Annotated in this window: 43 protein-coding genes, 1 tRNA gene, 2 rRNA genes and 1 pseudogene (1 of these 47 only partly in view); 13 read left to right on the forward strand and 34 right to left on the reverse strand. The window is 67.9% G+C overall.

Going from position 1 to position 44,297, the window contains the following annotated elements; genetic code table 11:
- Positions 1-223, forward strand: the 3' portion of a protein-coding gene (locus ACJH71_RS06630; protein WP_406757277.1) for a DUF6319 family protein. Its footprint begins 173 nt before the window's first position; only the last 223 of its 396 coding nucleotides appear in the window; its start codon lies off the left edge, out of view; it ends in the stop codon at positions 221-223.
- 8 nt (positions 224-231) lie between these two features.
- On the opposite strand, the gene ACJH71_RS06635 is transcribed toward ACJH71_RS06630, so the two are convergent.
- The gene (locus ACJH71_RS06635) at positions 232-2,598 is read right to left on the reverse strand and encodes an AAA family ATPase (protein ID WP_406757206.1); all 2,367 of its coding nucleotides are present in this window, start codon (positions 2,596-2,598) and stop codon (positions 232-234) included.
- Between the two features lie 47 nt (positions 2,599-2,645).
- Entirely contained in the window at positions 2,646-3,335 is a 690-nt protein-coding gene (locus ACJH71_RS06640; protein WP_406757207.1) for a type 1 glutamine amidotransferase domain-containing protein, read from the reverse strand.
- 77 nt (positions 3,336-3,412) lie between these two features.
- Between ACJH71_RS06640 and ACJH71_RS06645 the strand changes: the two genes are divergently transcribed.
- Positions 3,413-3,913 (forward strand): TspO/MBR family protein, encoded by a 501-nt coding sequence (locus ACJH71_RS06645; RefSeq protein ID WP_406757208.1) that lies wholly within the window; start codon positions 3,413-3,415, stop codon positions 3,911-3,913.
- 61 nt (positions 3,914-3,974) lie between these two features.
- Complete coding sequence (locus tag ACJH71_RS06650) at positions 3,975-5,108, forward strand: TIGR03857 family LLM class F420-dependent oxidoreductase (RefSeq protein ID WP_406757209.1); 1,134 nt, start codon at positions 3,975-3,977, stop codon at positions 5,106-5,108.
- Positions 5,109-5,130: 22 nt separating this feature from the next.
- Here ACJH71_RS06650 and ACJH71_RS06655 read toward each other — a convergent pair whose 3' ends face one another.
- Complete coding sequence (locus ACJH71_RS06655) at positions 5,131-6,126, reverse strand: oxygenase MpaB family protein (protein WP_406757278.1); 996 nt, start codon at positions 6,124-6,126, stop codon at positions 5,131-5,133.
- Positions 6,127-6,373: 247 nt separating this feature from the next.
- On the opposite strand from ACJH71_RS06655, the gene ACJH71_RS06660 reads away from it, so the two are divergent.
- Positions 6,374-8,575: a molybdopterin-dependent oxidoreductase gene (locus tag ACJH71_RS06660; RefSeq protein WP_406757210.1), complete on the forward strand. Its 2,202-nt coding sequence runs from the start codon at positions 6,374-6,376 to the stop codon at positions 8,573-8,575.
- A gap of 29 nt (positions 8,576-8,604) precedes the next feature.
- Here the strand turns inward: ACJH71_RS06660 and ACJH71_RS06665 are convergent, their stop codons facing one another.
- Entirely contained in the window at positions 8,605-8,769 is a 165-nt protein-coding gene (locus tag ACJH71_RS06665) for a hypothetical protein (RefSeq protein WP_406757211.1), read from the reverse strand.
- A 592-nt stretch (positions 8,770-9,361) separates the two neighbouring features.
- Between ACJH71_RS06665 and ACJH71_RS06670 the strand changes: the two genes are divergently transcribed.
- The gene (locus ACJH71_RS06670) at positions 9,362-9,691 is read left to right on the forward strand and encodes a hypothetical protein (RefSeq protein ID WP_406757212.1); all 330 of its coding nucleotides are present in this window, start codon (positions 9,362-9,364) and stop codon (positions 9,689-9,691) included.
- Between the two features lie 707 nt (positions 9,692-10,398).
- Here ACJH71_RS06670 and ACJH71_RS06675 read toward each other — a convergent pair.
- The 4 genes from ACJH71_RS06675 to ACJH71_RS06690 all read right to left on the reverse strand — a co-directional run bounded on the left by ACJH71_RS06675 (position 10,399) and on the right by ACJH71_RS06690 (position 14,643).
- Positions 10,399-11,064, reverse strand: coding sequence for a serine protease (locus ACJH71_RS06675; protein WP_406757213.1), 666 nt, complete (start codon positions 11,062-11,064; stop codon positions 10,399-10,401).
- Between the two features lie 109 nt (positions 11,065-11,173).
- Positions 11,174-13,294 (reverse strand): PGRS repeat-containing protein, encoded by a 2,121-nt coding sequence (locus ACJH71_RS06680; protein ID WP_406757214.1) that lies wholly within the window; start codon positions 13,292-13,294, stop codon positions 11,174-11,176.
- Positions 13,295-13,552: 258 nt separating this feature from the next.
- On the reverse strand, positions 13,553-14,095 hold the full coding sequence (locus tag ACJH71_RS06685; RefSeq protein ID WP_406757215.1) for a GIY-YIG nuclease family protein: 543 nt from the start codon (positions 14,093-14,095) through the stop codon (positions 13,553-13,555).
- Between the two features lie 71 nt (positions 14,096-14,166).
- The gene (locus ACJH71_RS06690) at positions 14,167-14,643 is read right to left on the reverse strand and encodes a hypothetical protein (RefSeq protein ID WP_406757216.1); all 477 of its coding nucleotides are present in this window, start codon (positions 14,641-14,643) and stop codon (positions 14,167-14,169) included.
- A gap of 195 nt (positions 14,644-14,838) precedes the next feature.
- On the opposite strand from ACJH71_RS06690, the gene ACJH71_RS06695 reads away from it, so the two are divergent.
- The 4 genes from ACJH71_RS06695 (at position 14,839) to ACJH71_RS06710 (ending at position 17,555) form a co-directional block, all read left to right on the forward strand.
- Positions 14,839-15,195, forward strand: a complete 357-nt coding sequence (locus ACJH71_RS06695; protein WP_406757217.1) for a type VII secretion target — start codon at positions 14,839-14,841, stop codon at positions 15,193-15,195.
- A 14-nt stretch (positions 15,196-15,209) separates the two neighbouring features.
- Entirely contained in the window at positions 15,210-16,679 is a 1,470-nt protein-coding gene (locus ACJH71_RS06700; protein WP_406757218.1) for a hypothetical protein, read from the forward strand.
- Positions 16,680-16,761: 82 nt separating this feature from the next.
- Positions 16,762-17,232, forward strand: coding sequence for a hypothetical protein (locus tag ACJH71_RS06705; RefSeq protein WP_406757219.1), 471 nt, complete (start codon positions 16,762-16,764; stop codon positions 17,230-17,232).
- Between the two features lie 11 nt (positions 17,233-17,243).
- Positions 17,244-17,555 carry a DUF732 domain-containing protein gene (locus ACJH71_RS06710; RefSeq protein ID WP_406757220.1) on the forward strand — a complete coding sequence of 104 codons (312 nt, stop codon included), beginning with the start codon at positions 17,244-17,246 and terminating at the stop codon, positions 17,553-17,555.
- Positions 17,556-17,696: 141 nt separating this feature from the next.
- On the opposite strand, the gene ACJH71_RS06715 is transcribed toward ACJH71_RS06710, so the two are convergent.
- The 6 genes from ACJH71_RS06715 to ACJH71_RS06740 form a co-directional block, all read right to left on the reverse strand.
- A complete protein-coding gene (locus ACJH71_RS06715; RefSeq protein ID WP_406757221.1) occupies positions 17,697-18,077 on the reverse strand; it encodes a DUF2511 domain-containing protein in 381 nt (126 codons plus the stop codon).
- A 124-nt stretch (positions 18,078-18,201) separates the two neighbouring features.
- Positions 18,202-18,369, reverse strand: a complete 168-nt coding sequence (locus tag ACJH71_RS06720; protein WP_406757222.1) for a hypothetical protein — start codon at positions 18,367-18,369, stop codon at positions 18,202-18,204.
- 290 nt (positions 18,370-18,659) lie between these two features.
- Positions 18,660-20,102: a hypothetical protein gene (locus ACJH71_RS06725; RefSeq protein WP_406757223.1), complete on the reverse strand. Its 1,443-nt coding sequence runs from the start codon at positions 20,100-20,102 to the stop codon at positions 18,660-18,662.
- A gap of 408 nt (positions 20,103-20,510) precedes the next feature.
- On the reverse strand, positions 20,511-20,945 hold the full coding sequence (locus tag ACJH71_RS06730) for a hypothetical protein (protein WP_406757224.1): 435 nt from the start codon (positions 20,943-20,945) through the stop codon (positions 20,511-20,513).
- A complete protein-coding gene (locus tag ACJH71_RS06735; protein WP_406757225.1) occupies positions 20,942-21,502 on the reverse strand; it encodes a recombinase family protein in 561 nt (186 codons plus the stop codon). Before ACJH71_RS06735 ends, ACJH71_RS06730 begins: the two co-directional genes overlap by 4 nt.
- 142 nt (positions 21,503-21,644) lie before the next feature.
- Positions 21,645-21,718 (reverse strand) — tRNA-Pro (locus tag ACJH71_RS06740).
- 183 nt (positions 21,719-21,901) lie between these two features.
- Here ACJH71_RS06740 and ACJH71_RS06745 point away from each other — a divergent pair.
- Positions 21,902-23,566: a patatin-like phospholipase family protein gene (locus tag ACJH71_RS06745; protein WP_406757279.1), complete on the forward strand. Its 1,665-nt coding sequence runs from the start codon at positions 21,902-21,904 to the stop codon at positions 23,564-23,566.
- A 5-nt stretch (positions 23,567-23,571) separates the two neighbouring features.
- Here ACJH71_RS06745 and ACJH71_RS06750 read toward each other — a convergent pair whose 3' ends face one another.
- Positions 23,572-24,354 (reverse strand): sulfite exporter TauE/SafE family protein, encoded by a 783-nt coding sequence (locus ACJH71_RS06750; RefSeq protein ID WP_406757226.1) that lies wholly within the window; start codon positions 24,352-24,354, stop codon positions 23,572-23,574.
- A gap of 60 nt (positions 24,355-24,414) precedes the next feature.
- Between ACJH71_RS06750 and ACJH71_RS06755 the strand changes: the two genes are divergently transcribed.
- Positions 24,415-24,849 (forward strand): hypothetical protein, encoded by a 435-nt coding sequence (locus tag ACJH71_RS06755; RefSeq protein ID WP_406757227.1) that lies wholly within the window; start codon positions 24,415-24,417, stop codon positions 24,847-24,849.
- Between the two features lie 9 nt (positions 24,850-24,858).
- Here ACJH71_RS06755 and der read toward each other — a convergent pair whose 3' ends face one another.
- The 6 genes from der to ACJH71_RS06785 are packed head-to-tail and all read right to left on the reverse strand — an operon-like array spanning position 24,859 to position 30,178.
- Positions 24,859-26,265 (reverse strand): ribosome biogenesis GTPase Der, encoded by a 1,407-nt coding sequence (der, locus tag ACJH71_RS06760; RefSeq protein WP_406757228.1) that lies wholly within the window; start codon positions 26,263-26,265, stop codon positions 24,859-24,861.
- Positions 26,262-26,954 carry a (d)CMP kinase gene (gene cmk / locus ACJH71_RS06765; RefSeq protein WP_406757229.1) on the reverse strand — a complete coding sequence of 231 codons (693 nt, stop codon included), beginning with the start codon at positions 26,952-26,954 and terminating at the stop codon, positions 26,262-26,264. Before cmk ends, der begins: the two co-directional genes overlap by 4 nt.
- Positions 26,951-27,709, reverse strand: a complete 759-nt coding sequence (locus ACJH71_RS06770) for a pseudouridine synthase (RefSeq protein ID WP_406757280.1) — start codon at positions 27,707-27,709, stop codon at positions 26,951-26,953. Before ACJH71_RS06770 ends, cmk begins: the two co-directional genes overlap by 4 nt.
- The gene (scpB, locus tag ACJH71_RS06775; protein WP_406757230.1) at positions 27,706-28,485 is read right to left on the reverse strand and encodes an SMC-Scp complex subunit ScpB; all 780 of its coding nucleotides are present in this window, start codon (positions 28,483-28,485) and stop codon (positions 27,706-27,708) included. Before scpB ends, ACJH71_RS06770 begins: the two co-directional genes overlap by 4 nt.
- Positions 28,486-28,499: 14 nt before the next feature.
- A complete protein-coding gene (locus ACJH71_RS06780; RefSeq protein ID WP_406757281.1) occupies positions 28,500-29,333 on the reverse strand; it encodes a segregation/condensation protein A in 834 nt (277 codons plus the stop codon).
- Entirely contained in the window at positions 29,321-30,178 is an 858-nt protein-coding gene (locus tag ACJH71_RS06785) for a ParA family protein (RefSeq protein WP_406757231.1), read from the reverse strand. Before ACJH71_RS06785 ends, ACJH71_RS06780 begins: the two co-directional genes overlap by 13 nt.
- A 113-nt stretch (positions 30,179-30,291) precedes the next feature.
- Here ACJH71_RS06785 and ACJH71_RS06790 point away from each other — a divergent pair, with 113 nt between their 5' ends.
- Positions 30,292-31,047: an O-methyltransferase gene (locus ACJH71_RS06790; RefSeq protein ID WP_406757232.1), complete on the forward strand. Its 756-nt coding sequence runs from the start codon at positions 30,292-30,294 to the stop codon at positions 31,045-31,047.
- Positions 31,048-31,133: 86 nt separating this feature from the next.
- Here ACJH71_RS06790 and xerD read toward each other — a convergent pair whose 3' ends face one another.
- From xerD to steA, 5 genes are all read right to left on the reverse strand, one after another.
- Complete coding sequence (gene xerD, locus ACJH71_RS06795; protein WP_406757233.1) at positions 31,134-32,090, reverse strand: site-specific tyrosine recombinase XerD; 957 nt, start codon at positions 32,088-32,090, stop codon at positions 31,134-31,136.
- Positions 32,087-32,710 carry an NUDIX domain-containing protein gene (locus ACJH71_RS06800; RefSeq protein WP_406757234.1) on the reverse strand — a complete coding sequence of 208 codons (624 nt, stop codon included), beginning with the start codon at positions 32,708-32,710 and terminating at the stop codon, positions 32,087-32,089. The genes xerD and ACJH71_RS06800 overlap by 4 nt, the downstream gene beginning before the upstream one ends.
- Positions 32,703-34,511 (reverse strand): CTP synthase, encoded by a 1,809-nt coding sequence (locus ACJH71_RS06805; RefSeq protein ID WP_406757282.1) that lies wholly within the window; start codon positions 34,509-34,511, stop codon positions 32,703-32,705. Before ACJH71_RS06805 ends, ACJH71_RS06800 begins: the two co-directional genes overlap by 8 nt.
- Positions 34,512-34,651: 140 nt before the next feature.
- Positions 34,652-35,593: a copper transporter gene (locus ACJH71_RS06810; RefSeq protein ID WP_406757235.1), complete on the reverse strand. Its 942-nt coding sequence runs from the start codon at positions 35,591-35,593 to the stop codon at positions 34,652-34,654.
- A 37-nt stretch (positions 35,594-35,630) separates the two neighbouring features.
- A complete protein-coding gene (gene steA, locus ACJH71_RS06815) occupies positions 35,631-36,812 on the reverse strand; it encodes a putative cytokinetic ring protein SteA (RefSeq protein ID WP_406757236.1) in 1,182 nt (393 codons plus the stop codon).
- Positions 36,813-37,026: 214 nt separating this feature from the next.
- Between steA and ACJH71_RS06820 the strand changes: the two genes are divergently transcribed.
- Positions 37,027-37,392, forward strand: coding sequence for a hypothetical protein (locus ACJH71_RS06820; RefSeq protein ID WP_406757237.1), 366 nt, complete (start codon positions 37,027-37,029; stop codon positions 37,390-37,392).
- A gap of 6 nt (positions 37,393-37,398) precedes the next feature.
- Here ACJH71_RS06820 and recN read toward each other — a convergent pair whose 3' ends face one another.
- From recN to ACJH71_RS06860, 8 genes and pseudogenes are all read right to left on the reverse strand, one after another.
- Positions 37,399-39,198, reverse strand: a complete 1,800-nt coding sequence (gene recN / locus ACJH71_RS06825; RefSeq protein ID WP_406757238.1) for a DNA repair protein RecN — start codon at positions 39,196-39,198, stop codon at positions 37,399-37,401.
- Positions 39,199-39,211: 13 nt separating this feature from the next.
- The gene (locus ACJH71_RS06830; RefSeq protein ID WP_406757239.1) at positions 39,212-40,144 is read right to left on the reverse strand and encodes an NAD kinase; all 933 of its coding nucleotides are present in this window, start codon (positions 40,142-40,144) and stop codon (positions 39,212-39,214) included.
- Positions 40,141-40,947: a TlyA family RNA methyltransferase gene (locus tag ACJH71_RS06835; protein WP_406757240.1), complete on the reverse strand. Its 807-nt coding sequence runs from the start codon at positions 40,945-40,947 to the stop codon at positions 40,141-40,143. The genes ACJH71_RS06830 and ACJH71_RS06835 overlap by 4 nt, the downstream gene beginning before the upstream one ends.
- Before the next feature lie 7 nt (positions 40,948-40,954).
- Positions 40,955-41,131 carry a hypothetical protein gene (locus tag ACJH71_RS06840; RefSeq protein ID WP_406757241.1) on the reverse strand — a complete coding sequence of 59 codons (177 nt, stop codon included), beginning with the start codon at positions 41,129-41,131 and terminating at the stop codon, positions 40,955-40,957.
- A gap of 47 nt (positions 41,132-41,178) precedes the next feature.
- Positions 41,179-42,213 carry an HAD-IIA family hydrolase gene (locus tag ACJH71_RS06845; RefSeq protein WP_406757283.1) on the reverse strand — a complete coding sequence of 345 codons (1,035 nt, stop codon included), beginning with the start codon at positions 42,211-42,213 and terminating at the stop codon, positions 41,179-41,181.
- Positions 42,199-42,906 (reverse strand): annotated as a pseudogene (locus ACJH71_RS06850) (tetratricopeptide repeat protein); the annotation flags it as partial. The pseudogene ACJH71_RS06850 and the gene ACJH71_RS06845, both read right to left, overlap by 15 nt.
- A gap of 561 nt (positions 42,907-43,467) precedes the next feature.
- Positions 43,468-43,580: ribosomal RNA gene (gene rrf / locus ACJH71_RS06855) — 5S ribosomal RNA — on the reverse strand.
- Positions 43,581-43,720: 140 nt separating this feature from the next.
- Positions 43,721-44,297 (reverse strand): 23S ribosomal RNA (locus ACJH71_RS06860); the annotation flags it as partial.

The following is a 44,297-nucleotide window of genomic DNA, read 5'->3' on the forward strand; positions in this document are numbered from 1 at the left end:
CGGTGAGTGGCGCGCCGAGATCAAGCAGGGCAGTAGCTATCTGGTGCGCAACCTCGCCGTCGCGGCCGCCGCGGTGTCACGCGCCGCCAAGGAACTCCACGAGGACCTGTTCGCGCCGATCGAGGCGCTGATGGATGAGGCGCGTTCCCAGCATGCCGCGCGGGTGGCCGCACTCGAAGCCGAGCTCGAAGCCGCGCGGAAAGCCTTGGCAGACTTGGACTGATGTCGGGGTCACCGACGCGCGAGCCAACCCAAGAACTCCGCCACGGTGAACACCGGTTTGCCGTAGTCCTGAGCCTTGCGGGCCTTTCCGGACTGCGTGCCCGCTTCGGCGATCACCAGCACCTCACATCGCGTCTTGGTCACCGAACGCACCGGCGCCAGTCCGGCCGAGGCAGCCAACCGCTCCACCTCGTCGCGATAGAGCACGCGGCCTTGGCCATCGACCGCGGTTCCGGTGAAGCAGATGCGGGCGCCGGGAACCAGCACCGCGTCGATGTTGTCGGCCATCGACTGCGTCTGAGCCAGCCCGGCTGCCAGGTCGCCGGCGCCCAGCGCATTCAGTGCGTCGTGCAGGCGCGCCGACACCTCATCCGGTAGCCGGGTGCGGGTGGCGGCGAGCAGCAGTTGGTCGGCGGCGGCCTGGCACGCCGCCTGCTCCCAATTGTTCTGCCCCGCCAGCGATGCCGGGCCGACGGGTGTGGCGCCCAGCAGGACCGCTCCGAGGCTTCGGCTGATCCGCAACAGCGCGGACAGCGCCGGAAGGTGTTCTGCCGTCGGGGTTGCGGCGTCGGGATCGCGGCTGATCAAAAGTCCCGAGAGCGCGACGGTGTCGTCGGGGTCTTCGAACGGCGACGAGCCGGACTCCAGGTCGACGGTATCGAGGCGCTCAAGCGCCGACCGGGCCCGCCGCAGCGCCGTGTCGCCGGCGATACTTGGGCCCCGCAGTTCGATGCCGAGCGGCATCGGAACCACCTGTCCCAGTCGCTTGAGTTCGAAGTCGATCAGCCCCAGCGTCTCGTCGACCTTTACGCCCACCGGCGTGCACCCGGCCAGCATCGGCGCGATCACCGCCCAGGCCTCCCGCAGCGTCGGCGCCAGCAGCACGTCGGCCACCCCGATCCGATACGCCTGGCGGGCGTCGGCCAGATCCCGCTGCGGGTTGATCAGCGTCGACACAGCGGTGCCGTCGTCGAACGCGACCGCCAGTTCCACCGGGCGCGGCCGCGACATCCGCCCCTCATCCCCCACCGTGAGCAGACCGATCGCGCAGTAACGGCGCGCCCGGTCACCGTCGACCGAGGTGCGCAGGAACCGGGCAATCCGGCGATCCACCTTCAGGTCTTTCGGCAGCACAGGGCGTTTCAGCACGAGCCCGGCCAACGAGGTGCAACGGCTCAACGCCACATACAGCTGGCCGGTGGAGAACATGCCGCCGGACAGATCCACCACCAGCCGCTCGAGGGTCTGGCCTTGGCTCTTGTGGATGGTGATCGCCCAGGCCAGTTTGAACGGCAGCTGGGTGAAGGTGCCGACAACGTCGCGGCGCAAGGATCCGCCCTCGACCACGGGACGAGTGGCCTCCCAGGTGAAGGGGGCGACTTCGGCGATGCCACCGTCGGGAAACTCGATTTCGACCACCGCGCCGTGGCGGTCATAGCCCACACCCACCACGCGGCCGATCGAACCGTTCACCCAGCGCTCGGCCTGATCGTTGTTGAGCATCATCACCTGGGCGCCGACCTTGAAGCGCAACTCGTCGTCCAGCGGCTTGTCGAACAGGGACAGGTCGCCGGATTCGGTGGCGCGGTGCACCATCTCCTCGCCCGGCAACCGATCCAGCTGTTGGCGGTTGCGGGCGGTGACCAGCCTGTTGGTCGGCGCCAACGTCAACCAGAGTTCGCCGTCCGGCGGCACGAAGTCGGCGTCCACCCGGGCGTCCAGGTGCGCCCTCGCATGACCGAGCAGCACGCCTTCACGAATCTCGTTGAGAATCGCGGTCATCCGGTCATCGCCGAGCTGGCGGAATACCGTTGTCAACGAGACGCTGGGGAAATCCGCCCGTTGGAAGGTGTGCGCCGAGAAGAAGTACGGGGTGTCATAGGTCGTCGAGAAATAGTGTTGCTCGCCTTCGGTGACCACGGGCGGCAGCTGGTAGAGGTCACCGACCAGCACCACCTGGACGCCGCCGAACGCGGTTCCAGGCTCCGGGCCGAACCGCTGCAGCGCTCCCGCGATCATGTCGAACACGTCGGCGCGCACCATCGACGCCTCGTCGATGATCAGCGTCTGCAGCTTGGCCAGTGTCTTGGTGAAGCGCCCGGGCCGGTAGTCGCCGCCGGTGACATCGGACAGCGTTGTGGTGGGCCGGAATCCGAACAGGCGGTGGATGGTGTGGCCGTCGACGTTGAGTGCGGCGATCCCGGTCGGCGCGACCACCACGACGTTGCGATCGGTATTAGCCATGAAGTGACGGATGAGCGTCGACTTGCCCGTACCGGCCTTACCGGTCAGGAAGAGGTTTCGCCCTGCCGCCAGTAGCCCCAACGCGGCACGGAACTCCTCGGTCAGCACGACGGTATCGCTGGCTGCCACCACTGATGGCACCCTACTGGTGAGCGGGGTGCCGCGAACCGGCGAGGGCGTCACCTGCCCAGCACGGAGACGATCTTCTTGGCGGTCGACTTGGCCGATCCCGGATTCTGACCGGTGACCAGTCGTCCGTCGACGACGACGTGCGAGGCGAACGGAATCAGGCCCTTGCCGTAGTGGGCGCCACGCTTCTTCATCTCCGCTTCGGCGTTGTAGGGCACCAGCTTGTTGACGCGGGCCAGCACCTCCTCCGACCAGGCGAATCCGGTGAGCTTGCGTCCGGCGACCAACAGCGATCCATCGGAGAGCGTGGTGTTGAGCAGGCCGCAGTAGCCGTGGCAGACCGAGGACACCACTCCCCCGTTTTCGAAGATCTCGCGTGTGATGCGTTGTAGTCCTTCGCTGTTCGGGAAGTCGTACATGACGGCATGCCCGCCGGTGAAGTAGATGGCGTCATAGTCCGCCGAATTGATCTCGTCCGGTGCGGCGGTTCCGGCCAGCAGCGCCATCTTCGTATTGTCGGCCTTCCACGCCTTGGCGCTCTTGTCGAAGTTGGGGAACTTCAGCGAACGCGGTTCCAGCGGCGATTGCCCGCCTTTCGGGCTGACGATCGTCTGTCGATAGCCCGCATCGGCGAAGACCTGATAGGCGTGGGTCAGCTCGGAGAGCCACAATCCGGTCGGCTCGGCCGGGTCGTCGTACTGGGCGACGTTGGAGACGACGTTGAGGATGCGCTTGGTCATCTCCCCAGGATTCTCCTGGCACTCCGGCAGCGCCAGCGAACTGGCCAGATCCTGCGATTGGGTTCTACTGTGACCAGATGGGAGCGATCTCGTCGAAAACCCAGCAACCGAATTCCCAACACCTCGCCGCGTTCCTGATCTCGCTGGTGCTCGTCATCATCGTTGCGGCCCTCGGGGGGCTCGCCTCGGCAGACGCTGCCGCCGACTACGGACGGCTCGCCCAACCGAGTTGGGCGCCACCGAGCTACCTGTTCGGTCCGGTGTGGAGTGCTCTTTATCTGTTGATGGCGGTCGCGGCCTGGCTCGTCTGGCGCGCGGATCCTCGCTGGACAAATCCCGCGATCATCGCCTACGGCGTACAGCTGCTGCTGAATCTGCTGTGGTCGCCACTGTTTTTCGGGCTGGGCTGGCGCGGTCTGGCCCTGGTCGACATCCTGCTTCTGGACGTCGCCGCGGCGGTCACCATCGCGGCCTTCTGGAAGGTCCAGCGCGGGGCGGCGTGGATGATGCTGCCGTATTTCGGATGGATCCTGTTCGCGACCGCGCTGAACTTCTCGGTGTGGTCGCTGAACAGCTAAAACGTGCGGAACCTTGGCCGGACCGCTTGTATAACGCTACTCGCCGTAGTGTAATTGCGGGATGAATCGCACCGCACCGCTGGTCACCGACCCGTCGAGCGCAGCTGACACCGACATCCAACTGAACGAACTCGGCTATTACGCCGTCACCCGACACCCTGCGGATGCTCGCGTGGTGCTGCCCGAAGCCCGGGAGGCCGACGCGCTCGGTCTGGGTTCGTGCCACATCGGAGAACGCTTCACCGTCAAAGACCCGGCGGTGCTCAGCGGCGCCGTTGCGGGCTGCAGCTCCAGTCTGGGGATCGCCCCGTCGACCAACCACCACACCCGCCACCCCACGGTGACGGCGACCGTGGGATCGACCATGCACGCCCTGACCGAGGGACGCTTCGCCATGGCATTCGGCCGCGGCATGGGCGGGTACTGGCCGGCCATCGGCCTGCCGACGGTGACCGCGGCTCGGCTGCGTGACTTCTTTTCCATCCTGCGCCGGCTCTGGGCCGGCGAGACGATCTTCAATCACGACGGGCCGGCGGGAAAGTGGCCGATGCTGCGCCACGCCAATGGCTTGGGCGAGGGGCCACCGATCGGCTTGGTCGCCGTCGGCCCCAAGACGATGGAACTGGCCGGTGAGATCGCCGATTTCGTTGTGCTACACACCTTCTTCTCCGACCAGGCGACCGCGGCATCGGTCGCGGCGGTGCGGCGCGGCGCCGAACGCGCGGGCCGTGATCCCGACAGCATCCGTATCTGGGCGTGCCTGGCGACGGTGTGCGACTCGCTGTCACAGGACGATCAACTGCGCCGCGGGGTCGGCCGGCTAGCGACCTACTTGCAGGCCTATCCCGATGTGCTGGTCTCCGCCAATGGCTGGGACCTGCAGGTGTGGGAGCGAATCCGGCAGTCCGAGCTGTTCACCGATGCCGCGACCGCCGGGCCCATCGACGCCAGCGCCTCGTACGAGACGCTGCAGCGCATCGCCGAGCTGATTCCCGCCGAATGGTTGGCGGCAGCGGCAGCCGGATCGGCCCGCGACTGCGCGAGCACCATCGCCCGGCAGTTCGATCTGGGCGTGCACTCGGTGATCATGCACGGGGCCAGCCCCCACGAGCTCGCGCCGGTCGTGCAGGCCTACCGGGCCAACCGGCCGACACTGCACCGGGCCGTCACGGCGAACCCGGGCAGATTCGCCTGAGCCCGAGGCACTTCAGCCCGGGTCAGTCGACTTTCGGGCAGTAGAAGTGCGGGTCGTTGCGGTAGTCCACCGGCGGGAGGTTACGCGCCGGGGTCTGCACCAGGGGCGCGTCCACCGGAAGGCGGCCCGAGGCGCGATCCAACGCCGAACGCTTGCGCGGATGCATCAACGCGCGCTTGGGGCCGTACTTGGAGACGAAGGTGATGGCCTTGCAGACATACCCGTGCACCCGCTCCTGGCGCGCAGACCAGGTGTAGCCCATGAGTTCACGCACCGGCGGGTCATAGAGGGCCACGGTCATGAACGTCAGGAAGCGCTGGCCGACCTTGAGGTTTAGCGCCCACAGCCAGTCCGGAATCCACTCCAGTGACGGGTGTTTGGGCATGGTCGACAGGTCCATGACCTCACGGGCCGCCCAGTTGTTCTCCAGGACGTTGTTGCACATGTGATCCCAGTACTCTTGGAACTCTTCCCAGGACTTGGGCACCGGGCGCATGCTCATGCCGTACATCCGGTACCACTGCACGTGCTCGTCGAAGAGTTGCCGCTTGTCGGCCTCGGTCAGCCCGCCGGCGAACTTCTCGGCGGCCAGCAGGGTCGACTTGAAGAAGGTCGCGTGCGCCCAGTAGAAGACGTCAGGGTTCAGCGCGCTGTAGCGGCGCCCCTGCTCATCGACGCCCTTGATGCCGATGTGGTAGTCGCGCACCTCGGCGCCGGTCTGCGGTGCGCGATAGCCGTCGAACACCACGCCGCCGATCGGGTAGATCGACCGCATCAGGCGCGGGATGCGCTCGATGAAGAAGATCGAGTGGTCTTTGACTGCCGCACCGAGTTGCGGGTGCATGTTCTGCATGGAGCCGGCCCAGGTCCCCTGGAACAGACCGGTCCATTGGCCGAAGTACTTCCAGGTCAGCGAGTCGGGACCCAGCGGAATCGGGGGTGCGTCGTAGCCGCCGTTGCTCACGGGACATCCGGCAGCTATCGGCGTCTCGTCGGCCGCGGGGCAGGTTTCCGACATGTCTTGAGTCACGAGTGCGCACTCCCAGTCATCGTTGACCACTTCTGACAACATGCGTTATCAGTATTGAAGTCTAAGGGGACACCGGGCTCGGGTCAATGAGGGGGCCGCTCGGGTCGGCCTGAATCCGTGGCGGTGGGGGCGACCGGGATGCCAGAATTCTCATCGGTGCGCACACGGCAGCAGCGCGAGTCGGGGGATCGTGATTCACGCCAAGGCGCGATGACTGCCGCGGATGGAGACACCAATGACGACTGTCGACCTGCCCCTGTCGGTTTCCCGGGGAGCGAGCACCACGCATAACAGTCAGTGCACGCTGTGTGAGGCACACTGCGGCATTCAGATCACGGTGACCGACGGCAAAGTCAGTCGCATCCAGGGCAACTCCGAGGACGTGTTCTCGCACGGCTACATCTGCCCCAAGTCGACCGCGATGGGCGGGCTGCATGACGACCCGGACCGGCTGCGTACGCCGATGCGGCGGGTCGGCAAAGCCTTTGAACCCGTGAGCTGGGAACAAGCCCTTTCCGACATCGGGACGCGATTGCGCCGGGTCCGCAAAGAGCACGGCAAAGAGGCTGTCGGGATGTACCTGGGCAACCCTGCTGCGCACAGTTCCGCGGCGATCTACGGCCTGCTGCTTCGCGCGGCCCTGATGACTCCCAATTTCTTCTCCGCGTCGAGCATCGATCAGATGCCGCACGAGTTCGCGGCCTGGAAGGTGTTCGGCTCCAACGTGCTGATCCCGATCACCGACATCGACCGGACCCAGCGCCTGGTGATCCTCGGCGCCAATCCCGCAGTGTCCAACGGGTCACTATCGGTCATGCCCGGGGCCAAACGACGGATCAAAGCCGTGCGTGACCGCGGCGGGACCGTCGTCGTGATCGACCCGCGCCGTACCGAGACGGCAAAGCTGGCGGACGCCCATGTCGCGGTGCGCCCCGGTGGCGACCTCTATCTCCTGCTGGGCATGCTGCATGTCCTGATCAACGAAAACCTCTGCGACACAGCGGCGATTGCCCGCCAGTCGGTGGGTCTTCCGGAGCTGCGCCACCTGGTCGCTAACGCCAGCCCCGAGGCCGTCGCCGCACGCGCCGGTGTCGATGCCGAGACCATCTACACCCTGGCGCGTGACCATGCCGCGGCGGAGTCGGCAGCCATCTACTGCCGGATCGGCATCTGCCACCAGGAGACCGGGACGCTGGTGAGTTGGCTGGTCATGGTCATCAACGCCGTCACCGGCAACCTGGACCGAGCCGGCGGCACCATGTTCTCCACGCCGGCGGCCGACGTGCCACGTGTGGCGAAGTACATCCCGGCCGGCTACGGAGCGTGGACCGACCGCTCTGGGCATTACAAGTCCTTCCGCGGTGAGCTTCCCGCGGTCGTCATGGCCGACGAAATTCTCACCGCCGGCGAGGGCCAGATCAAGGCGATGATCACCTGCGCCGGCAACCCGGTGTCCTCGATCCCGCAGAAGGGCCGCCTGGACCAGGCCATGGCTTCGCTGGATCTGTATGTGGCCATAGACATGTACGTCACCGAAACCAGCCGGCATGCCGATTACGTCTTGCCGCCGGCCTCACCGCTGGAGCGTGAGGATGTCGGGCTGCTGCTTCCGGTCTTCAGTGTGCGCAACAACATTCGCTACCAACATCGAACCTTCGAACCACCGGCGGGCACCAAAGACGACTGGGAGATCCTCAGCCTGCTGATGCTGGAGCTGCTGCCGGCCCCGCTGCGCAAGGTGATCGCACCGGTGCGCGAACGACTGGTCTCCGCGATCAATCCGCTGCGCATGGCCGCCATCTCCCTGGCGACTGGACCCTATGGCTGGATCCGTAAAGGCCGCAAGGGCATCACCATGCGACAACTACGAGACAGCGCCGGAGGACTGGACCTCGGGCCACTGCGCCCCCGGCTGCGGGAGGTCATCGGCACCCGTGACCGCAAGGTGCAGCTCGCGCCGGAGGAGTTCATCGCCGCCACAGCCACGTTGCTCGACGGCCCCGCCGGCCCGGCAAGCGCCTACGACCTGCAGCTCATCGGCCGACGCCAGCTACGCAGCAACAACTCCTGGCTGCACAACGTGCCGTCGATGACCAGTGGTTCCAACCAATGCACCGTGCACATGCACCCCGACGACGCCAAGGATCGCGGCCTTGCCGAGGGCGACACGGTTCAGGTCACTTCCGACATCGGAAAGATCGAAGTTCCGCTGCACATCAGCGACGACATGCGGCCCGGCACCGTCTCGGTCCCCCACGGCTGGGGACACCGCAACACCGGCTGGCGCCACGCGGACTCCCTGCCCGGGGCCAACGTGAATGACCTACACGATCCGCAGCGGGTGGACACCTTCACCGGCACCGCTGCCCTCAACAACACCTGGGTTTCCGTTACTGCCACCGCAATTGCGGTCGAGGACGATGCGCTTGGGCGGTAAGGGTTCTCGGGAAGTCAGGCGGACGGCTGTCAGCTGCCGATCGGGACGAAGCCACTGCCGGGCCCGTCACCGGCGTTGACGTCGGCGAGGATCGCGCTGAATTTCGTTAAGTTCGTAAGCGCCGTCGGGGGCCGATACCGGGAGCCAATGATCCAGCCGCCATCGTAGGCCAGGCCCACCAGCCGACCGTCCATGATTACCGGCGCTCCCACATCACCGGTCTCAAATAGCCCAGCCATCGTCGGGCGCGGCCAGTCGGTGAATCTAATATGCCCACAGAGGCCGGGAGTGGCAGGCCCCGACTTGCACACGACCGCATCGAATTCCGGGTCTGGACCTATGCCGTTGATCGCAATGCCGGGCAGAGCGAATGTACGAGAGCGAGACATTCGCGAAGAGACCTTTCGCGGACGAAGAACTGAGAGGGACACTACGCGGCGCCGCGCACTGTCGCCCGTGTCCGAACTGCGAATTCTTCCGAACGATGCGCACCAAGTCGATAGGCTCAATGTCATCGAGCCCATGAAAGTGCCATACGAGCGTGTGCATTCAGGAGACCCGGCTATTGGCATCTGTCGCCATGCCCAAAGCTACGCTGCTGAGGTGTCGATGAGCTACCTCATTAGTACCTAATTGCGGTTTGTCACAGCCGCATGGCATCGTCACTACCCGGCGGTGTCACTGTCGATCTATTCGCAGGCCCACGACGACGATCTACGCACCTGCCGGAGCGTCGTTGTTCGGCTAGCCGAGCGCACACAAAAAAGGATCAACGGAAGCGAACCGATGAACATGAGAACAGCAGTGCTGACCACGCTCACGACCGCGGTCGCCCTGGCCGCGCTGACGCTGCCCACCGCACCCGATGCGACGGCAGTACCCGGCGACCCATCGCCGGGTTGCGTCAACTTCGGGATGTTCAACTCAGCCCTGCTGTGCGACGGGCCGATCCGTGAGGATGGCTCATGGCAGCGGTGCTCGACGTGGGAACAGTCCTACGTCCCCGGCAGCCCCGGCGGCTACGCGCCCGGTGGCCGCAAGTGCGAAGTCGTCACGCCGGAGACATCGACTAACGGCTTCTGGGGTGCACCGCCCGAGAACGTGCATGACCAGTGACACCGAACCGGCCAGGCATGTAGCGACCGATTCCGATATCGCCGCCCCGGACAGCCGGACCGATAGTTCCCGCCCGAGCGCTGGTTCGGGGCACCATTGCGCCGACCCGCCCGGTGTGCGTAGGCGTTAGGCATCTCCGCTTGCTCCGCTGGTGCCGGAGACCCGGAGAAGCAGCGCGGCGTGACCGTCAAACCGGCACTAGCACCCGCCGCTGTCCTCCAACACTTGTCGCCCCAGCCAAGTCCCCTCCTCAGCATGGCATTTTCGGCTTCAGCCGGCGGTCTTCGGAACCCGCTATAGCCCCCATCCGCGCGGCGAATCGCGGACTCGGTGGGGCTACCCCGTTCCGAGGAATCCGCATGTCCCGCGCCGATTCTCATGCTCCGTTTCACGTCTGCGTCGCACGCCGTGAGATCACCGTCGTCGCTGTCCACCGCTGCGCTAGCCGCGATTGCGATCTGCCCGACCGCGGCGCCAGCACTCGCAGCCACTGCCGCTGGCAGGTCGTCTACACCGGGATGACCACCTGTTCCGCGTATGAATCGGTCCGTCGCCCAATTCGAACCTCTCACCCGCACCCCGCCGACACGCGCTGGCGCGCAGCGGTGCAGCGTCCGTCGACGTGATCCGCGCGTGGAATGGCAGGGGCCGGGGCACCAGTCGGGGGCCACGTGCAGCTGCCCTCTTCCCCCCGCAGCAGTGCCCCGTCAACTTCCGATCGGCACGAATCCGCTGCCCGGTCCGTCACCGGCGTTGACGTCCTCCAGGATCGCGTTGAATTTCGTCAAGTACGTAACGTCCAGTGGCGGGTTGTATCTGCCCCGATAGATGAGGTTGCCGCCGTAGACCAGGCCGACCAGACGACCGTCCATCGTTACCGGGGCACCCACATCGCCCACCTCAAATCGGCCAACCATCGGCACGTCCGGCCATCCGTCGCGCCAAACGGAATTGCAGATACCGGGGGTTGCAGGTCCCCACTTGCACACCAGCGAAGCGGCCACCGGGTCTGCACCGATGCCGTTGATCACAGTGCCGGCGTAGTCAGACACCGGGATCAGGTCGGGCACATCGAACTTGATCACCGCGTACCGAAGGTTGTTGTTGACGGCCACCACGGTGCCCACGGTCGTGTCTGTTCCCGCGATCGCCACCACCGCCCCTGGCCCACCGCACTGCGATCCCGTGAAACCCACCACGTCACCGGCCCGGTCACGTCCGATTGTGGTCAGCGTGCAGTAGCTGTTTCCGTCAACGACGATGACGGCCCCACCGCCCAAGATCACCATCGCAGCCGCGGGTGGAGCGGCCGGTAGGCCCGCACCGAAAAGCAGTGCAAGGGCAAGGGTTACCCGCCAACGCGCGAACTGCATTACGCCTCTTCCGTTCGATTCAGCCAGCGTTGCCACGCCCCGGTCTGCCGTCGACCACCGTCGACGGCTAGTCGGGCAGGAGGACTGATTTAGTCAGCTCGACCTTCGGTCAGCCGTTTGGGTTCGGGCCGGATGCGCCGTCGGTGCCCGGTGTTCCTGGTGTTCCGTCAGCACCGCCGTTGCCACCATCGCCACCGGGGTTCTCGAAACTGCCTCCGCCGCTGCCACCGTCGCCGCCGGCGCCGTTGCCGTTGGGGCCGACCTGTCCGCCGTTTCCACCGTTGCCGCCGCTGCCGCCTGCGGTAAGTCCGGCGCCGGCGCCGCCGTTGCCGCCGGCGCCGCCATTTCCTCCGGTGCCGCCGTTGGCGGCTCCGCCGGTACCGCCATTCCCGCCGTTGCCGTGTTTCAGACTGTTGTCGGCTAAGCCTTGAGATCCTAGGCCGCTGCCGCCGTCGCCACCGTCGCCACCGTTGCCGCCTTGGCCCCCTGTGCCGGCTCCGCCACCGCCACCCCCACCACCACCGGCACGGCTGAACGCGCTGTCGCTGTTGCCGGCTCCGCCGTTGCCGCCTGCACCGCCGACACCACCGTCGCTGGCGCCGCCGTTGCCGCCGACACCACCGTTGCCGCCAGCACCGCTGGAACCTAGACCAGTGCCGCCGCCTATGCCGCCTGCACCACCGTGGCTCGCTGACCCGCCATCAGTCCCATCACCACCGTTGCCGCCATTGCCGCCTGCCCCACCGTTCCGGCCTCCGGTCATGGGGCTAGTAATGCCTCCAGCGCCGCCGTTGCCGCCGGCCCCGGCGAGGCTGCCGGCACCGCTGGCATCACCGCCATTGCCACCGTTGCCGCCCGCTCCGCCGTCACGGGGACTGCCCACAGCGCTGCCGACGCCGCCGCTGCCACCGTTCCCGCCATTACCAGCGGTACTGCCGACACCCTGGGCCGCGCCGCCGGTGCCACCGTTACCACCGACACCACCATCACGGCCGCTACCCAGACCGGCGCCGCCGCCGCCAACACCACCGTCGCCACCATTGCCAGCGGTACTGCCGACGCCCTGGGCCGCACCGCCGGTGCCACCGTCGCCGCCGACACCACCATCGCGGCCGCCGCCCAGACCGGCTGCGCCGCCACCTCTACCACCGTTGCCGCCATTGCCAGCGGTGCTGTCATCACCGATAGCGGCACCACCATTGCCCCCGTTGCCGCCGGGGCCGCCGTCACTACTTGCTAGACCGCTGCCGGCGCCGCCGCCATCGCCGCCGTTTCCGCCGTTGCCAGCAATGCTGCCGGCACCGGTGGCGGCACCGCCGTTGCCGCCATTGCCGCCGGGGCCGCCTTCTCGGCCCATCCAAACGCTCGTCTGGCTGCTGTTTCCGCCGTTGCCGCCGGCACCGCCGGTGCCGCCTATTCCGTCGGCACTGCCGCCGTCGCCACCGTTGCCGCCCGAACCGCCAGCATTGCCGGTGGCGTAATAGCCCGGGGTGCGACCGCTGGTACCACCGTTGCCGCCGGCACCACCGGTTCCGCTGTCGCCGACCGAGTTGCCACCACCACCGCCGTTGCCGCCGTCACCGTTGGTGCTGAAAAGGTATCCGGCACTGCCGCCGTTTCCGCCCCTACCGCCGTCTCCCGCGTGCAGCCCGTCTAGGCCGGTCCCACCGTCGCCGCCGGAGCCACCGTTGCCGATCCAGCCACCAGCACCACCCGAGCCACCACCAGCTCCGGCGCCGCCGTCTCCCCCCGCACCGCCATTGCCCAGCCAACCGCCGGCGCCGCCGTCACCGCCGTCCACACCGTCTTCGGTGCTGCTCCAACCGGTTCCACCGTCACCGAAGATCCAGCCGCCAGCGCCGCCGTCGACAGTGGTCTCGGTGCCGTCGACGCCGTTGCAGATCAGGCCGCAGGCACCGCCGAAGGCAAACAACGGGTTGACGAAGTCGTTGACCGTCGAGCCAAATGGGCTGTCGATCCAGTCCTGCATCGCAGCATGCAACGGGAGATAGATGTCGTTCTGGAACCAGTCGGCGAAATCAGTACCGACAGCCGCACCCGCCAGGTCCTCGCCGCTGAACAGCGATGCGAGGTCGAGCGTCGACGCAGAATCCGAACCGTCCCAGTAGCCGGGCTCGAATAGTGTGCCCCATGCGGCCGGGTCCAGCAGGTCGGCGAAGAAGTCCTCGAAGTCGGCATGAGCCGTCGGGGCCAAACCGAAAGCCGCCAACGCCCCTAAGGAAGCCCCCGCAGCAGCCACCCGCCGCGCCGACGCAGATCCATTTCCCTTAAGCCAACCTGAGATCTTCACGGCAACTGCCTATCACGGAAGGCAGTGAACCGCCATTCGAACGCCGCCCGGATAAGTACCCCGCAGACTGGCGTGCAGACGGTGCGGCGCCCAGTCGGAAGCCGGATCGATCGTCTATCGCGCCGTGTACCAGGGCTAGCGGCGGTCCGGGCAGCGACCGGTGGCGGTCGGTGCCCGTCACCGTTGCCGGCTGGCCCTCGCCCTATCAGTGCAGCGCTTTCGTGCGGCCTTGATCATCGGCGCGTCCGGGTTCGGCCAGTGTGTGAGATTCAGTGGCGGCCCGGCCAATACGACGAGTTCGTGCTCAAGCGATTTGGGATCAGCCTCTTCGAACACGGCCACTTCGAGGTGACCGTGCATCCAGGCGCTGAGTGCTTCTTCGCCGCGGGTGTCGAAGCGATAGTTGCGATAGTTGGTGTCACTGGTTCCGGCGCTTCTCGGTTGGGGTTGCAGATCGAGTTCGTCGATCAGCAGCGCGCCCAGCGATCGCCGCAGCGTGGAGAAGCCGCTGCCGCCCGCACGAAAATGGGTGTCGAACTCCCGCTGAGCGAGGTTCGACGACCGCCCGATGTAGAGACAGTCCCCGGACCCGCAGTGCAATCCCGGCACAGCACCCTCACGGAGGAAAAACGCATAAACTCCGGGCGCTGCGGGGGCATCGAGAAGGTCCAGTCGCGTTCGACGATCCGACAACTGTCCCAGCACTTGTGCTGCGTCCATTCTCGAAACCTAGCTGAGCTGCGTCCTGCCCGCGTCTGCCTCAGACCGGGAAGCAACTCCGGCACGGTCCCTTACCGAGACGGCGCCTGTTCCCCGGCGGGTCCGCCCGCCAGTGCGTCCAGCACCCGATCGATGAACCGGTCGGCATGGCTACGAAGGCTGTCGTTCGTGTGTTGGGTCGCGTCGACCTCGATCGAATCCCCCGATGCGAAGCGCACCCGCATGGCACGCCGGTACGTCCGCTCCCCGAAACCGTCCGCTGCCCCATAGGAATTGACGTCGACCCCAGCGACCTGGCTCAGCGGCCGAATGACCGCGGCCAGATTCTGCTCCTCCGCAGCGTCCGAGATGTAGTCCAACTGTCCGATCGCGTGCCTGTCGATCCAGACAAGACGGCACCGGTGATCTGGCAGCTTCTCGCGGGCGAAGCCGTCAACCGGCCATCGCCTAACCAGCTCGCCGATCTGCTCAACAACGATCCTGGGCGGCCGCGACCAGTCCGGGAATACGTCCCTGGCAATCTGCCGGAGTCGTTCTTCGTTCGTCATGGACGTCAAAGTAACCCGAACGAACGACCGTCGCCCGCTGGCGCGGTCGCCCTACCCTCTGACCTCTGTCGGGGACCTCCGTCGGGCTGACAAATTCAGCGTGAGGATATTTCGCAGCGAGCGGTCAGTCCCCCGCGAACGGCCCGACCCGGCCAGTGAATTCCACAAGCCGGCATTCACTAATACAGTTCCCCCATGACCTCCCCCGCCCTGCGGGTCACCCCGGTCAGCCTGCGCGAGCTGGCGCAGCGCTGCGCGGCATTGTCAGGCCAGGTCACACCGGCGCTGCCCGCGGCTACCGCGTCCGGCTGGCAGTCCAGCGGAGCAGCGACCAGCAGCGTCAATTCCGGTGCGAGCAGCGTCGGCACCGCCTCCAAGACCCGGATGACCGCGACCTCGAACAAGCTGGGCACCGCCGCTCGGGGGTACGAGTCGATGGACCACGACGGCGCCGCAACCCTGGCCGCAGTCCCCCAGCACGCCGGCGGCCTTCCCTCGCTGGTCCCCCGCAACTCCGGTGTCGACGGCGGCGCCGGCACACTAGGGGTATAGGCAGATAGACCGCGATGTCCGGATTGCCGCCGCTGACCGCGATCGAAGACGCCAACTGGGATTACCTCACCACCAACGCCACCGCCTGGACCAATCTCGCCAACACCTGGGAAGCCGCGTTCACCGAAGTCCGCGACGCCTCAATGAGTCCCGGAGGCTCCGCATGGACCGGCGCCGGCGCCGAAGCCTTCCAACAGCGCGCCGCCGCCGACGTCGTGAAAATCCACGGTCCCGCCGACATGCTGCGCAACGCCGCCGCTATCGCCGCCCGCGGCGCACAAGCCCAGCAGAGCAACAAGGGACTGGTGCTCTCTGCCGTCAATACCGCCGAGCGCGAGGATTTTCGGGTTGGCGACGACTACTCGGTCACCGACACCTGGACCTACTACAGCTCCGCCGCGGAACAGGTGCAGCGCGAGACCGCCGCGGAAAGGCATTCCAGCTTCATCAAGTCCCGCACCGCCAATCTAGTCAACAACGAGCAGGAGATAGCCCGCCAACTCAGCACTGCCACCGCGGGCCTGCACTCGTTCAGCTTCGGTGAAGACGGCGCCGACGGTGGGGCGGGTGGCAACGGGCAGCCGCGCGTGGTGCTCGTCGATGACGTTCGCCGCGACCCGACGATCCAAGGCCCGGCCAGCACTCCTGAACGTGAGCAAGACGGCTACGACCTGCAAGACCAGTTCCAAGACGGCCAGGGGCCGATCTTCGGCGGCGATCCGCGGCAGTTTTACCCGGACGGCCGGCCAGCAGACTTCCCGCGAAGCCCCGCCTCCCAACTCGCCCAGGGGCCTGACGGTACTCGACCCCTGCCGACGGGCACCGCGCTGGGAACCGACGGTAGGCGCTACGCGTTCTTCAGCAATCCTGACGGCTCGGTACAGCCGGGCATCAGCCCTTGGGCGACGAACGGCACGGTATGGGATTTCACCGACCCGAACCATCCGGTGAGAGTCGGTGATCTACCTGGGATTTTCCAGGCCAGTGGCGCCTACGACGCCGCCACCAACCAGATGGTCATCATCGGCAACGCCAGCAACACCGAAGACGATCTCACCAGGGGGATGTGGGTTTCGGCGCCCATCGACCCCGCCAACCCGAACGGCTGGGTCAGCACCCTGCACCGTGTTGGCGACGTGGCGCTGCCGGGAAACCGGGAAAGCCAGGTGGTCGCGTTACAAGGCGGCGGTTTCATGCTGGTCGGCGCAACCGAAAGTGGACCGGTATCGGCTATCGCCGCGGCCAATCCCCAAGGGCTCGCCGCGGCGTCTCCGGTGGAAATACTCACCCAGCGCGACCTGCCCAGTGTGTACGGCCCTACCGTCACCGGGCTGTCCTTCGACCCGGCGACGGGAAAGGAGGTGGTTGGACTGCGGGTGAGTACCTGGACTGATATGCCTCGGCCCCCGGGACTTCCAGCCGGGCAGCCGTTCGATCCATATAATCCGATGACGTACACCACCACTGTCACCGTCGGTCACTAGCAGGGAACAGGGCGGTCCGATGCCGGATAGGTCACTCGCGGTTACGGCAGTACCAGCAATTGTCGTCGCAGGATGCCTCACGTTGGCGCCGACTGCGTGTGGAGCGCCCTCGGGGTTCCCCGACCTCGACGCATTCCACGCGGTTGATCCTTCCTCCTACACAACTCATTTCGGCAGGGGCGGCGGTGGTGTCTTCTTCGCCACCCCCGACGGGTTGCAGTGCGGATGGGCTTCGCTGGCCAACGGACCCGATGATCACGTCAGTCCGGGCTGCACAGGGCCTCTGCCAGGTGTACCCGGCAGCGACTCGCGAGCCGAGGGCGGCAAGTGCATGGGGGTGGGCGCGCCGACTTCTGAGCCATCGGACCTTGGGCCATACGGCTTCAAGCAAGAGACCTGCCCAACCATCACCTCGGCGGTGCTGCACGTAGGGCAGAAAATCACGGCGGCCAATACGACGTGCCTGGTCGGCGCGGACCGGCTGACCGCGTGCATCGACCCGATCCTCAACCGCGGGTTCGTCCTTGAGCCCTCCGGATCGTGGACCTTCTGACCGTGCGTACCGTGATTCAGGCCCGCCACACGCTGTTTGCCGCGGCTGCCGCGGCCGCGGCTGTGGTGATTGCACCGTCGTGGCCGGCGCGCGCCGATGATCAGAGCTATCTGACGTACCTCACATCCCACGGGTTTCAGTACCACGTGAACGTCGAAACGCCGGCAAGGGCAGTCCAATTCGGAAAGAACATCTGCACCAGCCTGCGTTTCAACGGTGACCCGATATCGCGGATCGACAAGAAGATCGCAGGAGCGGTGGACGGCGTGATGGTCGATGCGGCGCAGCACGAACTGTGTCCCGACACCCTGGACACGCCATAACCCGCGGCTGCTGCGCGTCTTGCCCCGCGGCTGCCGTGAGTTCGGTTCGGGCAATGGCGTTGGCGGTGACTGCGGTCAGCGCCTCGTTGGTGTTTTCGCCGTTCGCTGCGGCCGGTCCCGAATGCTCGTCCTACGAGTGCGTCAGTCGCAGAGCGACAAGCCTTTAGTGATCAGTGGGCCGATGTCCACCTTCAGCCCTGGGTACGTGGCATCGTCAGCCCAGATCTCGTCGATGTCTTCGAATTGACCCGTCGACTTCGCGGTGCCATTCACGGCGTACATCTTCCGATTCGCCGCAAGAGTCAACGACTGCTGTCCTCCCCCGACACCCTGGCGCGCGCACATCAGGGTCGCCTCGGAAACCGTCAGGGGCCACGGGCCATCGGTCCAAGTCTCCTCAGACACATAGCCCTTCGGCCGGTTGTTGGGGTTAGGAGCAGCGGTGGCGGTAGGAGAAGCAGTGGCGGCGACAGCTGCAACGGCGATGACCGCGGCGAACCGCAGCAATGACTTGGACGGCACGGAATCCCTCCCGTTCTATCAGTGACCGTGTCATCTAATCGCACGGACGATGGCCGGTGTGCGAATCCGGCTATTCGGCGCGAGCGGATCACCGCCGCGGTGAACCCGCCGGCGCCGGAGTGAGCTAGAGGATCGACATTCCGGTCCCCCGCGACCAAGTCCCGCCCCCGGCGATCGCATGCCGCGCATCTGACTCCGCGTCGCCGACGTAGCGACGCACCGCACCGTCCACGACGAGCGTGATCGCGGCGTTGGTGGTTTCCGGAGCCACCAGATACGGCGCCCACCACATGGATCTCGGTCCGCACGACTCCAGTCGTGACAGAAAGTGCTAGTCGTGTTCGGCCATGTCACCCGGCGGGCACGCGTCACGCAGCGCGATCAGCTCAGCCGTCCACTACGCCCTCAGTTCTTCGGCCCAGGCAGCGATCTCCGCGTCGGCAGCGACGACGGCCGCGATCATGTCATCGGTCATGTGCCCGAGCCTGGACCGGCGGTGCGACAGGGGCAGCGCGAGGCGCGAGTAGCAGAGAAGCTGAGGTCGCCCCGCTCCCCGCCCCGTTCTACGGAGCTCAGCCGAGATCACGGCTGGGCGCCGGCACCGCCCGCGCCCCCTGCACCTCCGACGCCGTTGCCATCCTCATCGATGCTGTGTACACCGCCTTCGGTTCCTGTCGCACCAGCCCGACCACCGGAACTACCACCGTTTCCGCCGTTCCCACCGTCTCCGGCGATACCTGCTACGCCATCGCTGTAAGACGTTCCGCCACCGCTGCCGCCATTCCCGCCGGCACTGCCGGCACTACCTGTCGGCGCGTTTCCGCCATTGCCGCCATTGCCACCGTTGCCCCCGTCGGCACCGTTCAGACCTGCGCCTCCGGAGCCGCCTGCGCCCGCATGTCCAGTGGCACCATTCTCCGCAACTCCCGCACCACCAGCTCCGCCGTTGCCACCGTTTCCGCCAGCACCGCCTACGTAGCTAGCATCGCCTCCTGAACCGCCCGAGCCCCCATTGCCACCCCCACCACCGTCACCGGGGCGCCCCTCTGTACCGCCCAGCCACCCATTCGCACGCCCGGCGTCGCCACCCGCCCCACCGCTTCCACCGTGGCCGCCAGCTAGACCATCACCATGTGGGGAATACAGCGGGTACCACGGGGGGATGATTCCGCTGGCGCCGCTGCCGCCGTTGCCGCCGTTGCCGCCAGCACCGCTGTTTCCGAGAAACGTTCCGCCGGCTCCGCCGTTGCCGCCGGCGCCGCCGTCAGAACCGCTTAGGGTGCGACCCCATAGCTGGCTAAAGTCGCCGCCGTCCCCGCCGATGCCGCCGTCGCCGCCATTGCCGAAAATTCCTGCGCTACCGCCGTCGCCTCCAGCGGAACCGTCGACCTCCAACGGATTGAAGAACGTGCTGCCGACGCCAAGACCACCGTCGCCGCCGTGCCCGAACAGCCAACCTCCGTTTCCGCCGTCGCCTCCAGCAACAGTTGCCGTCAAAGTTGACGTATCGGGGCCAGTTGCCTCGTACTGGAAGTAACCGTCGCTACCGTGGCCGCCGTTGCCCATCATTCCGGCCGAACCACCGTCCATGCCGGCAGCACCGTCACCGCCGTCGCCGAACCACCAGCCGCCGTTCTGAGCGACGGTGCCTCCAATGGTGTTGCCGAGTTCGTCCCTGATCACCGCCGAGTCCGCACCGTCGCAGATCAGGCCGCAGTGGTTATCGAAGGCAAACAGTGCGTTGATCGGGTTGAGCCACCAGAGGTTGTCGTTGATGAAGTCCTCCAGGTGAGCGTGCAAGCCACCCATCCCGTTAGCACCGACCCAGAACAGGTCGAAGGTCTCCGCAGCATCAGGCACGGTACCCACTGCGGAACCAGTATCCATCGCGCTGAAGCTGTCGAACAGGTCCTCAAAGTCGGCGTGCGCGGTCGGCGTCATCAGCCCGAAAGCCGTGAACATCCCCGCTGCACCGGCAGCAGCTGCCGCCCGGCCGATCGTGTGCTTGCCTGTCCGAAGACCCATGCCCCGCTCCTCTGACTCGGTGAAATCTGATCGGAACCTTAACAACCGAGTAAACGCAGATCCTCGCCCAGATACCTCAGCCGCTTTTAGCGGTGAACTTTCCGCAAGTCCGTTTCCCGGCAGACCGCCACTGTTCGCAGCTCTTGAGCTACGGGCCTCGGCGTTTCTACCCACCACCTGCGCCGCACCCACCGCCATCGACCTCCGGTCCAGCAAGGGCGTCGTGCCGCCGACCACGGACACCAACGAACAGCCCTCGCGCCGTGTTCCAGCGCGAAAGAGCCACTACCAGCACTTTTGCGGGAGCTGCTGCGGGAATGTCATTTCTCATCGGTCGTCGCCACTAAGACGCATTCGACTGTGCTCTGGTCGGGGAGCGCGCCGAAATCCGAGGCGACGCGGGCGGCGCTACCCCACCACCTGCGCCGCGCCCCAGACCCCGTCCCCGATCCGCGCCTCAGCAACGGCGCCGTCAGCCGAGAATCCAACGAACAGGATCCCGACGTTCCCTGCTTCGTCAGTTGCGACGATGCTGGCCCGCCGGCCGTCAACGCGCACCGCTGAGTCGTCCAGCACAGTGAAGATCGCGCCGCCATTGAGGCTTATGCGGCTGCCGACCAGCCCCGCCGATGCGGCCGGCGCCGACCGATGCGGAGTCAGCCCGACGAACCAGCCGGCACTCATGGCCATTTCGGCTCCGATAGCGGTGGCGACGCCACCGATCAGCATCAGTGGGGCGACGTGAGCGCTCTCGCCGACCAGCATTGCCACGATGCCGATGCCGGCGATCGCAGCGGCCTTCTCGGCTCGGATCAGCGGTGCGGCGGTTTCGGTGGTGGTCATGCGGGTGCTCCTTCCGACAGATAGCGGTAGACGGTGGCGCGGGAGACGCCGAGCATCTTGGCGATGTCGGTGGCGGCGATTCCTTTATCTCTGAGGCTGCGGGCTTTCGCGGCGTCGGCGACGTCGACCTTGCGGGGCCGGCCGCCTTTGCGCCCGTTCGCTGCGGCCGCGGCGAGCCCGGCCCGGGTCCGCTCGATCATGGTGTCGCGTTCGAGTTGGGCGAACGCGGCCATGATCGTCAGCATCGCCTTGCCCATCGGCCCGTCGGTGTGGAGACCCTCAGTCAGACTGCGAAACCCGATGCCGCGCGAAGTGAGTTGGTCGACGACGGCCAGCACGTGTTGGGCGTTACGGCCGAGCCGGTCGAGCTTCCAGACCGTCAGCACGTCGCCTTCGCGGAGATGGTCAAGGCAGGCGTCGAGTTCCGGCCGCTGCGCCTTCGAGCCGCTGACGCCGTGGTCGGTGAAGATGCGCGCGGCGGCGGCGCCCGCGACCGAGCTGAAGCTGCGGATTCTGGCGCTGGCGGGAGAGATTGGTCGGCCAACGCATCGATCCACGCCGCTGCGTCAGTGATCGGGACACGGGTTTCGGCGGCACTAGCCATGGCAAACGACCGTAGGCGGGGGTACCGACAACCAACTGGGGTCAAACCCCGGTTTCGGAACCCCTCCGAACCTCAAAAACCGCCACTGAACTCTGTCGGGCTGACAGGATTTGAACCTGCGACCACTTGACCCCCAGTCAAGTGCGCTACCAAACTGCGCCACAGCCCGCCGCCGCCACAACAACTCCGGCAGCAGGTCGAAAGCCTACCGCACGCCCGCTAGTGTCCCGAATCCGCGTGAGGACACCTCGACCGCGTAGGCTCGCCACGCGAGCCCGACCCCCTCGGCAGCGCGACTACCCCTCAGGAACCACCACTTATGCAGCTTCCCCCCTCGCAGCAGTGGTCGGCCATGCCCGACCCCACGGACCCCATAGACACCCCCAAGACCAGCGCCGACTCCGCCGTCACCGACGAAGTGGTCGACGTCGTCGACACCGGCGACACCGGCGACACCATCTTGCTGCTCCAGAAGATGGAAAACCGGCTGATTCGGCACACGCTGCGCCGGCCCGACGTGCTGAGCGCCGAGCAGCTGCGCCGACTGCGGTATCTGCTCAACTTCGCCCGGCTCGACGACTTCGAGCCCGGCGCCGCCGGACCGGGCGGCGCTCGCGGCCGCGGCGACGTCTCCGTGGGCGCGGAGCTGGCCGGGTGGCGGGCCAAGGTGGCCGACGCCCTGCGCGGCCCGCTGCGCGAGGAACGCGACCCGGTGATGGCATTGGTCGCCGCCCGCGACACCCTGGGCGCGCTGACCGCCGAGCAGGACGAGCAACGCCGCCTGCTGGCCGAGCGCCACGGCAACGACTTCTCCCTGGCCGAGCTCGACGCCGAGGTGGGACACAAGAAGCTGGTCACCGTCCTCGGTGGTGGGGGCGGCGCCGGCTTCGTCTACATCGGCGGCATGGAGGCCCTGCTGAAGTCCGGGGCGGTGCCCGACTACCTGATCGGGTCGTCGTTCGGTTCCATCCTGGGATCGGTGGTCAGCCGCACCCTTCCGGTGCCCATCCACGAATACATCGAGTGGGCTAAGACGGTGTCGTTCCGCGCCATCCTGGGGCCCGAGCGGCTGCGCCGCCGCCACGGCCTCACCGGTGTGTTCGCCTTGAACTTCGACCTGTTCGCGGACGCGATGTTCCGCCGCGAAGACGGTGCGCCGATGAAGATGTCGGACCTGGAGATTCCGTTCGATGCGGTGGTGGCCGGGGTGCGCCGCCAGCCGTTTGCGGACCTGCCGGGGCGTTACCGCAACCAGCGCCTGGCCGGCCTGCAGCTGCGGTCCTTCCCGTATCTGTCCTTCGGCCTGGGCCCGCAGGTGGCCACGCGCATGTGGCAGACGGCCGCCTTCATCGACCCGCGGGTGGTGACCCCGATCGTGATCGGCGGCGACAATCCGGACCGCGACGTCAACGTCGTTGACGCAGCGTCCTTCTCGTCGGCGATTCCCGGGGTGCTGCACCACGAGCCCAAGGATCCGGCCATGCAGCCGCTGTTCGACGCGCTGCTGGCCGACAACGACGTCGGCGCCCTGGTCGACGGCGGCGCGGCCAGCAATGTGCCGCTGGAGCTGGCCTGGAAACGGGTCCGCGCCGGCCGGTTGGGCACCCGCAACGCCTGCTACCTCGCCTTCGACTGCTTCCATCCGCAGTGGGACCCCAAGCACCTGTGGCTGGTGCCGATCACCCAGGCGATCCAGTTGCAGATGGTGCGCAACGCGCCCTACGCGGATCATCTGGTCCGGTTCTCCCCCACGCTGTCACCGGTCAACCTGGCGCCGTCGGCGGCCACCATCGACCGGGCCTGCCAGTGGGGACGCAAGAGCGTCGGGCATGCCATTCCGGTGGTTTCCGCACTGCTGCAACCGGTCTGGTGGGAAGGCAGCGAGCCCGCGGTGGTGACGCCGAAGGCGCCCGCCCAACCGGAGCACCCGCATGCCGCGTCGATGAATGAGGTGATGGCCTCGGCCCGGGCACCGCGCAGCCGCTGGGAGCGGTGGCGCAAGCAGAACCCGGCCTGAGCCGGCTAGACCGTCAGCAGCCGGTAGAGCCCGATCAGGCCGACCACCAGGATCACCGCGCGCAGCGCGTTCGGCGACAACCGGCGCCCGTAGTGACCGCCCAGGTATCCCCCGATCAGTGAACCGACCGCGATCAATCCGGCTGCCGGCCAACTGATCCGGCCGAACGCCGTCACCATGTAGGCCACCGCGGCCACCACGTTGACGATCAGCACCAGCAGGTTCTTCGCGGCGTTCATCCGCTGCATCGACTCGGGCAGCAGCACCCCCATCACACCGACCAGCAGAATTCCCTGGGCCGCAGCGAAATAGCCGCCGTACACGCCGACGACGAAGGTGCCCACTACCAATGCCGTGAGCCGACCACCGCTGAGCTGGTCGGTCGAGCGGCCCTCGGCCGCCGCGCGACGCTGCGCCACCGCCTGAATCTTCGGCCCGATCACCACCAGCGCCAGGGCCCCGACCAACAATGCCGGCACGATTCGGTTGAACACGCTCTCGGGCAGGTGCAGCAGCAGATAGGCGCCCAGCACCGCGCCCAGCAGCGATCCCGGTATCTGCCAGCGCAGCCGCTCCCACTGACCGCGCAGTTCGCGACGGTAGGCCCAGGTGCTGGAGACACCACCGGCCACCAGGCCGATCGCGTTGGAGATCGTCGCGGTCAAGGGCGCAAAACCCAGCGTCACCAGGGTCGGGAAGGTGATCAGCGTGCCCGAGCCGACCAGGGCGTTGATCGCCCCGGCGCCCACCCCCGCCAGCAGGATCAACACCATCTGCGAAACCGGCATTTGCAGCACCCTACGCTGATCGTGCGCAGGGCTAAGGCAGCCCAGCGGAGAGGTGAGGCGATGATCGGCAGTACGGGAAAGCGGGTTGTCGGGGCTGCCTGCGTGGCGCTGTTCGCCCTTGGGGCGCCGCCGGCGGCCCAGGCCGCCCCGGAGGTGCCGTCAGGCCCGTACGCCTTCACCGCCCAGCACGGCCCGTCGCAGCGGGCGGCGACGTGGACGTTCACCCCGTGCGGCGCGAGTTGCACCACCGTCGACGCGGAACGCTGGCTGCAGAACGCGGAATTTCATCTCAACGGCGGTCGCTGGGAGTACAACGGGCGGGGCAGCATGGACTGCCCGGTGGATCAGACCCCGCTGCCGGTGTCGAAGACGGTCAGCTTCGATGCGGTGACCCTGGCCGGCCGATGGACCACCGCGACCCTGGAGCCGTGCGGCCGCGGGCCGGCCGGCGGGGTGGTCGGGCAGTGGGATTTTCAGCTGACCAAGGCGGGCTAATGCCCGACCTCAGCGAGAACGCTTGGGGCCGCGCTTCTCTCGCACTCGCACATTGATGCGGATCGGGCTGCCCTCGAATCCGAACGTCTCGCGCAACCGCCGCTCCAGGAACCGGCGGTAGCCGGCCTCTAAGAATCCCGATGTGAACAACACGAACGTCGGCGGACGCGACGCCGCCTGGGTGGCGAACAGGATGCGCGGCGCGCGCCCACCGCGCGCCGGCGGCGGGGTCGCGGCGACCACCTCTTTGAGCCAGTTGTTGAGCTGCCCGGTCGATATCCGGGTATCCCAGGAAGCCAACGAGGTCTCCAGTGCCGGCACCAACTTCTGCACGGCGCGACCGGTTTTCGCGGAGATGTTCACCCGCGGCGCCCACGCCAGCCGGGCCATATCCCGGTCGATCTCCTTGTCCAGCAGGTAACGCCGGTCCTCGTCAACCAGGTCCCACTTGTTGTAGGCCAGCACCACCGCCCGGCCCGCCTCGACCACCATCGAGATCACCCGCTGGTCCTGCTCGGTCAGCGGCAGCGACGAATCGACCAGCACGATCACCACTTCGGCGGCGTCGATCGCGCCGTGAGTGCGCACCGAGGCGTAGAACTCGTGTCCGCTGGCCTGCCCCACCTTGCGGCGCAGCCCGGCGGTGTCGACGAAACGCCAGATCTTGCCGTCCATCTCGATCAGCGAGTCGACCGGGTCGACCGTCGTTCCGGCCACGTCGTGCACCACCGAACGCTCATCGCCGGCCAACCGGTTCAGCAGCGAGCTCTTGCCCACGTTGGGCTTGCCGACCAGCGCCACCCGCCTCGGACCGCCGCCACCGCCGGCGGTTTCGGCCACCTCGGGCAGTTTGGCGACCACCTCATCCAGCAGGTCGGCCACCCCGCGACCGTGCAGCGCACTGACCGTGAACGGCTCACCCAGTCCCAGCGACCACAGTGCCGCCGCGTCGGCCTCGGCGCGCTCACTGTCAACCTTGTTGGCGGCCAGGAACACCGGCTTGCCGGATCGGCGCAGAATTCGCGCGGCGGCCTCGTCACCGGCGGTCGCGCCGACCACCGCGTCCACCACCAGAATCACCGCGTCGGCGGTCCGCATCGCCACCGCGGCCTGCTCGGCCACCAGCTGCTGCAGGCCCTTGGCGTCGGGTTCCCAGCCACCGGTGTCCTGCACGACGAAGCGCCGACCGGTCCACAGCGCGTCGTAGGACACCCGGTCGCGGGTCACCCCGGGCAGGTCCTGCACGACGGCTTCGCGCCGGCCCAGGATCCGGTTGACCAGCGTCGACTTGCCGACGTTGGGCCGGCCCACCACGGCCACCACCGGCGGCGGGCCGGAGTCTTCGACGAGATCGTCGAAACCGCCTTCTTCGCCGATCTCCCAGTCGCTTTCGTCGACCCAGGTTCCGTCAGTCATCGGATCGCCCCGCAATGCTGCTCAACCAGGTCCCGCAGATGGTCGATCACCTGCGCCTGGGTCATGTCACCGGTGTCCACGATCACCGCATCGTCGGCGGGCCGCAGTGGCGACACCGCCCTCGTGGAGTCCAATTCGTCGCGGCGAACCACGTCAGCCAGCACTCCCGCGTAGTCGTCGCGCAGTCCGGCCGCGACGTTCTGGTCATTGCGCCGCTGGGCCCGAGTCTCCGCCGAGGCGGTCAGGAAGATCTTCACGTCGGCGTCGGGCAGCACCACGGTGCCCACGTCACGGCCTTCCACCACCACGCCGCCGCCTTGCGCGGCCAACTGCTGCTGCAACGCGACCAACCGGGTACGCACCGCGGGAACCGCTGCCACCGCTGACACCGCACGAGTCACCTCGTCGCCGCGGATCTCTCGCGAAACGTCTTCTTCGCCAAGGAAAGCGCGGTCTCCCTCGGGCAGAGAGTCCACCGCGACCTCGACGCCCTGCACGACCGCACCGATGCCGTCGATGTCATCAAGCGCGACACCCGATCGCAGCACCGCCAGCGTGACGACGCGGTACATCGCGCCGGTGTCCAGATAGCGCGAGCCCAGGGCCGTCGCCAATCCTCGCGCGACCGTGGACTTTCCGGTTCCGGCCGGCCCGTCGATGGCGACTACGGCCGCACTGCCCGCACTCACAGGCCCACCGCTGAATAGAGCTCCCCGACTTCCTTGCGGGTCAGCGCCCGGATGCTGCCGGGCCGCTGCTCCCCCAGCGTCACCGTGCCGATGTCGGTGCGCACCAACTCCTGGACCGGAAATCCAACCGCCGCCAGCATCCGCCGCACGATCCGCTTGCGGCCTTCGTGCAAGGTCACCCGCACCAGAGACTTTCCGGGCACGGCGTCGACCACCGCGAAATCGTCGAGCTTCACCGGACCGTCGTCGAGTTCGACACCCTCGCGCAGCTTCTTGCCCAGCCCGCGCGGCACGGCGCCCTGCACGGTGGCCAGATAGGTCTTGGGTACCTGATACGACGGGTGCATCAGCCGGTGCGCGAGCTCGCCGTCGTTGGTCAACAGCATCAGGCCCTCGGTGTCCGCGTCGAGGCGCCCGACGTGAAACAGCTTGGCGTCACCACGAACTCGGTGTTCGACGTAGTCGCCGACACACGGCCGTCCGCGGTCGTCGGACATCGTCGAATGCACCCCGCGCGGCTTGTTCAGCGCCAGATAGACCCGGGTCTCATCGACGGTCACCCGTGCCCCGTCGACACGGATCACCGAAGCGGCGGGGTCCACTCGGGTGCCCAGCTCGGTCACCACCTGACCGTCCACCTCGACCCGGCCGTCGCGAATCATCCGCTCGGCGCCCCGGCGCGAGGCAACCCCGGCCTGCGACAGCACCTTCTGCAGGCGCACTCCGTCTTGGTCTTCGTCCGGCCACGCCATCAGAGGTGGTCCACATCGAAGGTCAGCGGCTGATCGGTCGCCGGCACACCACCGAGTTTCATGAAACGCGGTTCGCTGTCCAAGGTTTCGCTCATTTCGTCGATCACGTCGACATCGGGCAGCAGCGGGGCGATGTCGGGCAGGTCGGTCAGCGAGGACAGGCCCAGCCGCTCCAGGAAAAGCTCGGTGGTGGCGAAGGTCACCGCCCCGGTGTCGGCGTCAGCGCCCGCCTCGGTGATCAGGCCGCGCGCGACCAGGGTTCGGATCACCGCGTCGACGTTGACGCCGCGCACCGCGCTGACCCGGGCCCGCGTCACGGGCTGGCGGTAGGCGACCACGGCCAGCGTCTCCAGCGCCGCACGGGTCAGTTTGGACCGCGCGCCGTCGAGCAACAGTCGCTCCACGTACGGCGCGAACCGGGCACGGGTGTAGAGCCGCCAACCGCCGCCGGCCTCACGCAGGTCGATACCGCTGTCACGCTGCGTGAACTCCTCGGCCATCGTGCGCAGTTTGGCCGTGATGCGGTAGACCGGCTGATCGGTGGCGGCCGCCAGCGCCTCGACGGCCACCGGCGTGTCGACCACCAGCAGCAGCGCCTCGAGCACCGATCCCAGTTCGGCGTCTTCGAGTTCGGGTGCCAGGGCGACGTCGATCCCGAGATCGGAGCCCGACGGGCCGGCGGACTCCTGCGCGCCCTCGTGGTCTTCCACAGCGTCCGTCGCCTCGGGGGCCTCGGGAGCCTCCTCCGCCACGTCGGAGTCGGGCATGTGGTCAGTCATCAATTCGTCTCGCACTACTCGGCCGATTCTGCTTTCACCAGGTCTTCATTGGTGGGACGTTCCCCCGTCCACGACACCTGGAGCACACCAAGTGGTTCTGACTGCTCAAATGCTACCGCCCGGGCCCGATACAGTTCGAGCAGCGCCAGGAAGCGGCCGACGATCTCGATCGGCATCGAGCAGTCGGCGACCAGTTCGGTGAACGACGCCCACTGCCCGGTGCCGCGAGCCTCCAACAGCCGCAACACCACACCGGCCTGCTCGGGAACCGACACCATCACCTGGTGCAGGTGCTCAAGACCCACCACCGGGACCGGGCGCGGGGTGAACGCGGCCGCCGCGATCTGGGCGAACGATTCGGCGTCCACGCCGAGCATCACTTCGGGAAGCAGATTGGCGTACCCGTCTTCGAGCGCCACGGCACGCGGGTAGCTGCGCAACGCCGCGGCTTCGAGCTCGGCGAACATCTGCGCGACGTGCTTGAACGCCCGATATTGCAGGAGCCGCGCGAACAGCAGGTCGCGGACCTCGAGCAACGCCAGGTCCTCTTCGTCGTCGACCTGGCCGGCCGGCAGCAGCCGGGCCGCCTTGAGGTCGAGCAGCGTCGCGGCGATCACCAGAAATGCGGTGGTCTCTTCCAGCTCCAACTGCGCGCCGACGTCGCGGGTGTAGGCGATGAAGTCATCGGTGACCTGGTGCAGAGCCACCTCGGTGACGTCGAGGCGATGCGCGAAGATCAGCTGGAGCAGTAGGTCGAACGGACCCTCGAAGTTGGTCAGCCGGACCTGGAAGCCCTGCGAATCGGCGGAGGCGTCGGCCGTCTGGGTGTCGGCGTTCACGCGCCGAATCGGTCGATGACTTCGCGGGCCAAGGCACGATAGGCCTGCGCGCCGCCGGATTTCGGAGCCCAGGTGGTGATGGGCTCGCCGGCCACCGTCGTCTCGGGGAAGCGCACGGTACGGGTGATGACCGTGTCGAACACCAGGTCGCCGAACCGCTCCACCACCCGCGACATGACCTCGCGGGAGTTGACCGTACGCGGGTCGTAGCGAGTCAGCAGGATGCCGCTGATCTCCAGCTTCGGGTTGAGCCGGTCGCGGACCTTCTCCACGGTGTCGGTCAGCAGCGCCAGGCCGCGCAGCGAGAAGTACTCGCATTCGGTCGGGATCACCACCCCGTCGGCGCAGGCCAGGCCGTTGACGGTGAGCAGCCCCAGCGACGGCTGGCAGTCGATCAACAGGTAGTCGTAGCGGTCGAGCACCGGTGTCAGCGCCCGCGCCAGGGAATGCTCCCGCCCCACCTCGTTGACCAGCTGGATCTCGGCCGCGGACAGGTCGATGTTGGAGGGCACCAGGTCCAGGTTCTCCACCCCGGTGCGCACCACCACATCGTCGATACCGACCCGCGGCTCGACCAGCAGGTTGTGCACGGTGTGCGCCAAGTCGTAGTGCGGCACGCCCAGGCCCGCCGACAGCGCGCCCTGCGGGTCGAGGTCCACCAGCAGCACGCGACGGCCGTATTCGGCCAGCGCAGCACCGAGGTTGATGGTGGAGGTCGTCTTGCCGACGCCGCCCTTCTGGTTACACATCGCAATGACCTTGGCCGGCCCGTGCGTCGAACGGGGCTGCGGCTCGGGGATATTCCGCGGCGGACGCCCGGTCAGACCGACGCCGGGGGTGTCGTCGTCGCTCATGGCCGGACCGGCCCTGTGGTGGCGGACATCCGCAGAAGTCTAGTAGGTGTCCGGCGTCTGTATTAGCCACATGACCAGTGATTGCGCGCGCCAACGGCCATAAGATCGCAACCATGAGCCTCAAACGACGTCTTCCCTTCCTGCGGTGGTCGTTCCTGCGGATGGCAACCGGTGCGCGCAACATCGTCACAACCGGGCAGATCGGCGACGGCCGCGAGGCCGCAGCGGTCGACTTCGTGCTGGCCAACGCCCGCGCCGGCGACATCGACGACGTGCTCGCCCGCATCGACGAGTTCGCCTACGAGAAGTCTTTGCTGATCAATATCGGCGATGAGAAGGGCCTGCTGCTGGACGCCGCGGTGCAGCGGGCCAATCCGGGCCTGGCGCTGGAGCTGGGCACCTACTGCGGGTACAGCGCGCTGCGGATCGCGCGCGCCGCACCCTCGGCACGGGTCTATTCGATCGAGCTGGCCGAGGCCAACGCCGCCAACGCCCGGCGGATCTGGGCGCACGCCGGGGTGGCCGACCGGGTCACGTGTGTGGTGGGCACCATCGGCGACGGCGGTCGCACGCTGGACACCTTGACCGCCAAGCACGGCTTTGCCGCCGGCGGCCTGGACTTCTTGTTCATCGACCACGACAAGGACGCCTACCTGCCCGACTTGCAGGCCATCCTCGACCGGGGCTGGCTGCATCCGGGGGCGGTGGTGGTGGCCGACAACGTCAAGCTGCCCGGTGCGCCGCGCTACCGCGAGTACATGCAGGCCCAGCAGGGTTCGCGGTGGGACACCGTCGAGCACCGCACCCACGTGGAGTATCAGAGCCTGCTCCACGATCTGGTGCTGGAGTCGACCTACCTGGGCGGCTAACGCCTCTAGTACCTGGCGCGAGCGTGCACAGACCGACAGTTACTACGGCGTGTCGGCGTACAAACACGCACACTCGCGCGAAGACATCACCTGGCGCGGGGGTGGGCTCCGGCCCACACCTCGCGCAGCGCGTTGACGGTCACCAGGGTGTAGATCTGGGTGGTGGTCACCGAGGCGTGGCCGAGCAGCTCCTGCACCACCCGCACGTCGGCGCCGCCGTCGAGCAGATGGGTCGCGAACGAGTGCCGCAGCGTGTGCGGTGACACCTTCGCGGTGATCCCGGCCCGCTCGGCGGCGTCCTGCAGCACCTGCCAGGCGCTTTGGCGCGACAGCCGCCCGCCCCGGGCGTTGAGAAACACCGCCGCGGTACCGCGGCCGCGGCCGGCCAATTCCGGCCGGCCCCGCACCAGGTAGGCGTCCAGTGCCGCGACCGCCGGCCGGCCGACCGGCACCAATCGCTGCTTGCCGCCCTTGCCGCGTAACAGCACCGACCGGTCTTGAACATCGATATCGTCGATGTCCATTCCCACCGCCTCGGAGATCCGAGAACCGGTGGAGTACAACATCTCCAGCAGCGCGCGGTTGCGCAGCGTCAACGGCCCGTCCGAGACGCTGTCGCCGCCGGCGCCGGCCAGCAGCGCCGCCACCTCGTCAACGGTCAGGCTCTTGGGCAGACGCCGCCCCGGCGTCGGCGGCTTGACCGAACGCGCCACGTCGGCCGCCACCAGTCCCTCCGCGGCGGCGAACCGGTGCAGGCCGCGCACCGCGATCAGCGCGCGCCCCGCCGAGACCGCCGACAGGGCGGGCACGCCGTTGTCCGGGTCGCCGCGGCGCAGCGCCACCAGAAACTCGGTCACGTCGCCTTCGGCCACTGCGGCCAGATCCTCGATCCCGCGGGCCAGCAGGTGCTCGCGGTAGCGGCGCAGGTCGCGCCGATACGAACTCAGTGTGTTGGCTGCGACCCCGCGCTCGATGGTCAGGTGGTCCAGATACCCCTGCAACTGCCCGCCCAGCGGGCCCACCGGCTGGGCCGCCGCGGTCATGGCCGGTTCTGCCTTGCCGCGAACGCCTTCGGTCGATCGACCCACTCGGCGCCGGGGTCACGCAGCTCGGCGAAGCCCTGACTGTGTACGTGGGCGGCCAGGATGCCCGCCACCGCAATGGCATTGACGATCTCGCCGGTGAACACCATGCGGGCCGCCTCGGCGAGCGAGTACCACTGCAGCCTCAGGTCGGCCTCTTCGTCGTGGGCCTCCGGGCGGTCCACCTCGGTCAGACCGGTGGCCAGATACACCCGCACGGACTCGTCGGAAAAGCCCGGGGTGGAGTCCAGATCCACCAGCACCTGCCAGGTGGTCGCGGTCAGACCGGCCTCCTCGACCAGCTCGCGACCGGCGGTCAGCTGCGCCGGCTCGCCCCCGACATCGAGCAGGCCGGCGGGCAGTTCCCACAGCCGCCGGCCCAGCGCATGGCGGTACTGGTAGATCAGCGGGATCCTGCCCTCGGCATCCAGCGCGACCACCGCGACCGCCCCGAAGTGCTCCACCACGTCCCGGGTGGCCGTCGCGCCGCCCGGCATCAAGACCTCGTCACGGCGCAGCGCAAAGATCTTGCCGCTGTGCAGCAGTTGCGACGACGTGGTCTCGAAGACGTGGTCAGCCACGGGTGACGTGTTCCGGCAGCGCTTCTTGCAGTGAGTCGGTCAACGGCTGGGCGCTTCCGCCGCGCCCCTCGGCTCCGTTCTGGGCGTCTTCGTGCTCAGCGCCGTGGGGTTCGTGGGCGTGCTCGGGGATCTCCACCGGCAGCCGCTCGGCGGCCTTGTAGTCCATCGCCGCGCCGACGAACGCGGCGAACAACGGATGCGCCCGGGTGGGCCTGCTCTTGAGTTCCGGGTGCGCCTGGGTGCCCACCAGGAACGGGTGCACCTCGCGGGGGTACTCGACGAACTCCACCAGCTTGCCGTCCGGGGAGGTGCCGGAGAACCGCAGCCCGCTCTCGGCGATCCGGTCGCGGTAGGCGTTGTTGACCTCGAAGCGATGCCGGTGCCGTTCGGAGACCTCGGTGGCCTGATAGGCCTCGGCCACAATCGAATCCGCCTCCAGTACGGCCGGGTAGGCGCCCAGCCGCATGGTGCCGCCGAGGTCGGCCGTTCCGGCGACCGCTTCCTGCTGGTCGGCCATGGTCGCGATGACGGGGTCCGGGGTGTCCGGGTCGAACTCCGCCGAGCTGGCCTGCGTGATCCCCGCGACGCGGGCCGCGTCGATCACGATGCACTGCAGACCCAGGCACAGTCCCAGCACGGGCAGCGCGTGGGTGCGGGCGTAGGCGATGGCCCCGATCTTGCCCTCAATGCCGCGGATGCCGAACCCACCGGGGATCAGCACGCCATGCATCTCCCCCAACGCGGCGGCGGCGCCGGCCGGCGTCTCGCACGCATCGGAGGCCACCCAGTGGATCTCGACCTTCGCGTAATGGGTGAAGCCGCCGGCCCGCAGCGCCTCGGTCACCGACAGGTAAGCGTCCGACAGGTCGATGTACTTGCCCACCAGTGCAATTCGCACGGTCTCGTGGGGCTCGTGGACCCGGCGCAGGAGCTCGTCCCACTCGGTCCAGTCGACGTCCTTGAACGGCAGGTTGAGGCGGCGCACCACGTAGGCGTCCAGCTCCTCGCGGTGCAGCACCTTGGGGATGTCGTAGATCGAGGGCGCGTCCGGGGTGGAGATCACCCCGTCGACGTCGACGTCGCACATCAGCGCGATCTTGTTCTTCAGCGCGTCGGGCACGTCGCGGTCGCAGCGCAGGATCAGCGCGTCGGGCGTGATGCCGATGCTGCGTAGCGCCGCCACCGAGTGCTGGGTGGGCTTGGTCTTGAGCTCGCCGGACGGGGCCAGGTACGGCACCAGCGAGACGTGCAGGAAGAACACGTTGTCGCGGCCCACGTCGTGGCGGACCTGCCGGGCGGCTTCCAGGAACGGCTGCGACTCGATGTCGCCGACGGTGCCGCCGATCTCGGTGATCACCACGTCGGGGCGCACGCCGTCGGCGTCCGGCTCCGACATGGCCAGGATGCGCCGCTTGATCTCGTCGGTGATGTGCGGGATCACCTGCACGGTGTCGCCGAGGTATTCGCCGCGGCGTTCCTTGGCGATGACCGTCGAATACACCTGGCCGGTGGTCACATTCGCCGAACCGGACAGGTCGCGGTCCAGGAATCGCTCGTAGTGGCCGACGTCGAGGTCGGTCTCGGCACCGTCCTCGGTGACGAACACCTCACCGTGCTGGAACGGATTCATCGTCCCAGGATCGACGTTGAGATACGGGTCCAGCTTCTGCATGGTGACCTGCAGACCCCGGGATATCAGCAACTGTCCCAGGCTACTTGCGGTCAAACCCTTACCCAGCGAGGACGCAACTCCACCCGTGACGAAGAGATGCTTCGGCTCGGTTTGCGGATGCTTTCGCAGTGGTGGCAACACCAACCTCCGTGACGACGGCGCAGGAACTTGAGGGCCTGCCGACCCACGGAATCTCACCCTAACATCGACGCGGCGTCTCGGCTCCAGACACGCCCACCCGGGCCCGGACGGGGCTGTGGTAAGTCCGGCTATTGCGCCAGCGTGACCGACCCGGCGCCGTGGCCGATGCCGTACTGCCCCGGCTGGCCGCCGCCGATCAGACTGCTCACCGCCATGACAGTGGTGATCCGGCCGGACTCGAGGTCCACGTCGTCGACGGTGCTGATCGCTGCGGCCACCGCGGAATCGGTGCGGGCCATGGCCACCGCCGCGGTGCCCGACGCCGATCCGTCCCGGCCGGCCAGCACCGTCGCCGAGCCGTGCGGGGCCAGTGCCGCGGCGAACCGGGCCACGCTCAGCCCGCTGGTGCCGGCGTCTTCGGGCAGCGCTCCGCCGGTGAGCACCACGGCGGCGTTGGCGGCCGGGAAACGCTCCTGGTGGTAGGTGACGAAGCCGGTGTCGCGCAGCGCGGCCAGCACGGTGTCACGCGCAGGGTCGTCGGCGGGCACGATCGTCGGATTGCGGTTGATCAGCAGCGCGATCCCGAGCAGGTCGCCGGCCTGGGCGTCCTGGTCGACGAGGCTGGTGCTCAGTTGGGCACCGGCCGGCACGATCCCGGACTCCAGCACGGCACGCAGCTTCTCTTCGGCGTTGCCCTCGACGAACTGGGCCGTCAGTGTCACCGTTCCGGTGACGGTTCCGCCGGCCTGCCCGATGATCTTCGAGACCGCCTCGACGTCGCCGTCGGCGGCATCGGGAGTCCGGAAGATCACGGTGGATTTCCCGTTCAGCGCGTCGTGCACCATCCGGGGCGCCATCTGGGCGTCGAAATCGTTGGCGTTGCGCAGCCGCTCGTTCAGCGCGTTGTGCTGTTCGTGCAGCGCGTCGATCTGCTCCCGCAGGTCCTGCTTGTCGGACTGCAGGCCGGCCATCAACGGGCCGGACAACAGTCCGGAACCCAGCACGACGCCGAACACCAGTGCCAGCAGCACTGCCGTCAGCGACATCGCGTGGTAGCGAGGGGTGATCATGGCGGTGCTGACCCCGATCCTTGTACGTCGATCCTGTTTAGGTCACCCAGTGCCGCAACCACTGCGACAGGTGCTGCCAGTAGTTGCCGAGCCACTCGAGCACCACGGCATCGGTCCGCGAGACCCACAGCGCGACAGTGATCGCCATCAGCATGGTCAGCACCAGCAGCGCGATCGCGCCGGCCGAGATCCGGTTGCGGTAGAGCGTGGCGACCGCTCGGGCGTCCACCAGCTTCTCGCCGACCTTGAGCCGAGTCATGAACATCGACGGGTTGGTCAGCTGGCGGGTCCGGTCGAAGAACGTCTCGATGTTGGAGGTGTGTCCGGCCGTCACCAGCAGCGCCGCACCGTGGTGGTCGGCCAGCAGCAGCGCCAGGTCCATGGCCGAGCCGGCGGCGGGGAAGGTCATGGCACCGACACCCAGGTCCTGGATGCGCTCCAGGCCGGATGCGTGGCCGTCGGCGTCGGCGGGCAGCACGACCTGCGATCCGCACCGCAGCACCTCGGCGCTCATCTGGTCGGGGTCGCCGACGATCAGCTGCGGGCGGTAGCCGGCCTTGCGCAGCACGTCGGCTCCGGCACCGATGCCGATCAGCACCGGCTGGTACTCCTTGATGAACGGCTTGAGGCACTTCAGGTCGTCGGTGGCGGTGGCTTCGTCACCGACCAGCACCACGTGGCGACGTCGCAGGTCGACGTCGATCTCGGGGATCCCGATCCCGTCGATCAGCAGCGGGCTCTCGCTGCGGATGAACTCGATGGTGTTGCCGGCGAAGGACTCCAGGTGGGCCACCAGCCCAGTCTTGGCCTCCATCATCATGTCGGCGATCTCGACGTCGCTGCGTTCGACGCCACGGGCCAGCCTGCGGTCGCCGGAGTAGACGGCGCCGTTGTAGAGGCGGATCTTGGCGCCGTCACGGATCTTCTTGAAGACGGTGGGTCCGGCTTCGTCGATCAGCGTGACGCCGTTGGCGACCAGCACCTCGGGCCCCAGGTTGGGGTAGCGCCCGGAGATCGAGGCCGAGGCGTTGACCACGCCGGCGATCTGGGCTTCCACCAATGCATCGGCGGTGATCCGGTCCAGATCGAGAATGTCGAGGACCACGATGTCGCCGGGTCCCACCCTGCGCAGCAGTCGGTCGATGTCGTGGTCGACCCGAGCCGTACCGACGAGACCAGGCCGGGCGGTGTTACGAGACAGCAGCGCAGACATCTTCATGGGCGCGATTCTGGCCGGGAAGTCGCAAGAATCACGGGAGGCGCGCCGTAACACCAGCCCCAGAAGTTCCATCACGTCACATCAGTCACAGGCTTTACGAGCGCAACGCGGACCGGAAATGTGCAAGGGATTTCCCTGTATTTCCGGTTGCCTGCATGGGCATAGCGTCGACTCAATCGGGGTGCCGCCCCGTATCGCGAGGAGGGAGATCGACATGAGGGGACGATGGATTGCCGCTCTGGCCACGCTGGTGGCGGGCGCGTCGGTGGGGTTGGCCGGCCCGGCGAAAGCCGACCTGACTGACGGCAGCTACACCATGACGATGACCGAGTCCGACCAGTTCAAGGTGGGCCAGACGCAGACGTGGAATGTCGGCAGTTGCGGCCCCGATTGTCGGCACGTGGAGGTGGCCGGCGGCGATACACCCTATGACTTTCACCTGGCCGGCAATTCCTGGACGGCAGCCCAACCGTCGGGCCAATCCCACGGATTTACCACGACGGTCGATAACAATTCGCTCGCCGGCACATTCACCTTCGACGACGGCGCGTACTACAAGTACCAACTGAAAAAGAACTGACCTGCCTTAGCTGTCGGAGCCGGCGCCCCGATCCTCTTGCGCGGCGTCCAGCAGCTCTCGGGCATGGGCCCGGGCGGTGTCGGTCTCCCCCAGTCCGGCCAGCATCCGGGCGAGCTCGCCGACCCGGTCGTCGTCCGCCAACCGCCGCACCCCGCTGGCTCCCTGGCGGCCCGTGGGCTCGACCATCAGGTGCACGTCGGCGTAAGCCGCGACCTGCGGCAGGTGTGTCACCACGATGACCTGGTGGGTGCGGGCCAAGCGGGCCAGTCGCCGCCCGATCTGCACCGCGGCCCGTCCACCCACTCCGGCGTCGACCTCGTCGAACACCATCGTGGTGCCGGCCGAGTTCCGCGCCGCCGCGGACGACGACGAGGTGGCCAGCACCACCTCCAGCGCCAACATCACCCGGGACAGTTCCCCACCGGAGGCACTCTTGGCCAGCGGCAGCACCGTCATGCCGCGGTGCGGAGCCAATCCGAACTCGACATCGTCGATGCCGTCCGCGCCGGCGTGCACGGTCTGCCCCGACGGCAACCGCAAGGCGGCCGGGTCCTCCGCGGCCGCGGGGCTGGTGCTGACCCCGATGCTGAACTCGGCATCGGCCATCGCCAGCCCGGACAACTCGGCGCTGACGGCCTTGGCCAGTCCACCGGCCGCCTTGGTGCGCGCGGCACTGAGCTCGGTGGCGGTCTTGGCCACCTGCCCGCCCAACTCATCGACACGGCGAGCCAACTCGGCGAGCGCTTCCTCGGACACGTCGAGTTGGGTCAGGCGTTCCCGCGATTGCGCCGCCCAGGCCAGCACCCCGTCGATGTCGGCGGCGTACTTGCGGGTCAGGCTGCGCAGCTCGGCCTGGCGGGCCAGCTTGGCATCGAGCGCATCGGCGCCGGTGGGCAGATCCTCGAGGAAGCTGCCGAGTTCGCGGGCCACATCGCCCACCACGGTGAGCGCCTCACCGAGCTGATCGCCCAGCGCCTGCAGGACGGTGTCGTCGGTGGCACTCAACGCCGTCTTGGCCTGCCCCAGCCGATCGGTTGCCGAGCTCGGCCCGTCCGCCGCGTCCAGTGCGTCGTCGCCGCCGGCCAGGGCCGCCCGCGCGCCGTCGGCCGCGGCGCGCAGTGCGTCGAGTTCGGAGAGCCGCCGGATGTCGGCGGTCAGCGCGTCGTCTTCGCCGGCGCGGGGATCGACGGCGTCGATCTCCCGCAACGCGAAGGTGAGCCGGTCGGCTTCCTGCGCCAGTTCCCGGGCACGGTCGCGGCGTTCGACGAGCTCGCGTCGCGCGGATTGCCAGGCCTCACGCGCGGCGCGGTAGCGCTCCAGCCGGGCACCGACCGCGGCGTAGCGATCCAGCGCCGCACGCTGTTCGTCCGAGCGCATCAACCGCAGCTGGTCGTTCTGGCCGTGCAGCGTCAACAGGCTGCCGGTGAAACCGGTCAGCGATTTGGCGGGCACCCCGCGGCCACCCAGGTAGGCCCGCGAGGGGCCGTCGCGGCTGACCGAACGGGCCGCGATCACCGTGCCGTCCTCGTCGCGCTCCGCCCCGGCGGCCTCCAGCAGTTCATCGATCTGCCCGGCCGCGGCCTGCGCCAGGTCGGCGGTGCAGAACCTGCCCTCCACCACGGCACGGGCGGCCCCGGAACGCACCCGGTTGGCGTCGGCACGAGCACCGCCGAGCAGATGCAGGCCCGTGACGACCATCGTCTTGCCGGTGCCGGTCTCCCCGGTCAGCACGGTCAGTCCGCGGTCGAATTCGGCGGTGGCTGCGCTGATGGCGCCCAGCGACTCAATACGGATCTCGGTCAGCACCGGTGGCGCACTCCTACTGTCCGCGCCAGCCGGTGACGGGCAACCGGAATTTGCGCACCAATCGGTCGGTGAACGGCGAGCGGCCCAGCCGGGCCCACTTCACCGGGGTGACGCCGCGGTGCACTTCCAGGCGCCCGCCGGCGGGCACCAGCATCTTGCGGCGGCCGTCGCAGAACACCAGCGCATTGTGGCCGTCGCCTTCGACTTCGATCGCGATGATCGATTCGGGGCTGGTGACCATGGGCCGGGCGAACAGCGCGTGAGCGTTGTTGGGCACCACCAGGATGGCGTCCAGGTCGGGCCAGAGCACCGGCCCCCCGGCGGAGAAGGCGTAGGCGGTGGATCCGGTCGGGGTCGACACCAGCACCCCGTCGCAGCCGAACGTCGACACCGGCCTGCCGTCCACCTCGACGACGACGCCCAGGACGCCCAGCCGCGGGCCCTTCTCCATGCTGGCCTCATTGAGCGCCCAGCCGCTGTCGATGATCTCCCCGTCGGCGCGCACCGCGACGTCGAGCGTCATCCGGTCTTCCACCCGGTAGTCGCGGGCGATGATCTTGTCCAGGACCTGGTCGATGGTGTCGGCTTCGGCCTCCGCCAGAAAACCGATCCGGCCCAGGTTGACGCCCAATACCGGGATGTCGGCGCTGCGAGCCAGTTCCGCGGCGCGCAGGAAGGTCCCGTCACCGCCGAGCACCAGGACCAGTTCGCAGCCTTCGGCCGCCCCGTTGTCCGGGTCCACCAGGTCGATCGCGACACCGACTTCGCGACCGTCGTCCGAAGCCGCGTGCAGCGCGCCCTTGTCGACGGCTTCGGCGGTCAGCACCCGCAGCGCGATGCCGTGCTCGTCGAGCACCTTCTCGACGCGGCGGGCGGTGTCGGTCGCCTCTTCTCGACCGCTGTGCACCACCAGCAGCACGGTGCGTTGACGATCTCCATTGGTCATTGCGGACCCCTCGCGACGGCATCCTGCACGGCCGCGTGCAACGCGTCACCGGTCAGTGGCGCGGCGGCGGCGCGCAGATGCAGAAAGTATTCGACGTTGCCGGACGGCCCCGGCAGTGGGCTGGCGGTGACGGCGACGGTGCCCCACCCCAGTTCTTCGGCGCGGCGCGCCACCGACAAGACCGCGTCGGCCCGCAGGACCGGATCGGACACCACACCGCCCGAACCCACCTGTTGTCGTCCGACCTCGAACTGCGGCTTCACCATCGGAACGATATCGGCGTCCGGTGACGCGCAGCCAGCCAGCGCGGGCAACACCGTGGCCAGCGAGATGAACGACAGGTCCGCCACGATCAGCTCCGCGGGCCCGCCGATCGCATCGACCGTCAGTCCGCGGACGTTGGTGCGTTCGATGACCACCACCCGCGGGTCGGTGCGCAGCGACCAGGCCAACTGCCCGTAGCCGACGTCCACGGCGACCACCCGGGCCGCATCGCGGTCCAGCAGTACTTCGGTGAATCCGCCCGTCGAGGCCCCGGCGTCCAGGCACTGCCGCTCGGCCACGGCGATACCGAAGGTGTCCAGTGCGCCGATCAGCTTGTGCGCCCCACGCGACACCCAGGTGCGTTCGCCGTCGTCGATCACGGCCAGCGCCGCGGTGAGAGCCACGGCGGTGGCGGGCTTGACCGCCGGGATGCCGTCGATGGTGACCTTGCCGGCCTCGATCAATTCGGCGGCCTGCTGACGAGACCGCGCCAATCCGCGCCGGACCAGTTCGGCGTCGACGCGAGCACGCCGCGACATGCCTGACTCAGCCCTTCTCTACCGACTCCAGCGCCCGCACCAATACCTGGTGGGCTTCTTCGAGCCGCTGCGCCAACGCATTGAGGTCGCTGTGGGCCGGCAGGTCGGCCAGCTCGGTCTCCCCGGGCAACTCGGCCAACACTGCCGCGATGCGTGCTCGAACGTCCTCAATCTCACTGTTCATGGGTGCCACTCACGCTAGTCGATGCCAGTTGGGGCCAGTTGGGGCCCTCAGGGCCACGTGCCGAGCAGGGACCACTGTTGCAACGCCGCATCCGCGGTCTCGTCGGCGGCCGCAACGGTGAAGGGCCGCCCGGCCAGCTCGGCGTCCCAGACCGCGGACGCCAGCGCCCGGACCACCGACAGGCCATCACCGTCTTCCTCGGGTTGCCCGGCGGCGACGGTGACGGTGGTGCCGTCCACCGTGACGTCCCAGTGCGGCTGGGCACCAATCGCCAGCCGGCCGGCGCCGATGTTCAGCGCCCGCAGGTCATGACCGAGGTAGGTCGGCCGATGCTCGGCGATCGCACCGACCGCATCACGGGCGGTGCTCACTCCGGTCAGCACCATCAGGCTGGGCAGCGCGGCGGCGTTGGCCGCGGCGATGTCGGTGTCGAGCCGGTCGCCGACCACCAGTGGGGCGTAGTACTCCCCGCGGGCCAGTGCGGCGGTCAGCAGCGCCGGGCCCGGCTTGCCGGCCACCTGCGGTTCGGCGTCGGTCGCGGCCCGCAGCGCGGCCACCATTGACCCGTTGCCGGGCAGCAGACCGCGCTCCGACGGCAGCGTCTTGTCGACGTTGGTGGTCATCCACAGCGCCCCGGCACGGATCGCCAGCGCCGCCTCGGCCAGATCGGCCCAGCCGAGCTCGGTGGACAGGCCCTGAATCACCGCGGCCGGCTCGTCGGTAGCCAGCCGTACCGCTTCCAAGCCGACGGCGGTGATCTCGGCGGCCAGTGACTCAGCACCCAGCACCAGGACCTTCGCTCCGGCGGGCAGTTTGCCGGCCAGTAGGCCTGCCGCGATCTGGCCGCTGGTGGCGACGTCCTCGGCTGTGGCGGTGAAGCCCAGCTGGTTCAGATGTCCCGCGACCTCGTCCGCGCCACGCGACGAATTGTTGGTGATGAACAGCGCCCGGCTCGGCAGTTCGGCCAAGGTCTCGACAGCGCCGGCCGTGGGTTCGCCCCCGCGGAACACCGTGCCGTCGAGATCCAGCAGCAGGCAGTCGTACTCCTCGGCCAGTGACGCGCCGCCACCGAGTTCCGCGATGCGTTCCTCGACGTCGGTGACGCCCTCGGTATCGGCCGCCGCGGCCCGTAGGTACCACTCCAGCGCCTCGCCCTCGCGGCCCAGGGCCACCAGCGTCTCGGCGTGCGCGTAGTGCAGCCGCGCCACGGTCGAGCCGGTCCGGCCGGGATCCGACGGCGCCGACGACAGCACCGTCAGCGCCTGCTCCAGCTGGCCCAGGTCGGCACGAGCACCGGCGGCGACGATCCGCATCTCGTCGGCCTCGTCGCCCTCGAGTTGTTCGGCTTCCGGACCGGTGGCCAACTCGATCGCCCGCTGTGGGCGACCCAGGCCGCGCTCGCAGTCGGCGATCAACGGCAGCAGCGCGGATTTGCTGCCCATTCGGCGGGCCGCCCGCAGCTCGCCCAGCGCCTGCGACCAATCGCCGCACTGATAGGCAGCGATCCCGACCGCTTCGCGGACCGCGGTGATCCGCGTCGAGCGCGAGCGGGCCGCCTTGGCATGCAGCAGTGCGGTCTCGGGGTCGTCATCGAGGAGCATCCCGGCCGCGACCAGGTGGCAGGCCACCGAATCCGCGGTGGCCCGGTTGAGCGTGCTCAGTTCGCGGCGCACTTCGGGAGCCAGCTGCTTGGGCTCGATCCCCTCGGGCAGCGGCGGGTCGTCGTAGCGCGCGTTGGTGTCCTCGCCGGAAGGTCGCGGGGGCCGCGACGTCCGGTCGAAGTCGCGCTGCGGCCGGGACGTCCGGTCGTTGTCCCGCGCAGGCCGCGACGTGCGGTCGAAGTCGCGCTGCGGCCGCGACGTGCGGTCGTTGTCCCGCGGGGGTCGCGGGCTACCGTCACGGTCCCACGAGGGACGCGGACTACCGTCGTGGTCGCGACGCTGCTGGGGACGACGGTCGCGCTCCGGTCCAGAGCCGCCCGATGCCCGGCGCTGATCGCCGGATCCCCGGAACGAACCACCACCGGACTGTCCGGGGCGACCGCCGGATTGACCGGGCCTGCCTCCGGACTGCCCGGGCCGACCACCGGATTGCCCGGGCCGGCCTCGTCGCCCGGCGTCGCCGGCGCCCCTGCCGCCCCGCGGCCCGTCGCCGCCATTGCCGTGTTCGGCCACCTCGTGCCCTTCGGTCGTAACAGTGCTACCGAAAAGGATACGGCGGGGATCGCCGACCTCTTGACACGGTCGCATTTGCGCGATCTGTTCGCGCAGAACATGGGACATGTGGGAAATGCCTGTGCCCCCCAATTTCTTGGGGGGCACAGGTCTTAATGTTGTGTTCGGCGGTGTCCTACTTTTCCACCCGTGTGGGCAGTATCATCGGCGCTGACAGGCTTAGCTTCCGGGTTCGGGATGGGACCGGGCGTTTCCCTGTCGCTATTTCCGCCGTAACTCTATTTTCTTTTTCCTTGCGGGGTGGACTGGTCCCGTTGGGGGGTCCACCGGTGTCACCACGTTTGTGTTTGGTGGTGGGGTGTGGGTCTTTAAGTATTTTGTGGTGTGGTTGCGGGCAACACATGTTTGTTTCTTTGTGTTGTAAGTTTTCGGCCGGTTAGTGCCAGTTCCCTGCACACCTTGCGGTGCTTCTAGGTCTGGTCTATCGATCCCGTGGTCTGCGGGGGGCCTTATCCCTCTAAAAGGGTGAGAATCCTGGTCTTGGAGTAGGTTTCCCGCTTAGATGCTTTCAGCGGTTATCCTGTCCGAACGTAGCCATCCAGCCGTGCTCCTGGTGGAACAACTGGTATACCAGAGGTTCGTCCGTCCCGGTCCTCTCGTACTAGGGACAGGTTTCCTCAAGATTCTGACGCGCGCGGCGGATAGAGACCGAACTGTCTCACGACGTTCTAAACCCAGCTCGCGTGCCGCTTTAATGGGCGAACAGCCCAACCCTTGGGACCTGCTCCAGCCCCAGGATGCGACGAGCCGACATCGAGGTGCCAAACCATCCCGTCGATATGGACTCTTGGGGAAGATCAGCCTGTTATCCCCGGGGTACCTTTTATCCGTTGAGCGACACCCCTTCCACTCGGGGGTGCCGGATCACTAGTCCCGACTTTCGTCCCTGTTTGACGTGTCAGTCTTACAGTCAAGCTCCCTTGTGCACTTAC

This window comes from Mycobacterium sp. SMC-15, assembly GCF_045310925.1.
GTDB lineage: Bacteria > Actinomycetota > Actinomycetes > Mycobacteriales > Mycobacteriaceae > Mycobacterium.

What these genes read in the sequence shown, in the direction of transcription:
- ACJH71_RS06785 (WP_406757231.1), bottom strand. Translation starts at nt 30,178, where the DNA reads ATGAGCGACGACGACACCCCCGGCGTCGGTCTGACCGGGCGTCCGCCG.
- ACJH71_RS06645 (WP_406757208.1), top strand. Translation starts at nt 3,413, where the DNA reads ATGGGAGCGATCTCGTCGAAAACCCAGCAACCGAATTCCCAACACCTC.
- ACJH71_RS06675 (WP_406757213.1), bottom strand. Translation starts at nt 11,064, where the DNA reads ATGCAGTTCGCGCGTTGGCGGGTAACCCTTGCCCTTGCACTGCTTTTC.
- ACJH71_RS06790 (WP_406757232.1), top strand. Translation starts at nt 30,292, where the DNA reads ATGAGCCTCAAACGACGTCTTCCCTTCCTGCGGTGGTCGTTCCTGCGG.
- ACJH71_RS06725 (WP_406757223.1), bottom strand. Translation starts at nt 20,102, where the DNA reads ATGGGTCTTCGGACAGGCAAGCACACGATCGGCCGGGCGGCAGCTGCT.
- ACJH71_RS06750 (WP_406757226.1), bottom strand. Translation starts at nt 24,354, where the DNA reads ATGCCGGTTTCGCAGATGGTGTTGATCCTGCTGGCGGGGGTGGGCGCC.
- ACJH71_RS06650 (WP_406757209.1), top strand. Translation starts at nt 3,975, where the DNA reads ATGAATCGCACCGCACCGCTGGTCACCGACCCGTCGAGCGCAGCTGAC.
- ACJH71_RS06700 (WP_406757218.1), top strand. Translation starts at nt 15,210, where the DNA reads ATGTCCGGATTGCCGCCGCTGACCGCGATCGAAGACGCCAACTGGGAT.
- ACJH71_RS06695 (WP_406757217.1), top strand. Translation starts at nt 14,839, where the DNA reads ATGACCTCCCCCGCCCTGCGGGTCACCCCGGTCAGCCTGCGCGAGCTG.
- ACJH71_RS06755 (WP_406757227.1), top strand. Translation starts at nt 24,415, where the DNA reads ATGATCGGCAGTACGGGAAAGCGGGTTGTCGGGGCTGCCTGCGTGGCG.
- xerD (WP_406757233.1), bottom strand. Translation starts at nt 32,090, where the DNA reads ATGACCGCGGCGGCCCAGCCGGTGGGCCCGCTGGGCGGGCAGTTGCAG.
- ACJH71_RS06660 (WP_406757210.1), top strand. Translation starts at nt 6,374, where the DNA reads ATGACGACTGTCGACCTGCCCCTGTCGGTTTCCCGGGGAGCGAGCACC.
- ACJH71_RS06745 (WP_406757279.1), top strand. Translation starts at nt 21,902, where the DNA reads ATGCCCGACCCCACGGACCCCATAGACACCCCCAAGACCAGCGCCGAC.
- der (WP_406757228.1), bottom strand. Translation starts at nt 26,265, where the DNA reads ATGACTGACGGAACCTGGGTCGACGAAAGCGACTGGGAGATCGGCGAA.
- scpB (WP_406757230.1), bottom strand. Translation starts at nt 28,485, where the DNA reads ATGACTGACCACATGCCCGACTCCGACGTGGCGGAGGAGGCTCCCGAG.
- ACJH71_RS06840 (WP_406757241.1), bottom strand. Translation starts at nt 41,131, where the DNA reads ATGAACAGTGAGATTGAGGACGTTCGAGCACGCATCGCGGCAGTGTTG.
- ACJH71_RS06685 (WP_406757215.1), bottom strand. Translation starts at nt 14,095, where the DNA reads ATGGACGCAGCACAAGTGCTGGGACAGTTGTCGGATCGTCGAACGCGA.
- ACJH71_RS06730 (WP_406757224.1), bottom strand. Translation starts at nt 20,945, where the DNA reads ATGACCACCACCGAAACCGCCGCACCGCTGATCCGAGCCGAGAAGGCC.
- ACJH71_RS06655 (WP_406757278.1), bottom strand. Translation starts at nt 6,126, where the DNA reads ATGTCGGAAACCTGCCCCGCGGCCGACGAGACGCCGATAGCTGCCGGA.
- ACJH71_RS06640 (WP_406757207.1), bottom strand. Translation starts at nt 3,335, where the DNA reads ATGACCAAGCGCATCCTCAACGTCGTCTCCAACGTCGCCCAGTACGAC.
- steA (WP_406757236.1), bottom strand. Translation starts at nt 36,812, where the DNA reads ATGAAGATGTCTGCGCTGCTGTCTCGTAACACCGCCCGGCCTGGTCTC.
- ACJH71_RS06720 (WP_406757222.1), bottom strand. Translation starts at nt 18,369, where the DNA reads ATGTGGTGGGCGCCGTATCTGGTGGCTCCGGAAACCACCAACGCCGCG.
- ACJH71_RS06665 (WP_406757211.1), bottom strand. Translation starts at nt 8,769, where the DNA reads ATGGACGGTCGGCTGGTGGGCCTGGCCTACGATGGCGGCTGGATCATT.
- ACJH71_RS06830 (WP_406757239.1), bottom strand. Translation starts at nt 40,144, where the DNA reads ATGACCAATGGAGATCGTCAACGCACCGTGCTGCTGGTGGTGCACAGC.
- ACJH71_RS06835 (WP_406757240.1), bottom strand. Translation starts at nt 40,947, where the DNA reads ATGTCGCGGCGTGCTCGCGTCGACGCCGAACTGGTCCGGCGCGGATTG.
- ACJH71_RS06670 (WP_406757212.1), top strand. Translation starts at nt 9,362, where the DNA reads ATGAACATGAGAACAGCAGTGCTGACCACGCTCACGACCGCGGTCGCC.
- ACJH71_RS06690 (WP_406757216.1), bottom strand. Translation starts at nt 14,643, where the DNA reads ATGACGAACGAAGAACGACTCCGGCAGATTGCCAGGGACGTATTCCCG.
- ACJH71_RS06810 (WP_406757235.1), bottom strand. Translation starts at nt 35,593, where the DNA reads ATGATCACCCCTCGCTACCACGCGATGTCGCTGACGGCAGTGCTGCTG.
- ACJH71_RS06820 (WP_406757237.1), top strand. Translation starts at nt 37,027, where the DNA reads ATGAGGGGACGATGGATTGCCGCTCTGGCCACGCTGGTGGCGGGCGCG.